Here is a 57,671-nt window from a genome sequence, read left to right as displayed (position 1 = left end):
ACCTCGGTGTGGTCACGGCCGGTTCGACCGTCTACACCATCGCCGACGTCCCCGGTCTGATCCCCGGCGCCAGCCAGGGCAAGGGCCTCGGCCTGGAGTTCCTGCGCCATGTCGAGCGCTGCTCGGTGCTGGTGCACGTGCTGGACACCGCGGCGCTGGAGTCCGAGCGCGATCCGCTGACCGACCTCGACGTCATCGAGGCGGAGCTGGCCCAGTACGGCGGTCTGGACGACCGGCCGCGGGTCGTCGTGCTCAACAAGGTCGACATCCCCGACGGCAAGGACCTCGCCGACATCATCCGGCCCGATCTGGAGGCCCGCGGCTACCAGGTACTCGAGGCCTCGGCGGTCGCCCATCTCGGCCTCAAGGAGCTGTCCTTCGCCCTGGCGAAGATCGTCGCGGAGGCGCGGGCGGCGAAGCCGAAGGAGGAGGCGACCCGGATCGTCATCCGGCCGAAGGCCGTGGACGACGCGGGCTTCAGGGTCGTCGCCGAGGAGGGCTTCTACCGCGTGCTGGGCGAGAAGCCCGAACGCTGGGTCCGCCAGACCGACTTCGCCAACGACGAGGCCGTGGGCTACCTCGCCGACCGCCTGGCCCGTCTCGGCGTCGAGGAGGAGCTGATGAAGGCGGGCGCCCACTCGGGCGACGAGGTCGTCATCGGCCCCGAGGACGACGCGGTCGTCTTCGACTGGGAGCCGAGCCTCGCGACCGGCGCGGAGATGCTGGGCCGCCGTGGCGAGGACCACCGCTTCGACGCCCCGCGCCCGGCCGCGCAGCGGCGGCGGGACCGGGATGCCGAGCGGGACGAGGCGGACGAGGAGTTCGACACGTTCAAGCCGTTCTGAGGGCCGCACGGCCGCACGTCATGAGGGCCGCACGGCCGCCCGGTCGCGCATAACGGGCGCCCTCGAGGGTCCGGACGCTCCGGGGCTCCGCGCGGGCCCTGAGCGGGCCTCTCGGCGCCGCCCGGCAGGCGGCATGACGAAGGGCCCGGGAGGATCTCTCCCGGGCCCTTCGTCATGCTCTCGGTCCCTGCCGTCGGCTCGGACCGCCGGACGTCAGACCGTCGCGGTCTCCTCCGTCTCCGGCGAGCCGGACTCCAGCTCCATCTCCTCCGCCGCGTCCCGGGCCTCGCGCTGCGAGGGGATCTCGTCGGTGAGCCGGGTGGCCATCCGGGCCCGGCGCTCGTCGGCCTTGCGGCACAGGTCCTGCGTGGCCTGGTCGAAGCGCACCAGCGACGGCGGGTCGGACGGGCCGAGCAGATGCACCTTCAGCTCGGCGCGGGCGCCCGCGAGGGTGTCCTTCTCGGGGTCGCGGACCGCTGCCAGCAGTCCGGTCACGCCCGCGGCTTCCGGCGTGAGGATCGTGGCGGCGCGCACGGTCGGGAAGCCCGCCCGGAACTCCTCCTCCGTCATCCCGCTGGTGTTCGCCACCGCGTACGGCTTCTCGCTCGTCAGGTAGTCCGAGACCACGCTGGAGACATCGCTGATCAGCACGTCGGCCTGGTTGAAGCAGGTGAAGATCGCCGGACGCGGGCCGGTGATGATCTGGTGCTCCCAGACCGGCAGCGAGGCCCAGTAGGCGCTCTCCCAGGCGGCGGTGGCCGCGGCGACTGCCGCCGCGCGGTCGCCGTCCGGGGCCCCCTGGAGCTTCATGCGCTCGGTCTCGTCCGCGCTGGGCCGGAAGGAGGTGCTGGTGAGCCGGTTGAGCTCATCGGCGCACCGGGCCAGCTCGGCGGCCGCCTCGGCGCCGGGGCGGTCGCCGCCGCGCTTGGTGTTCGCCTCGGCGATCATCGCCTTGATGCGGTCGTTGGCACGGCCCGCGCGGGGGTCCACGGAGCCGGTCATCGGGTGCGGCTTGTACAGCAGGCGCACCTTGGGGTCGGCGAGCAGCTCGCGGACGATGTTCTCACCGGCCAGGATCACCGAGGTGTTGCCGGGGTTCCCGTCCCAGCCCTCCCAGGTCGGCGCGTACAGCACCGTCGTCAACTCACCGGTGGGCACGCCCGCGTAGGGGCGGATGGGGGCCAGCTGCGGCCGGCCGACCTCCACGACGTCCTTGTCCTCGACGCCGATGTCGGCGAGCTGGTAGCGCTCGCGCGCCGCCGGGCCCGCGACCCACACCTCGTCGTACGCCTTGGCGTACGGGTTGCAGCTGGAGAGCTTGTCGCTCTCGCCGTGGTTGATGAACGCGTGCTTGATCGAGGGGATGCGCAGCACCTGCGAGGTCTTGCCGGAGTTCGCCGGATGCAGCAGCACCTTGAGCGTCGAGTGCTCCAGCCGCATCAGATGCGCGACCTTGGGGAGGCAGACGATCGGCACGTCCGTCGCCTCAATCTTCTGCACCATGAACCGCTCACGGAGCACGATGATCGGCTTGCCGTCGAGCGCGGCGAGCGTGGAGAGCCACATGTTCGCCTGGTACGCCGAGGAGTTGCCGCCGGAGAAGTACATGCCCACGGTCGGCTGATAGTCGGCCAGCCACTTGTCCAGCCAGCGCAGGGCCGTGGCCTCGTTCGCCACGCGCTTGCGCGGCAGCAGCCAGCTGGCGAGGTGGGCCGTGCCACCGATGCCGATCAGGAGCGCGATCGCCAGGCCGGCGCCGCCCCAGACGGCGTCCTTGGTGGCCGCGGTGACCAGGAGGCCGGCGGTGACCGGCGCGGCGAGACGCAGCAGACGGCGCCCGTGCTGACGGGCGAACAGCCGCGGCGGGGCCGCGTTCAGGCGCAGCGCGGACGCGTCGATGTTGCGCGTGACGAACGGCAGCTGCCGGGTCCGGCGAACCAGGATGGCCGCCGCCTGGCAGGCGAAGTGCACCAGGTAGAAGAGGAGCAGCCCCACGGTCAGGGGCGCCTGCTCGTGCAGGGGATTGATGCCCTCGATGCGCAGCAGCCCGACCATGATGAGCATGTCGCGGAACAGCTGGCGCACCGTGACGTCGAGGCGGATCTTCCCCAGCAGCGCCAGCAGACCGGGCTGCTTGTGCTGTAGGAAGAGATCGAGCGCGAGTCCGCACGCCGAGGCGGCGATGAAAAGCGGTACGTTCGGAAGCACGGCGCCGACGAGCTGTGTGGCGAAGAACACGAGCATCGCGAGCAGCGCCGTCAGCTGTACGACCCGGCGTGGGGCGATTCCGGCAGAGGGCACGGGGTGGGCTCCTGGCAGGAGGGCAACGGACTGGGGGGACCCCTGACCGTATGCCGACGTCCCGCCCGGTGACAATCCGCGCCGGTGCCAACCGGTCGCAATCGGTGTCAAAGGTCCCCCGAGTGGTGTCCGTGGGGTGCTCATGGCGGTGTGTGAGGCGATGTGCGCGGGCGGTGTCCGGGGGCTGAAATGCCGAGGCAGGCGAGGGCCGACTGTCGTAGATTGCCCCCTTGTCATGATGAGTGTGTAAGGCATGCGTTTCTTCGGGGCGTGTGATGGGCCGGGGACGAACGAGGGAGCGGCGTGGCGGAGCAGGACGGGTCGGCGGTACGGGACGAGGTGGCCGCCGCCCGCAGGATCGTGGTCAAGGTCGGCTCGTCCTCCCTCACCACCGCGGCGGGGGGCCTGGACGCGGACCGCGTGGACGCGCTGGTCGACGTGCTCACCAAGGTGCTCGACGGCGACGGTAAGGGCGACGGCGGCAGGGACGCGGACGGTAAGGCCGGAGACGGTAAGGGCGGCGACCGTAAGGGCGGCGACCGCAAGGGCGGCGCGAACGGCAAGGAGATAGTCCTGGTCTCCTCCGGTGCCATCGCCGCCGGGCTGGCCCCGCTGGGCCTGGACCGGCGCCCCCGCGACCTCGCCCGCCAGCAGGCGGCCGCGAGCGTCGGGCAGGGGCTCCTGGTGGCCCGCTACACGGCGTCCTTCGCGCGCTACGGGCGCCGGGTCGGCCAGGTGCTGCTCACCACGGACGACACCAGCCGCCGCGCCCACTACCGCAACGCCACCCGCACCCTGGACCAGCTGCTGGCCATGGGCGCGCTGCCGATCGTCAACGAGAACGACACGGTGGCCACGGACGAGATCCGGTTCGGCGACAACGACCGGCTCGCGGCCCTGGTCGCCCATCTCGTCCGGGCGGATCTGCTGGTGCTGCTCTCCGATGTGGACGGCCTGTACGACGGGGACCCCAGGACCCCCGGCACCTCCCGGATCGACGAGGTCCGGGGCCCGCGGGACCTGGACGGCGTCTCCATCGGCAGTGCGGGCCGCTCGGGGGTGGGCACCGGTGGCATGGTCACCAAGGTCGAGGCGGCCCGGATCGCCACCGCGGCCGGGGTCCCGGTGGTGCTCACCTCCGCGAGCCGGGCCGGGGACGCCCTGCTCGGCCGCCATACGGGCACGTTCTTCCACCGCACCGGCCGCCGCTCGGCGAACCGGCTGCTCTGGCTCGCCCACGCCTCCGCGCCACGTGGCGCCCTCACCCTGGACGACGGCGCGGTACGGGCCGTCGTGGAGCGCCGCACCTCGCTGCTGCCCGCCGGGATCGCGGCCGTGGAGGGCGAATTCACCGCCGGTGACCCGGTCGAGCTGAGGGACACCGAGGGCCGCCCCGTGGCCCGTGGCCTGGTCAACTTCGACGCCAAGGAGATCCCGCAGCTGATCGGCCGCTCGACCAGGGACCTGGCCCGCGAGCTCGGCCCGGCCTACGAACGAGAGGTGGTCCACCGCGACGACCTCGTCGTCCTGGACTGAGCCGCTCCGGCGGCGCGGACACCCTGGAGGCGACTCGAGGCGAACCGGGCCGCCGGAAAATAAACCCCCCTCCGAAAAACCTCAAAAGCGCCCCGCGGGCGGGCGTGGGCTGGTCAACTTTGTTCAACGGGGTCGCGCGGGGCAGCGCGCCGGCTGTGGGAGACGCGGCGGAGTCCGAGCGGAAGGCCGCGGCCATGGCACCGTCACGAGATGCTCCGCCCGCGCGTGAGCGGAGCAGCGAGTTACAGGAGGCCGCCGGTGAGACGAGGGCGCCCGGGGGCGTCGCCCAGAGGGGCGGCGGAGCGCACCCTGACCAGTGTCGGAGCGGGCGACGCCGGGTCCGGTGACGCCGTGGCGCACGATGCCGGGCGTGGCGAGGCGTCCCGGCTGTGGCACATCACCCTCAGCGTCTCGGGGAGCGAGGCGCCGCTGCCGGAGGTCCGCAGGGCGCTCGAGCAGCTGGCCCATGACCATCCGTTCCTGCTGACCAGCCGCTATGCCAACGATCACGCCGAGATCCGCTACTGGGAAGAGGCCCGTGATCTGCATGACGCCGCGGCGGTCGCGCTGCGGCTGTGGGGCGAGCACCGGGCCTCGGCCAAGCTGCCGCCCTGGGAGATCGTGGGGCTCGAGGTCATCGACCGTGACACCTATCACCATCGGGTCGCCGAGGGGTACGGGCCGCCACCGGCCTCCCCGGTGGGCGTGCATCCGTTCTGAGCACGGATGTGCGGCGCCGAGATGTGAGAACGCCATCTCGAACTGCGGAATAGTGCGTGGATCTCCGCTCCCGGCTCAGTACGCTTCGGGCATGACCAGCGCACCCACGTCGCCGCTCGCCGACCCCTGGCCGAAGTCCCCGGTCCTCCAGGCCGCCTACCGGGCCCAGGTCGCGGCAGCCGATCTCGCGCCGCTGCCGCGCGCCGTCAAGGACGACGCCCTGCTCGCGATGGCCGACGCCCTGGAGGTGCGCACCAAGGAGATCGTGGAGGCCAACGCGGCCGATGTGGAGCGGGCCCGCGAGGCCGGCACCAGCGACGCCATCGTGGACCGGCTGACGCTCACCCCCGAGCGGGTGCGGGCCATCGCCTCCGACGTCCGCGACGTGATCGCGCTGCCCGACCCGGTCGGCGAGGTGGTGCGCGGCTCCACCCTGCCCAACGGCATCGACCTGCGCCAGGTGCGCGTGCCGCTCGGCGTCGTCGGGATCATCTACGAGGCCCGGCCGAATGTGACGGTGGACGCCGCGGCGCTCTGCCTGAAGTCGGGCAACGCGGTGCTGCTGCGTGGCTCCTCGTCGGCGTCCCACTCCAACGCCGCGCTGGTGAAGGTCCTGCGCGACGCCGTCGGCGGGGCGGGGCTGCCCGCGGACGCGGTGCAGCTGGTGCCGGGCGAGAGCCGGGAGTCGGTGCGCGAGCTGATGCGCGCCCGCGGCCTGGTGGACGTGCTGATCCCGCGCGGCGGCGCGTCCCTCATCCGTACGGTCGTCGAGGAGTCCACGGTCCCGGTCATCGAGACCGGTACCGGCAACTGCCATGTGTACGTGGACGCCGAGGCCGACCTCGACATGGCGGTCGAGATCCTGGTGAACTCCAAGGCCCAGCGGCCGAGCGTGTGCAACGCGGCGGAGACGCTGCTGGTGCACCAGGACATCGCCGACAGGTTCCTGCCCCGCGCCCTGGACGCCCTGGCCGGGGCCGGGGTCACGGTCCACGCGGACGAGCGGGTGATGGCGCTCGCGGAGGGCTCCAAGGCCACTGTGGTCCCGGCGGTGGTCGACGACTGGGAGACCGAGTACCTCTCGTACGACATCGCGGCGGGTGTCGTGGACTCCCTGGAGGCCGCGGTGAACCACATCCGCCTGTGGTCCTCCGGGCACACCGAGGCCATCGTCACGTCGTCCCAGCAGGCCGCCCGCCGCTTCACCCAGCTCGTGGACTCCACCACGGTCGCCGTGAACGCCTCCACGCGGTTCACCGACGGCGGGCAGTTCGGCTTCGGCGCCGAGATCGGCATCTCCACCCAGAAGCTGCACGCCCGGGGACCCATGGCGCTGCCCGAGCTGACCTCGACGAAGTACATCGTCACCGGAGACGGCCACACCCGCTGACTCACCCGTTCGGGGGATGGTCGATTTCCGGCGCCGCTAGGGTGGATCTTCCCCCGAATACCATTTCACCCTGCCCAAATTGACCCGTCCGGTCTACTCTGAATGGGTGCCGGACGACGTGGGGGGCAAGCCGTTCCCGGACGGCGACGAGCCCGACGACCGCAGCCACGGCGAGACGAACGACGAGTTCGCCGCCGTGGTCTTCGACGAGGACTTCGTACGGTCGGCCCCGATCCATGAGCCCACCGCCATCGAGCGGATGCTGGCCGCCGCCGAGGCCCGTGCCGAGGCCGAGGCGTCCCGGCGCCGCAGGGCCGGTGTCCCGCCCGAGGACGAGCTCTTCGAGGATGGGTACGGCGCGGAGGCCGACCTCTACGGCGCGGACGACCCCGACGGGCGCTTCGGCCCCGGGCGGGACGGGGACGACGCCTACGGCCCTTATGGGCGTTACGGCAGCGCGGGGCGCCCTTACCGCGGCCATGCCCGCTGGCACCGCCCGGTGGCCTGGCTGCTGGCCGTCCTGATGGGCATCGGCGTGGTCGCCCTGGCCTTCACCGCCGTCTACCGGGGCGCCTCGGGCAACCGCCAGGACCCGGCCCCACCGCCCGCCACCAGCGGTGTCGACGGCTCGCCCTCGGGACAGCCGCGTCTGGAGCCCTCGGGGTCGGAGTCGGCCCCGGAGCCGACCGGGGCCAAGGGCTCGACCGCCTCCGCCGTCCCGCCGTCGCGGTGACGTCCTCGTACCCGGCTAGCATGCCGCGGCCTATGGGGCGTTTCCTCCGCACTCGCCTCCCAAGTTGTGGAGTACCACCGCGTTTACCGTCGCCCCTGGCGACCTACTCTTGAGATATGACCGGGCGTGGAGACCCTCCCGAGGGGACACCCGAGGGCGTCCCGGGAGGTGGTGAGGACGAGTACCGCTCCGTCGTGTTCGACGAGTCCTTCGTCCGTGCTGCCCGGCTCCAGGAGTTCTCCGCCGACGAGCGGATGGGCGAACACGCACGGGCGGTGCGCAGTCGGCACGCCTGGGCCAGGGCCGGTGCGTCGCGCCAGGCCGTCGCGCTCGTCCTGCTGATCGCCATCGCCTTCGCGGCCGCCGTCTACATGGGGGTGCGCCACCCGTACCAGACGCCGCAGCCGCAGACCGTGGAGCCGCTGCACAGCAGCGTGGTGCCGCTCGCGCCGCGCGGTGAGGTACCCGGAGGGCCGCCGGGCCGGCTGTTCCGCAACAGCCCGGCCGCCGAGTTCCGCACCGGCGCCGAAGGGGTCACCGTGCCCGGCGCCCGCCGCACCCAGAGCTTCTCCGAGAGCCAGGTGATGACGGCGCTCACGACCGCCAAGGACTACCTGGTCAAGTCCGCCATCGACCCGGGTGTGCTCACCGGCGGCCCGGTGCAGGCCGTAAGGCTGCTGCTGGACCCGGCCCAGCAGACCCAGTTCGACCAGAGCTTCCAGCACCCGGTCGACGACGGACGGCACGCGGCCACCGGCTGGCTGAACCGCTTCAACCCGGCCGAGGTGACCCTGGCCGACGCCCCGGTGCGGGTCCGCGGCACCCTTACGGTCATCGAACGCAGCGCCGCGACCCTGGAGGTCGCCGCCGACCACGTCTTCGTCTACGCGCTCCAGCCCGCCCACGACCGCGGACCGGACCACGCGTCGCTGTTCACCGTGCGCCGTGAGACGCGGTTCCGCTTCGACCGGGACGATCTGCGCGACCACCACCTCGAGCTGGTGCAGAGCACCGTGCTGGCGGGCCCGCAGGCCTGCGCCGCGAACGCCTCCGGCTATCTGCGGCCGATGCTCGCCGGTCAGAGTGCCAAGGGCGACGCCCCGACGGGCACCGACCCGTACACCACCGGCCGCACGGCGGTCTCGCTGTGCGGCGTCCTGGCCCCCGGGACCCAGCCCGCCGTCAACGGGGGTTCCTGAGGGCCGTCAGGGGCCGTCTCAGGGCCGCGGCGGGGTGTCCCCGGGCTCGTCGTTCCCCGGCCGCTCCTCCGGCCCGTCTGTGGGCCGCTGGTCCTCGGCCGCGTCCTGAGCGCCGCTCCGAGCCCTGCCCCGGGGGTCGTCCTGAGTGCCGCCCCGCGCCCCGCCCTGGGGCTCCGCCCCGGGCTCCTCCCGGGGCGGCGTGCCCTCCCCGGCGGTCTCACCGTGCTTGCCCGCACCGCCGGTGAACCGGTCGCGCAGCTTGCTGCCCAGGTCCCCGGCGCCGCCCGCCACGTCCCTGACGAAGGCGAACAGCGGGTCCTTGCTGCTGCGGACCGACTCCGCGTAGTGGCTCGCGGACTCCCGGAACGAGTCGCTGACCGAGGTGTCCCGGTCCTCGTCGCGGCGCGGGTAGTGGCCGTCCATGAGCCGCTGGTAGTCGCGGGTCGCGGCCCACTTCTTGAGCTCGGCGGCGCGCACGGTGGTGAACGGATGGCTGCGCGGCAGCATGTTCATGATCTTGAGGACGGAGTCCCGCAGATCGCCGCTCGACTCGTACTCCTCCGCCTGCTCCAGGAAGGCGTCCACGTTCATCTCATGGAGGTGATGGCCGCCCGCGAGCTTCATCAGCCCGCGCATCGAGGCCCGCAGATCCTGTCCGACCAGCAGCCCCGCCCGGTCCGCCGACAGCTCCGACTTGCGGAACCACTCCCGCAGCGCCGTCACCAGCGCCAGCACCGCCACATTGCCGAGCGGAATCCAGGCGACCTTCATGGCGAGGCTGGTGAGGAAGAGCAGTATCGTCCGGTAGACCGAGTGACCTGACAGCGCATGGCCCACCTCATGGCCGATGACCGCCCGCATCTCCTCCTCGTCGAGCAGCTCGACCAGACCGGTGGAGATCACGATGATCGGCGCGTCCATGCCGATGCACATCGCGGTCGGCTGCGGGTTCTGGGTGACGTACATGGCCGGGACCCGTTCCAGGTCCAGGATGTAGCAGGCGTCCCGCAGCATGTCGTGGAGATGGGCGAACTGCCGCTCGCTGACCCGCACCGAGTCGGAGAGGTAGAGCAGCCGCAGGCTCCGCTCGGGCAGCAGCCCGCTCATCGCCTTGAAGACGGTGTCGAAACCGGTCAGCTTGCGCAGCGCGACCAGCGCGGAGCGGTCCGCCGGATGTTCGTACGCCCGTGAGGAGATCCCGGGGAACCGCCGCCGCTCTCGGCTGGGCACATGCTCCCGGGCGTCTCCCGTCCCGTTCCCACCACCGGTCTCGTGGCTGTCGCTCATGTCGCCCCCTCGTTGATGGCCCGCTCGACGAGGCGCCCGGCCCGGGCCCTCGTCCGGCGGCCCCCAGCCTAGGCCCTGAGCGCCTGGGGGTTAGCGTGGAGACATGCCCGAAATGACTGGCCTCACCGAAGCCCTCGCCGCCACCTCCCACAGCAACGACGGCCCGGGAGCGCTGCTGCGCATCGTCATCGTGGTCGGCGTGGTGGGCGCCGCCCTGCTCGCCTGGTTCCTGCTGCGCGGTTACAAGCAGGACTGAGCGGATACCAGCGGGGCTGAGACGAGCGGGGCTGCCACCAGCAGGACGGACATCGGGACCGAAAACCGCCTCGCATACGATGTGGCCGACGTGTTGTGACGCCTAGACCCGGATAGGTACTGCCGCGATGACCGCTTTCAGCACCGCACATGCCGCCCTGACCACGCTCGCGTCCGAGGGCGGTGAGCACACCGACACCCACCCGAGCATCAGCCCCTTCATGACCGGCGGTGCGGCCCTGGTGATCCTCTTCCTGCTGCTGTGGATCACCACGCGCTTCAACCGGGACCGCTGACCTGGGCGATTGCCCCTATGGGCCCCGGCTCCGGGCCGGGCCCAGTAGGGTCTGCACGCATGGAAGAGCAGAAAGGGTCCGGCAAGCGGCGACTGGGTGTGATGGGCGGGACGTTCGACCCGATCCACCACGGCCACCTGGTCGCGGCGAGCGAGGTGGCCTCGCAGTTCCACCTCGACGAGGTGGTGTTCGTGCCGACCGGGCAGCCCTGGCAGAAGAGTCACAAGAAGGTCTCCCCGGCCGAGGACCGCTATCTGATGACGGTCATCGCGACCGCCTCGAACCCGCAATTCTCGGTCAGCCGTATCGACATCGACCGCGGCGGGCCCACCTACACCACGGACACCCTCCGGGAACTGCGCGCCCTCAACGGTGACGCCGATCTGTTCTTCATCACCGGGGCCGACGCACTCAACCAGATCCTCACCTGGCGCGACGCCGAAGAGCTCTTCTCGCTGGCCCACTTCATCGGGGTGACCAGACCCGGGCACATACTGGCCGACCCGGGGCTGCCGGAGGGCGGGGTGTCGCTGGTGGAGGTCCCGGCGCTGGCGATCTCGTCATCGGACTGCCGGGCGCGGGTCGCTCATGGCGACCCCGTCTGGTACCTGGTGCCGGACGGCGTGGTGCGCTACATCGACAAGCGCGAGCTGTACCGGCACGACTGCTGAAGGGGTACCGGTGAACGACCGGCAGGATCCGTACGACCCGTACGCACAGGACCCGTATGGCCAGGAGCCTCAGATCTACGGCTATGACGCCTATGGGCGTCCGGTTTACCAGCCGCAGGCGGAACAGCAGCAGGGTTACGACCCGTACGCTCAGCAGCAGGCGCAGTACGGGGAGCAACAGCAGCAGCCACACGACGGGTACGGGTACGACCCTTACGGCCGACCGCAGCATCACCAGCCCCAGCAGCCCCAGCAGCCCCAGCAGCTCCACACCCAGACGCAGAACTACGACCCGTACGTTCAGCAGCAACAACAGCAGTACCCACAGCAACAGCAGCAGTACCAACAACAGCCACCGCAGGGTTACGGCTACGGCTACCCGCAGGCGGCCGCCGCCCCGACCGTCCCCCCGCAGCGCGAGGAGCCCGGCCCGGAGCCCAACCCCTACGAGGAGCTGAGCCCGGAGCAGCTGCGCCCCGGATCCGAGGCGCCGCCGGCCGAGGAGCCCCGTTCCGCCGGGCCCCGGCCCCCGGAGCGGAAGCGCCCCGGGGGTGCCGATCAGGAGGAGTACCACACCGAGCAGTTCTCCTTCGTCGAGGAGCAGGACGAGGAATCCGACGACGTCATCGACTGGCTGAAGTTCGCCGAGACCCGCTCCGAGCGCCGCGACGAACGCCGTCGTAAGGGCCGTAACCGCCTTATAGCACTCGTCGTGGTCCTGGTTCTCGCCGCGGCGGGCGGGGTCGGTTACCTCTGGTACGCGGGCAAGCTCCCGGGGCTGTCCGACGACGCCCGGGACCAGGCGGCCGCGGGCGGCCCGCAGAAGCGCGATGTGATCGTCGTCCACCTGCGCGAGACCAAGGGCGGCCGCACCTCCACGGCCCTGCTGGTGGACAACGAGACCACCAAGAAGGGCACCACCGTCCTGCTGCCGAACTCGCTGGCCGTCTCCACCGAGGACGGCGCCTCCACGACGCTCGGCAAGTCCGTGACCGACGAGGGTTCGGACTCCACCCGGGACTCCCTGAGCACCCTGCTGGGGTCGAAGATCCAGGGCACCTGGCGGCTGGACACGCCCTATCTGGAGAACCTCGTCGAGCTGGTCGGCGGGATCAGCCTCGACACCGACGCGACCGTCCCCAGCCCCGAGAAGGGCGAGGACCCCCTGGTCAAGCGGGGCAAGGACCAGATCGTGAGCGGCCAGGCGGCCGTGGCGTACGCCACCTACCGCGCGCCCGGCGAGGCGCAGTCCAAGCAGCTCGCGCGGTTCGGGCAGGTCATGCACGCGGCGCTGAAGAAGCTCTCCAGCGACGAGAAGGGCGCCACCAGCACCGTGGAGTCGCTGGCCCAGATCCCCGACCCGTCGCTGTCCGAGCAGCAGCTGGGCGCGTCGCTGGCGAAGCTGGCCGGGCAGGCCAAGAGCGGTGCGTACGACACCGCGATGCTGCCGGTCCAGCCGGACGGAACGCTCAGCAGCCAGGCGACCGACCACGTGGTCAAGGACATCCTGGGCGGCACGGTCAAGAACTCCGACAAGAGCACCGCGCCCCGGGTCAGCGTGACCAACGCCGGAGGCCCCAAGGACGCGTCGAGCGCCGCGCGGGTGGCGCTGGTCAACGGCGGCTTCACGGTCGTCACGGCCGCCGAGGGCGGCGATGCGCAGTCGGCCTCGCGGGTGACCTACGCGGACGCCGCCCAGGCGGGCCAGGCCAAGGAGGTCGCCAAGACGCTCGGGCTGCCGGAGGCATCGGTGCGGAAGGGCAAGGGCGCGGCCAACGCGGACATCACGGTCCTCCTCGGCCCGGACTACGACGCCACGGGCTGAGCCGGCCCCGGCCGTGGTCCGGGCCGAGCCGGCCCGGACCACGGCCGCCCGGCGTGACGGTGGGGCGTGAGACCCTGGGGGGAACCAGACCTTCGAGGTACCACCGACCGAAAGCCTTGCCTGTGACCGCCACGGACCGCTCCCTCGAGCTCATCAACGCCGCCGCCCAGGCGGCCGCCGACAAGCTCGCGCACGACATCATCGCGTACGACGTCAGCGATGTGCTCTCCATCACCGACGCCTTCCTGCTGGCCTCGGCGCCCAACGACCGCCAGGTCAAGTCGATCGTCGACGAGATCGAGGAGCGGCTGAACAAGGACCTGGGCGCCAAACCGGTGCGTCGCGAGGGCGACCGCGAGGCCCGCTGGGTGCTGCTGGACTACGTGGACGTCGTGGTGCACGTCCAGCACAGCGAGGAGCGGGTGTTCTACGCCCTGGAGCGGCTCTGGAAGGACTGCCCGCAGCTGGAGCTCCCGGCCGACGCCGAGGCCACCCGCGGCAAGGCGCAGGAGTACGCGCAGGCGCAGGGCCCGGACGGCGGCGCGGGCGGTGAGCTGAGCTGAACGGCACCCAAGGCGCCCGTGGCCGCCGCATCGTCCTGTGGCGCCACGGCCAGACGGCCTGGAACATAGAACGCCGCTTCCAGGGCTCCCTGGACATCGAGCTGACCGACACCGGTGTCGCGCAGGCGCACCGCGCGGCCCGGCTGCTGGCCGCCCTGAAGCCCGACGCGATCATCGCCTCGGATCTGAAGCGGGCGGCGGCCACGGCCGCCGAGCTGTCCGCCGTCACGGGCCTGTCGGTCGCGCATGACGCGGGCCTGCGGGAGACCTACGCGGGCGCGTGGCAGGGGCTGACCCATGAGGAGATCATCGAGCGCTTCGGCGAGGAGTACGCGGCGTGGAAGCGCGGGGAGCCGATCCGGCGCGGCGGCGGTGAGCTGGAGACCGAGGTCGCCGACCGGGCGGCGCCGGTGGTGCTCGAGAGCGCCGACAAGCTGCCGGACGACGGCACGCTCGTGGTGGTCAGCCACGGCGGCACGATCCGCACCACCATCGGCCGGCTGCTCGGTCTTGAGCCCCGGACCTGGGAGGCCCTGGGCGGCCTGTCCAACTGCTGCTGGTCCGTTCTGGGCGAGGGCGCGCGGGGCTGGCGGCTCCTGGAGCACAACGCCGGATCGCTGCCCGAGCCGGTGCTCGGCGACGACGACTGAGCGGATTTCCTTTTCCGGCAGGTCACCGGCTATGCTCCTTCTCGTTCGAAGCGCTACGGCGCCGAGAAGAGCGGGGCTATAGCTCAGTTGGTAGAGCGCCTGCATGGCATGCAGGAGGTCAGGAGTTCAATTCTCCTTAGCTCCACGGCACCAGGATCCCGTCTCCCTCACAGGGAGGCGGGATCGCTGCTTTCCGCGCCGCCTCCGGCCCGGGTCTCCGGCACCCCGCTGACCCGCATCGAGGTCGAGGCCGGCCGGATCTCGCCGACCGAGGTGTGCCGCACCATCTTGATCCGGGAGCCCGGCGGGGCCGGGTCCCGGCTCGGCCACCTCGGCGCCTCGCCCGCCGCGCGCAGAAGGAACGTCGCCGTGCCACCTGGGTGAACCACCGCGTCAGCAAGGAGATCGTGTCCGTCGCGCAAGGCACCGGGCGCGGCATCGCCGTCGAAGCACTCGGTGGGATCCGCGAGCGGGTACGGCTAGGGGGCTTCTGATGGATCTCCGCGGCGTCGCGACGCCCGGCACGCCCTCTCGCCGCACCGGACAAAACCCCTAGTAGCTCCGCTACGAGGGCTTCCGTCCGGCACGCCGAGAGCACGCACCGAACGCCGCTCCTTCCTCCACGGAGATCCATCAGAAGCCCCCTAGCCACGGCGGTCGCGTTCGGCGTCGTGGGCCTCAACTGGCAGCGGCTGCCCGCCCGCTGGCACGCCGCCACCGTCCCGGGCGGATTCCTGCTGGCGGCCGTCTCGTTCGCCGGGGCGGGTCTGGCGCTGCGCGACGGTACGGACGGCGGCCCATGGATCCTCGTCGCCCTTACGGCTTCCGGCGCGGGACTCTCGTTCGCCTACGGCCCCCTGCTCACGCGGACGTTGGCGACCGTAAGGCAGCAGGAGGCGCCGGACGCCGGCGGGGTGCTGGTGACAGCGGCTCAACTCGGCCCGCTCACTGGCGTCGCGGTGTTCGGGGCGGTGTTCCTGGGCGCGGCGGACGGTACGGTGCCCAGTGCGGGTGCCTCCGCGGACGCCCTGTGGGTGACCTGCGTCGCCTTGGCCGGGGCCGCGCTGTGCGGAGCGCTGATGAGTCTGGTGAGACGAGTGGGGCATCTCCGCTGACCTGCGCGTCGTCCCGTGGCAGAATCGGACGGCCGGAGGGGGATGGGGCCGACACGTCCGATGGGGAGGGCAGGTGGGATGCGGACCAGCATCCTCGATGCGATCGAGGACCCGTCCCGCAGGGCACGAGCGGGCATCGTGTGCCCGTCCTGCGGCTCCGGACATGTGGCACAGGTCCTCGGTGACAACGGCGGTGTTTCCTACGTGTGTACGGCCTGCGGCCATAGCTGGAGCTGAGTGAGATGGGAGCCCACAGCCGGAAGTGCGACTGGTGCGGCACCGGTACACCGATCGTCCGCGACATGGAGCCGCTCAATCCCGACTACCAGTACTGGTGTGCGGAGTGCGCGCGGGCGCTGATCATCAGGGGCGATCCCATCGAGACCTACCGTGAGCTCGAAGGGGAGCCGATCTACGGTCGGCTCCTCGACGAGCACTGCACGCTGAAGCGTTTCTATTCGTTCGCGACGGCGTAACGGGGATCTGCTCCGGCCCCCGGCCAATCGATTTGGCGGAAGGCCGGGGCATCCGTGTAATGTAGGCGTCGCCGCCGGGGAAACCGGGCGGGGCAAGACCTGGGGCTATAGCTCAGTTGGTAGAGCGCCTGCATGGCATGCAGGAGGTCAGGAGTTCAATTCTCCTTAGCTCCACATCAAGGAGGCGGGTCGTCCGTAAGGGCGGCCCGCCTTTCGCGTCGCGTGACGGGGGTCACCACCTCCGTGCGGCCCGTCCGCGCCCTGCGGTAACCTGGCTCCATGCGTGCCGTACGCCTTCTGCTTAGCGGGCCGCGCTGATCACCACCGGCCGAGTACAGCTCCGGTCGGCATCAGCGCGGCGTCCCCTCCTGTGCGAGGGGTCTTTTTGTTTCGGAAGCAGGGATCCGCTGCGTTGCCGCAGGCAGAGACGACCGATGGAGCTTTGAGGACCATGAGCGAGACCAACGCCGCGGCCGAGGTGGCCGCGCCGCACCGCTACACGGCCGCCCTGGCCGCCGACATCGAAGCCCGCTGGCAGGACTTCTGGGACGCGCACGGCACGTATGAGGCGCCCAACCCGGGCGGCGACCTGGCCGGCGACGCCGAGGCCGTCGCCCGGCCCAAGAAGTTCGTCATGGACATGTTCCCGTACCCCTCGGGCGCGGGCCTGCACGTGGGCCATCCGCTGGGCTACATCGCCACCGATGTGTTCGCCCGCTACCACCGCATGACGGGCCACAACGTCCTGCACACCCTGGGCTTCGACGCCTTCGGCCTGCCCGCCGAGCAGTACGCGGTGCAGACCGGCACCCACCCGCGGGTCAGCACCGAGGCCAACATCGAGAACATGCGGCGGCAGCTGCGCCGCCTGGGCCTGGGCCACGACAAGCGACGCTCGTTCGCGACGATCGACCCGGACTACTACAAGTGGACCCAGTGGATCTTCTTGCAGATCTTCAACTCCTGGTACGACCCGGAGGCGAAGACGGCGCGCCCCATCGACACCCTGGTCCAGCAGTTCGCCTCCGGTGAGCGCCCGACCCCCGACGGCCGCCCCTGGGCCGAGCTGACCGAATCCGAGCGCGCCGACATCCTGGGCGACCACCGCCTGGCCTACGCCTCGGACGCGCCCGTCAACTGGTGCCCCGGCCTGGGCACCGTGCTGGCCAATGAGGAGGTCACCGCGGACGGCCGCTCCGAGCGCGGCAACTTCCCGGTCTTCAAGGCCAAGCTGCGCCAGTGGAACATGCGCATCACCGCCTATGCCGACCGGCTGCTGGACGACCTGGACGAGCTGGACTGGCCCGAGGCCATCAAGCTGCAACAGCGCAACTGGATCGGCCGCAGCGAGGGCGCCCGGGTCGACTTCCCGGTGGCCGAGCATCCCGACGCCAAGATCACGATCTTCACCACCCGCCAGGACACCCTGTTCGGCGCCACCTACATGGTCCTGGCGCCCGAGCACGGCCTGGTGGACCAGATCGTTCCGGCCGCCTGGCCCGAGGGCACCCACGACGCCTGGACAGGCGGCCACGCCACCCCGGCCCAGGCCGTCGACGCCTACCGCAAGCAGGCCGCGGCCAAGTCCGACGTCGAGCGGCAGGCCGAGGCCAAGGAGAAGACCGGCGTCTTCACCGGCGCGTACGCCGTCAACCCGGTCAGCGGCGACCGGGTGCCGGTCTTCATCGCCGACTACGTGCTGATGGGCTACGGCACCGGCGCGATCATGGCCGTCCCGGCGCACGACGGCCGTGACTTCGCCTTCGCCCGTGCCTTCGAGCTGCCCATGCGCTGCGTCGTCGAGCCGTCCGACGATCGCGGCACGGACCCGTCGACCTGGGACGACGCCTTCGGCTCGTACGACGCCAAGATCGTCAACTCGACGGGGGAGTCCGTATCGCTGGACGGGCTGGGCGTCGTCGAGGCCAAGGCGCGCATCACCGAGTGGCTGGAGTCCCGCGCCATCGGCGAGGGCACCGTCAACTACCGGCTGCGCGACTGGCTGTTCAGCCGTCAGCGGTACTGGGGCGAGCCCTTCCCGATCGTCTACGACGAGGAGGGCGTGGCCCACCCCCTGCCCGAGTCGATGCTGCCCCTGGAGCTGCCCGAGGTCGAGGACTACTCGCCGCGCACCTTCGACCCGGACGACTCCGACACCTCCCCGGAGACCCCGCTGTCCCGGAACGAGGAGTGGGTCAACGTGGTGCTGGACCTGGGCGACGGCCGCGGGCCGCGGCCGTTCCGCCGCGAGACCAACACCATGCCCAACTGGGCCGGCTCCTGCTGGTACGAGCTGCGCTACCTGGACCCGCACAACAGCGAGCGGCTGGTCGACCCCGAGGCCGAGCGCTACTGGATGGGGCCGCGCGAGGGGCAGCCGCACGGCGGTGTCGACCTGTACGTGGGCGGCGCCGAGCACGCGGTGCTGCATCTGCTGTACGCCCGGTTCTGGTCCAAGGTCCTGTTCGACCTGGGGCACGTCTCCTCGGTCGAGCCGTTCCACAAGCTGTACAACCAGGGCATGATCCAGGCGTATGTCTACCGGGACAGCCGCGGTATCGCCGTCCCGGCCGCCGAGGTCGAGGAGCGGGACGGCGCCTACTGGTACCACGGCGAGAAGGTCTCCCGACTGCTGGGCAAGATGGGCAAGTCCCTGAAGAACGCCGTCACGCCGGACGAGATCTGCGCCGAGTACGGGGCCGACACGCTGCGGCTGTACGAGATGGCCATGGGTCCGCTGGACGTCTCGCGGCCCTGGGACACCCGCGCCGTCGTCGGGCAGTACCGGCTGTTGCAGCGGCTGTGGCGCAATGTCGTCGACGAGGGCACCGGAGAGGTCACCGTCGTCGACACCGAGCCCGACGAGGCGACGCTGCGCGCCCTGCACAAGGCGATCGACGGCGTCCGGCAGGACATGGAGGGCCTGCGCTTCAACACCGCCATCGCCAAGATCACCGAGCTGAACAACCACGTCACGAAGGTGCGCGAGGTGCCCCGCTCGGTGGCCGAGGGCCTGGTGCTGCTGATCTCGCCGCTGGCCCCGCATGTCGCCGAGGAGCTGTGGCGCAAGCTGGGCCACTCCGGGTCGGTCGTCCACGAGTCCTTCCCGGTCGCCGATCCGGAGTACGTCGTGGATGAGACCGTCACCTGTGTGGTGCAGGTCAAGGGCAAGGTCAAGGCCCGGCTGGAGGTCGCGCCCTCGGTCTCCGACGAGGAGCTGGAGGCGCTGGCGGTGGGCGACCCGGCGGTCGTGGCGGCGCTGGACGGCGCCGGCATCCGTAAGGTCATCGTGCGGGCGCCGAAGCTGGTGAACATCGTTCCGGCCTGATCGGCCTTTCACGCTTTCACGCGCGGGCGCGCGTCGGGCGGGTTTTTCGCGCGTGGGCGGGTCGGGGGTTCGTCAGGAACCTCTGACCCGCCCGGCGCGTTTACGCTGAGAGGACGACCGCCACCGTGCCGTGACCGCCGCCCCAAGGAGCGCACATGGAAGCCATCTGGATCCTGTTGACGCTTTTCGTCCTGATCATGCTGGCGGGGGTCTATGGGGTTGTTCGCGGGGTCAGGGCGGCCAAGCGCGGTATCGACCGTACGGTGCACCAGGCCCGCGTCACGGTGGAGGAGACCAGACTCAGGGCCCGGCAGCTCGCCCAGCCGGGCGCGGCCGGTGAGCTCGCCCAGCTGCGGCTCTCGCTGCGCGGCTCGATGCGCGCCACCGGGCAGGCCCTGCAAGCGGCCGCCCCGCAAGACCGGTCCCTGTCGGAGTCGTTGGGCCTGTTCCAGCGGCTGAGCAGCCATGCGCTGGACCTGGAAGCGGATCTGAAGCGGCTGGAGCAGGAGCCCGACAGGGCCCGGCTCGCCGCCCTGCTGCCCGAGATGCGGGAGCGCGCGCAGCGGATCACCCACTCGGCCGACTCGCTGCGCTGGGCGGTGCAGGAGCGGTCGCATCGGATGGCGCACGACGATCTGGACTCGCTGGGCCGCGAGATCGAGATGGAGGCGGGGGCGCTGCGGCACTGGACGGCGGTGGAGCCCGACGAGCCGTTGGCGACGCCCGAGGCGGGGGCGCGACCTGGGCCCGAGGCGGGGCAGGCGCCGGAGCCGCCTCGCCCGTCGCTCGGGGCGAGGGGGAATACGGAGCCCCAGTCGTGGCAGAAGCCCTGGCAGAAGTCCCCGCGTCCCGAGAACACGGCCTGAGAACCGGAAACCAGGGAATCCGGGAATCTGGAGACCCGGAGACCCGGAAACCAGAGAATCCGGGAATCCGGAGACCAGGGAACGCGGAACCCGTGAACCCCCGTACGAACCCGGTCTGAGAACAGGATCTGAGTCACGTCTGAACAGGGCATGATCGGCAAGGCAATTGATCACCCGGTGGGGTCGCGCTGTCGGCAGGCGCCATCCCCCGATAACCTCCCAGTCATGTCCCGCCATGTCGCGATCGTGACCGATTCCACGGCGTACTTGCCGCAGGATGCGATGGAGCGGCACCGCATCACCGCCGTGCCGCTGACGGTGGTGCTCGGAGACCGGGCCCTGGAGGAGGGCACCGAGATCTCGGCCCGGTCCCTCGCGCAGGCGTTGCAGAAGCGGAAGCCGGTGACGACGTCCCGGCCCAGCCCGGAGATGTTCGCGGCCGCCTATCGGGCCGCCGCCGAGGAGGGTGCGACGGGCATCGTCTCCCTGCATCTGTCGGCCGAGTTCTCCGGCACCTACGACGCGGCGGTGCTCGCGGCACAGGACGCGCCCGTTCCGGTGCGGGTGGTGGACAGCGGAATGGTCGCGATGGCGCTCGGCTTCTGCGCGCTGGCGGCGGCCGAGACGGCGGAGGGCGGCGGCACGCTGGACGAGGCCGTGGCGGCGGCGGAGAAGCGGGCCGACAGCACTGCGGCGTACTTCTACGTCGACACCCTCGACTACCTCCGGCGCGGTGGCCGCATCGGCGCGGCCCAGGCCCTCCTCGGCTCGGCACTCGCGGTCAAACCGCTGCTCCAGCTCGACGAGGGTCGGATCGAGCTGCGGGAGAAGGTCCGCACCGCTTCGAAGGCCATCGCCCGGCTCGAGGAGATCGTGGTGGAGCGGGCCGGCCGGAGCCCGGTGGACATCGCGGTGCAGCACCTGGCGGCGGGCGACCGGGCGGCGGCGCTCGCGGAACGGCTGCGGGAGCGGGTGCCGGGGCTGGCGGAGCTGTATGTGAGCGAGGTGGGCGCGGTGATCGGGGCGCACACCGGGCCCGGACTGTTGGGGGCGGTGGTCTCTCCGCGATAGCGGAGGGTGGGGGGCTCTTCACCCGGCGGGGTGACGGAGTTGTCCACAACGCGGAGGTTATCCCCGGAAATTGATGCGGATCGGCGCGATCGGCCGCGTGTGTCTACCGTCAGGTGGCATGAGGTCACGATCACGCACAGTAACCACGGGCCCGGGGCGGGGCCGCCATCGCGACGGCGGGGCGGGCCGCCGCCCACGCCCGCCGTCCGGTACGGGTCTGGTGGGTGCCGGAAGCCGCCACCGCAGCGCCCACGGCCAGCCGCACCCCGCCGCATCATCACGTTCACGCGCGAGCCGCGCGGCGGCGCTCTTCGCCACGGCCTCGTCGGCGCCCCCGGCGCCCCCGGCGCCCCCGGTGGCGGTCGGGTCCACTGCTCTGGGGAGCCGGGACGGACCGAAGGGCATCGCGGGGTCGGCTGTGGCGGCGGAGAAGGTGCGGAACGAGGAGCTGACCGAGGGCGGGGCCGAGGGCGGGGCCGACGGGCATGAGGAGGGGCCTGAGAACGCGTCGGGAAACCCTTCCGAGAACGCCTCCGAGAACGCCTCTGAGAGCGCTCCGCTGCGCAGACGCGACCGGGCAGGGCTGGCGCTGCGCGAGCGGCTGCCGTTGTGGCTTCAGCTGCGCTGCGGCATGGAACTGAAAGCGGTCGCCGCCCTGGCGGTCGCCCTGCTCACCGCGGTGGCATTCGCGGTCTACCACTTCTGGATCGGCCGCCCCCAGACCGTGCGCGCCCCGGACCCGGAGCCCCCGCGCGCCGCGCCCTCAGAACTCGGCCCCACGCCGGGCGGGCAGCTCACCTCGTCCGGCGGCGGCCGGAAGGTCGTGGTGGATGTGACGGGCAAGGTCCGCCGCCCCGGCCTGCGCAAGCTGCCGCCCGGGTCGAGGGTCGCGGACGCGCTGGAAGCGGCGGGCGGGGCGCGGCCGGGCGCCGACCTGAGCGGGCTGAACCGTGCCCGCCCGCTGGTGGACGGGGAACAGATCGTGGTCGGCGCCCCCGCGGCAGGACCACCGGCGCCGGGCGCGGCGGTCAGTGACTCGAACGCACCCAATGCGCCCAACGCACCCAATGCGCCCAACGGCTCAACCGCACCCAATGCGCCCAACGCGCCCAACGCACCGGCCGGACCGGGGGCACCCGGTGGCCCGGTCAGCCTCAACTCCGCGACCGCCGAACAGCTCGACACCCTGCCGGGAGTCGGCCCCGTCCTGGCCCGGCACATCCTCGACTACCGCACCCAGCACGGAGGTTTCCGCTCCATCGATGAACTCCGCGAGGTGAACGGCATCGGCGAGCGCCGGTTCGCCGACCTGCGCCCGCTGGTCCAGCCATGACGTCCGCGCGGCCCTCGCGCACCCGCGCCCCGGTCCATGCGGCCGCCGCGTCCCCGCGCGGTGCGTCACACCCACGCCAGGAGGGCCCACCCGACCTCCGGCTGGTGCCCCCGGCCTTGGCCACCTGGGCAGCCGCAGCACTCGCCCTGGACGCATCACCCCTAACGGCGGCCCTCGCCTGTACAGCAGCCGCCCTCGTAGCGGTGGCCCTGCTCCTCCGGATCCGCCGACGAGCCCCGACACCGGACGGCCGACACCACGACCCACGCCGCCCCCGACACGGACCGGACACGCCCTCGCCGACACCGCCTCGGGACGGCCGGGGCGCGACCGAACCCCGCGAGGGAGGCAGCAACGTACCGGGGCAGCGAGCCACTTCGCCGTCACGCGGTGTCGCCTGGCGTGGGCGCCGTATGGCGGGAGCGATCGCCGCATCGCTGTTGTGCGGGGCCGCTGCGGGGGCGGTTGCCGGACTGCACGGGGCGGACGTACGTCGTGGCCCCGTCCCCGCGCTCGCCCGGGAGTACGCCGGTGCCACCGCCGAGGTGACGGTCACGGGGGACCCACGGCTCACCCGGCCACGCGTGCGGGGCGCGGCGCTCGCGCCCGCGTCCGTGGTCCTGGAAGCGGAGGCCGATCGGGTCATCGGCCCCGACGGCACCACGACCACCACCCGCACCCCCGTCCTGGTCACGGTCCACCCAGGGTCCGGTAAGGAGCGGACGGCCTGGCTCGGGCTGCTGCCGTCCACACGTCTGCGCGTCCACGGCCGCATGGCGCCACCGTTACGCGACGGGGACCGCATCGCGGCCGTAGTGCGGGTAAGCGGCGGGCCCCCGAAGGTCACCGGTCCGCCCAGCGCGGTCCAGCGGCTGGCCGGGCGGCTGCGCGCCGGGCTGCGCACCGCGGCCGATGGGCTCTCCGCGGACGCACGGGCGCTGCTCCCGGCGCTGGTCGTGGGGGACACCTCACGGGTGCCGCCCGAGCTGGACGAGGCGTTCCGGGCCACGGACATGCTGCACCTCATGGCCGTCTCCGGCAGCAATCTGACCCTGGTGCTCGCCCTGCTCACGGGCCCGCCCCAGCTGGCCGGGCGCGCCGAGCGGCGCGGTCTCGCGGGCGCGCTCGGCATCCGGCTGCGCACCACCGCTCTCCTCGGCGGCGGGCTCACGCTCGCCTTCGTCATCGTCTGCCGACCCGAGCCCAGTGTGCTGCGCGCCGCCGCCTGCGGGCTGATCACCCTGCTCGCCCTCGGCACCGGCCGCCGCCGCTCCCTGCTCCCGGCCCTGGCCGCCGCCGTCGTCGCGCTGGTGCTCTACGACCCCTGGCTGGCCCGGAGCTACGGCTTCCTGCTCTCCGTACTGGCCACCGGCGCCCTGCTCACCATCGCGCCGGGATGGAGCGCGGCCCTCCAGCGCCGTGGCGTACCGCCCCGGGTGGCCGAGGCGCTGGCGGCCGCCGCCGCGGCCCAAGCGGTCTGCGCACCGGTCGTCGTGGTGATGGCCGCGCGAGTGAGCCTGGTGGCGATCCCCTGCAACCTCATCGCCGAGGTGGCGGTGGCCCCCGCCACCACCCTCGGCTTCGCCGCGCTCGCGGCGGCCGCCGTCGCACCGCCGCTCGCCCAGTGGATCGCCTGGCCGGCGGGCTGGCCCGCCGAGTGGATCGCCCAGGTGGCCCGCACCGGCGCGGCGCTGCCCGGGGCCGAGGCGGACTGGCCGGACGGCTGGACCGGCGCGCTCCTGCTGGCCGCCGTCACCCTGGCCGTGGTCCTCGCGGGCCGCCGACTGCTGCGCCACCGACTGCTGTGCGCTGGATGCGCGCTGCTGGTGCTGCTGGTCGTCGTACGCCCGGCACCCCTGGCCCGGCTCATCACCGGCTGGCCACCGCCCGGTTGGCGGATGGTGGCGTGTGATGTGGGCCAGGGCGACGCCTTGGTCCTGGCCGCGGGCCCCGGCACGGCCGTCGTCGTGGACACCGGCCCCGAGCCACGAGCCGTCGACCGCTGCCTGCGCTCCCTGGGCGTCGTCCGGATTCCGCTCCTGATCCTGACCCACTTCCACGCCGACCATGTGGCCGGGCTGACCGGTGCGTTACGCGGCCGCGCGGTCGGCGCGATCGAGACGACCGCCCTGGAAGAACCACCAGGCCAGGCCGAGTCCGTACGCCGCACGGCCCGGTCGGCGCACATCCCGGTCATCCCGGCGCGGCCGGGGGAGCGACGACGCTTGGGCCCGCTCTCCTGGCAGGTCCTCTGGCCCCCGCCCGCACCCGCCCCGACCGCGACCGAGGGCCCGAACGACGCAAGCGTCACCCTCCTCGTCCGCACGGCGGGCCTGACCCTGCTCCTCCTGGGCGACCTCGAACCCCCCGCCCAGCAGGCCCTGCTGACGACACACCCGGCCCTCCCCGAGATCGACGTCCTCAAGGTCGCCCACCATGGCTCGGCCTACCAAGACCCACAACTGCTCCGACACCTCAGCCCCCGCCTGGCCCTGATCTCCTGCGGCGCCGACAACCCCTACGGCCACCCCTCGCCCCGCACCATCGCCGCCCTGCGCGCCCAGGGCGCCGCCGTACTGCGAACCGACACCGACGGCCCCATCGCGGTCACGCGCGACCGGGGCCTGCGGGCGGTCCTCGGAGGTCGCGACGCGGCCGCACAACGGTCCGGCTGAAACACCCCAACTACCGATCAATGGGGGTCGGTTGTACCTTTGAGCCTGTCACCACGGACAGGGCGTGGTTCCTCACCGCCGCCAGGTTGGCCTGACCCCCGAGGGGGAGGGACGGGCCTACCGCACAGGGCGGTGGGTCGAACCCCCTTGGAGGTGGTGATGGTGGTCGGCTTCTTCAGGTCGTCCGGCACAAAGGAAAAAAGGTGGCGCGGCGGTCTCGTGGAGCGCTTCGCGGTATCCCTGGTGGCGCGAGCCGTCTGGGCGGCGATCGTTGAGGCTCTACGTCACGACTAGGCGGTTTCGGCCGCGAGTAGGGCGCCAGAGGTCTTCCCTTCGACCCTGGCGCCCCACTCATGTCCGCGGCACGCCTCAGTGGTGGTGGCCGTTTCGGCCGAGGGTCTCCACGGGGGTCGCGCCGGGGCGGGACCACTGCGGTACGGGGCGGCTGGTCGGGCCCCAGGTGGCCTTCCCGTCCGCGTCCGAACGCCAGGACCAGCACGCGTCGCGCCCCTCGGGCCGGCCCTCGGGGTTGTCCTCCCACGCCTCGCCGCGGCCGTAGGGCGTCATGTCGAGCAGGCCGAGGGACCCGTTGACCCGCTCGTTGCCACGGCCCGTCGTGGAGTAGGTGAGGAACACGCGGTCGCCGTCGCGCAGGTAGCAGGTGAGATACCCCATGCTGCCGCCGGCCGGCCCGGACACGTCGCGCACCGAGTACCAGGGCTGGGTGTAGCCCATGAACTCGACGTAGGAGGCCACCTCGTCCCAGCGGCCCGTGGTCAGGACGGCGAACGAGACGCCGCGCGCGTTGAGGTAGTCCGCTTCCTTCAGATGCCAGGCCGTGGTGGTGCAGCCCTCGCACTGCCCCTGGTGCGGCGCGCCGTCGTACCACATGTGCTTGTAGACCACGAGCTCGTCGCGGCCCTGGAACAGGTCCAGGAACGGGACCGGGCCGTCGGGCCCGACGACCTCGACCGTCCCGTCGAACTCCACCATCGGCAGTCGGCGGCGGGCCGCGGCGATGGCGTCGCCCTCCCGGGTGTGGGCCTTCTCGCGGACCAGCAGCTCGTCACGGGCGGCCTGCCAGGTGGCCAGGTCGACCACGGGCGGGCGGCCGGGCAGCGCGGTGGTCGGGTCGTCCGGTGTGGCCGTCATGGTGTCCTCCGTGGTGTCTCGTACCGGGCGGCGTCGTACGGCGTGCTACGACGGTCACCAGAAGAGACTCCCGGCCCGGCCGGAACTCATCGCGGCAGGGGGCGCCCCGCGCTCAGACGCGGTCCAGGGGGCGGTGGGGTTCGGCGGGGAGCTCGGCTTGGACCAGGTCGCCCGGGCGGACGGTGCCGCCCTCCCGCACGATGCTCATGACTCCGGCCTTGCGGATGATGTTTCCGGCCTCGTCGCGGCCGACGACCTGCTTCAGGAGCCCGTTCTGGAAGTGGTCGATCTGGAGGCAGGGGTTGCGGAGGCCGGTGACCTCCAGCACTGCCTCGTCGCCGATGCGCAGCAGGGTGCCGACGGGGAGAGCGAGCAGGTCGATGCCGCGGGTGGTGATGTTCTCGCCCAGGTCACCGGGCAGGACCTGGAAGCCCTCCGCACCGACCTCCGCGAAGAGCTCTTCGTGGATGAGGTGGACCTGGCGCAGGTTCGGCTGGGTGGGGTCCTGGGCGACGCGGGAGCGGTGTTTGACCGTTACGCCGGCGTGGACGTCGCCCTCGACGCCGAGGCCGGTGAGCAGGGTGATGCTGTCCCGGTTCGGCTTGGTGAACGAGTACTCGCCGTTGCTGCTGACTGCCGTTACGGTCCCGCTCATCCTCGGAGCCCCCTCTTCCGCGACCACGGTTGGTCATGAGCCCATTCTCGGACGTTATTCGGCCTCCAGCCAGCCGTCGTACTCATCAGCGAGCGCGTCCAGCGCCGTCGGGTCCAGCCCGCCGGCCGGGTCCTCGATCACCACCAGCCACTGGGCGTCCTCGGCGTCGTCCTCGCCCGCCAGGGCGTCCCGCACCAGCTGGGGCTCCTGGGTGATGCCGAAGCGCTCGGGGAGGGCCTCGGCCACCTCCTCCGCGGAGTCGCGGTCGGGGAGCACCAGGATGTGCCTGGAGTTCCGGGAGTTCCGGGCGCCGGTCAGTCCTTCATCGATCACCGGAACATTGTCGGACATCCGGGCGGAGGCCATTCGGGCGGCGGGCAGCAGGACGGCGGGCAGCAGGACTGCGGGCAGCAGGGCGGCTGGGCTGTCGGTGGTCCGTGGGATGCTGGACCACGATGGCCAGGAAGACGACGACCGACGATCCACTCGCCCCGGTGACCCTCGCCGTGGGCCAGGAGGAGTTGCTGCTCGACCGCGCCGTGCAGCAGGTGGTGGCGGCCGCGCGCGCGGCCGACCCCGACACCGATGTGCGCGACCTCATGCCCGACGCGCTCCAGCCCGGCACCCTCGCGGAGCTGACCAGCCCCTCGCTCTTCGCCGAGCGCAAGGTCGTGGTGGTGCGCAACGCACAGGATCTGTCGGCCGACACGATCAAGGACGTGAAGGGCTACCTCGGCACCCCCGCCGAGGAGATCACCCTGGTGCTGCTGCACGCGGGCGGCGCCAAGGGCAAGGGGCTGCTCGACGCCGCCCGCAAGGCCGGGGCGCGCGAGGTCGCCTGCCCGAAGATGACCAAGCCCGCCGACCGGCTGGCGTTCGTACGGTCGGAGTTCCGCGCCACCGGCCGGTCCGCCACACCCGAGGCATGCCAGGCCCTGGTCGACGCGATCGGGAGCGATCTGCGCGAGCTCGCCAGCGCGGTCTCCCAGCTCGTGGCCGATGTCGAGAGCACGATCGACGAGGCCGTCGTCGCCCGCTACTACACCGGCCGTGCCGAGGCGTCCAGCTTCACCGTCGCCGACCGTGCCGTCGAGGGCCGCGCGGCCGAGGCGCTGGAGGCCCTGCGCTGGGCCGTCTCCACCGGGGTGCCGCCGGTGCTGATCACCAGCGCCCTGGCCCAGGGCGTCCGCTCCATCGGCAAGCTGGCCTCCGCGCCGCGCGGCGCCCGGCCCGGCGATCTCGCCCGTGAGCTGGGCATGCCGCCATGGAAGATCGACCGGGTGCGGCAGCAGATGCGTGGCTGGTCGGCGGATGGCGTGGCGATCGCGCTGCGCGCTGTCGCCGAGGCCGACGCGGGGGTCAAGGGCGGCGGGGACGATCCGGAGTACGCCCTGGAGAAGGCCGTCGTCACGATCGCCCGCGCCGCCCGGGCAGGCCGCCGCTAGCCGCCAACCGGGGCACGTTTCGTTCCCCACCCCGCCCCTCCCCGAACCGGGGCTCCGCCCCGAACCCCGTTGGGGCTACGCCCCGGGCCCCGGCTTGGGGCCTCGACCCAGCCCCCGTTGGGGTTGCGTTCGGGCCCCGTTGGGGTTGCGTTCCGGGCCCCGGCCTGGGGTTGCGTCCTGGGCTTCAGCTTGGGGCTGCCCCGTCGGCCCTCGCAGGGGCTGCGTTCCGGGCTCCGGCCCGGGGCTGTGTCCCGGGCTTCCGCTTGGGGTCGCGCCCCGGGCCCCGTTGGGGTTGCGTTCCGGGCCCCGGCCCGGGGCTGCGTCCTGGGCTTCCGCTTGGGGTCGCGCCCCGGGCCCCGTTGGGGTTGCGTTCCGGGCTCCGGCCCGGGGCTGCGTCCTGGGCTTCCGCTTGGGGTCGCGCCCCGGGCCCCGTTGGGGTTGCGTTCCGGGCTCCGGCCTGGGGTTGCGTCCTGGGCTTCAGCTTGGGGTTGCGGCCCTCGCAGGGGCTGCGTTCCGGGCCCCAGCCCGGGGCTGTGTCCTGGGCTTCAGCTTGGGGTCGCGCCCCGGGCCCCGTTGGGGTCGCGCCCTCGGCCCCGGCCTGGGGTCGCGCCCCGGGCCCTGTCGGGGCTTCGCCCCGGGGCCCGGCCTAGGGCTGCACCCCTGGCCCGCGACTACTCCTTCATCTTCTCCAGCGTCGCCTTAGCGCTCTTCTTGAGCATCTCGGTGGCCTCTTCGGGCGTCTTGGCCGAGGCGCTGGAGGAGGTCGACACATACTCCGACCAGGTCGACTGATAGGTCATCCAGCCGTCCCGCACGGCGAGGATCACATAGGCGCCAGTGTTGGAGGTGCTGCTTTTGCTCTCCTGCCGCACCACATACGCCTCTTCGCCCAGCCCCCTGACCGGACTCACCTCATAGCTGTAGGTGGACGTCTTCTGGTCCTCGTACGACCGGTACTGGGCCTCGAACTCGGGGCCGGGGTCGGTCTTCTTGTGCAGCGACGCCGTTGTGTAGAGCCACACCGAGGAGTAGTCGCTGGTGCTCGCGCCGCTCGGCTCGAAGTCGATGTTGCAGGTCATCGAGTCCAGGGCGGGGCTCTCGGAGCTGCTGTGCTGGGGGTTCGACGACGAGCCGCTCTTCTGCTCGTACCCGGAGTCCTCGAAGGACTGGGAGTCCGTCGAGCCGCACAGGTTGGTCATATAGCGGTAGCCCGCGAGATCGGCCTCCGCCTCGTTCCCGTCGAAGCCTCCCGTGGCGAACAGCACCCCGGCCCAGACTGCCGAGGCGACGACGGCCCCGCCCAGCCCCCACAGCCAGCCCTTGCCGCCGCCCCCGCCCCCGGGGCCCATGGGAGGCATCCCGGGAGGCGTGCCCGGTGCGCCCATCGGGCCGTAGCCGCCGCCCAGGGGGACGGACGGCATCGTCGGCTGGGCGTACGGATTGTGCTGGGGCGGCTGGGCCTGGGGCGGCACCTGCCCGTACGGGCCGGACGGCGTGCTCTGCGGCTGGCTCTGCCCCGGCCCCTGCCCCGGCCCCTGCGGCGGGCTCGGCGGCGGGCTCGGCGGCGGGCTCTGCTGAGGCGGTTGGGGCGGCTGTGGCGGCCCGTACGGATTGGGTGTTTCCCCCGGTGTCGACATGACGTGAACATACCCGAATTAACCGCGAAAGCCCCGCGCTGTCCTGGGGAAAAGGACAGGCGCGGGGCCTTCGTATCGATCATGTGCGCCGCACCCGCGTGGCGAACGCAGGCCGCGTGCGGCGCGGTGCCGCTGAAGGGGCTGAAGAGGTCTCGGTTGCCGGTTGGAGCGGGTGAGAGGGACCGCTGTGCCCAAACCGGCTGGAGACCTTCCCCCGGAAGGCGCCAGCCTTCGAGACTCTCGAGGCCAGCCCCGGAAGGCGTCAGCCCTGGAGGGTGGAGACCTGCTGGGCGAGCGCCGACTTCTTGTTGGCGGCGTTGTTCTTGTGCAGAACGCCCTTGCTGACGGCCTTGTCGAGCTTGCGCGCGGCGATGCGGATGGCTTCGGCGGCCTTCTCGGCGTCACCGGCGGCCACGGCCTCGCGGGTGCGGCGGATGGCGGTCTTCAGCTCGGACTTGACCGCCTTGTTGCGCAGGCGCGCCTTCTCGTTCGTCTTGTTCCGCTTGATCTGGGACTTGATGTTCGCCACGTAAAAGCCTTCGCAGGTTCGTTGGGTTTCACTTGCTTCGTGGTGCGTCCGTGCCCATGGAGGCTATGGAGACTTCTGAGACTGCTGAGAAGACGTCCATGGCGCCCCTCACGGAGATGTCCTTGGAGATCTCCGTGAAAGAGGGGGCACGAGACACAGTCGGCCAGGTTACCAGCAGGGTCCATGGCGTCCCAAACCCGGAAGAGGTCGCCATTCATGGGACCATGGACGGGACTGACCCATACCGATAACACCGAGTCCCGCCTAGACACAGGACCCTGCGTGCCCGCGACCCCTACCAATGTGCCGGAGCCGAGCCGTACCGACCCGGCTCTGATCCGTAACTTCTGCATCATCGCGCACATCGACCACGGCAAGTCGACGCTCGCCGACCGCATGCTCCAGCTGACCGGTGTGGTCGAGCAGCGGCAGATGCGCGCGCAGTACCTCGACCGCATGGACATCGAGCGCGAGCGCGGTATCACGATCAAGTCCCAGGCGGTCCGGCTGCCCTGGGCGCCGACGAAGGACGAGGGCGGCGAGCCCGCCACCCACATCCTCAACATGATCGACACCCCCGGCCATGTGGACTTCACCTATGAGGTCTCGCGCTCCCTCGCCGCGTGCGAGGGGTGCATCCTGCTGGTGGACGCGGCCCAGGGCATCGAGGCCCAGACCCTCGCCAACCTCTATCTGGCGATGGAGCACGACCTCACGATCATCCCGGTCCTCAACAAGATCGACCTGCCCGCCGCGCAGCCCGAGAAGTACGCCGCCGAGCTCGCCCATCTCATCGGCTGCGACCCCTCCGACGTGCTGAAGGTCTCCGCCAAGACCGGCGAGGGCGTGGCCGAGCTGCTGGACCGGGTCGTCCAGCTGGTGCCCGCCCCGGTGGGCGTCCACGACGCCCCCGCCCGCGCGATGATCTTCGACTCCGTCTATGACGCCTACCGGGGCGTCGTGACCTATGTGAAGGTCGTCGACGGCACGCTCAGCAAGCGCGAGCGGATCAAGATGATGTCCACCGGCGCCGCCCATGAGCTGCTGGAGATCGGCACCAACTCGCCGGAGATGACCCCCGCCGACGGACTGTCCGTGGGCGAGGTGGGCTATCTGATCACCGGTGTGAAGGATGTCCGCCAGTCCAAGGTCGGTGACACGATCACCCAGGTCAGCGGCGGTGCCCAGGAGCCGCTGGGCGGCTACAAGGACCCCAAGCCGATGGTGTTCTCGGGGCTGTATCCGCTGGACGGCTCTGACTACCCCGAGCTGCGCGAGGCCCTGGACAAGCTCCAGCTCAACGATGCCGCGCTGGTCTACGAGCCGGAGACCTCGGCCGCGCTCGGCTTCGGCTTCCGCGTCGGCTTCCTCGGGCTGCTGCACCTGGAGGTCATCCGTGAGCGCCTGGAGCGCGAATTCAATCTCGATCTGATCGCCACCGCGCCGAATGTGGTCTATCGGGTGGACATGGAGGACGGCACCGAGCACACGGTGACCAACCCCAGCGAGTTCCCGGTGGGCAAGATCGACACGGTGCACGAGCCGGTCGTACGGGGCACCATCCTCGCCCCGAGCGAGTTCATCGGCGCGATCATGGAGCTGTGCCAGAACCGCCGCGGGGTGCTGCTCGGCATGGACTACCTCTCCGAGGACCGGGTCGAGATCCGCTACACCCTTCCGCTCGCCGAGGTCGTCTTCGACTTCTTCGACCAGCTGAAGTCCAAGACCCGCGGCTATGCCTCGCTCGACTACGAGCCCACCGGTGAGCAGACCTCCGAGCTGGTCAAGGTCGACATCCTGCTGCACGGCGACAAGGTGGACGCGTTCTCGGCGATCACCCATAAGGACAAGGCGTACGCGTACGGCGTCCGGCTGGTCGCCAAGCTGCGCGAGCTCATCCCGCGGCAGAACTTCGAGGTGCCCATCCAGGCGGCCATCGGCTCCCGGGTGATCGCCCGTGAGACGGTCCGTGCCATCCGTAAGGACGTCCTCGCCAAGTGCTACGGCGGTGACATCTCCCGTAAGCGGAAGCTGCTGGAGAAGCAGAAGGAAGGCAAGAAGCGGATGAAGATGGTCGGCAGCGTGGAGGTGCCCCAGGAGGCCTTCATCGCGGTGCTGTCCTCCGACTCCGATGGCAAGGACTCCAAGGCGAAGAAGTAGACATCGCCCACCGGGGCGGGAGGAACCGCCCACCGGGAACAGTGTGGTCAGCGGGCCTGGCGTGATGGATGCGCCGGGCCCGCCGCCTTCCGGGGCCTCTCTTGGGCATCTTGTGAGAACAACGTGACCCAGCCCCCTTACGCCGTAAGGATTCGGCCCCTACCCTGATCACCTACTCGAAGGTTACTCGCGAGTCACCAAGCAATGATGCGGGCCCCGGAGGATGCCGTGACCGACACACAGAACTTGCTCGAGAACCGGCCGCCGTCCCTGGCGACGCACTTCCTCCAGCGCGTCGAGGCGACACCGGACAAGGAGGCGTACCGCTATCCGGTGCCCCCTGCCTCGGGCACGGGCCCCGATGAGTGGCGGCCGCTGACCTGGCGGGAAAGCGCGGATCGGGTCTTCGCCATCGCCGCCGGGCTGATCGATCTGGGCATCCGCCCCGAGGAGCGGGTGGCGCTGGCCTCCGCCACCCGGGTGGAGTGGATCCTGGCCGACCTCGGTGTGCTGTGCGCGGGCGCGGCCACCACCACGGTCTACCCGACCACCAACGCCGACGAGACCTCCTTCATCCTCTCCGACTCCGGCAGCCGGGTGCTGATCGCCGAGGACGCGGCGCAGCTCGCCAAGGTGCGGGCGCAGCGCGAGGAACTTCCCGAGCTGGCCCACGTGGTGGTGATCCGGGCCGAGGACGCGGTCCCCGCCGCGGACGACCCCGAGGGCTGGGTGCTCTCGCTCGCCGAGCTGGAGAAGCGGGGCGCGGCCCTGCTGGAAGGGCGGCCGGACGCCGTACGGGAGCGGATGGACGCTCTGCGCAGCGATCAGCTGGCGACGCTCATCTACACCTCCGGTACCACCGGGCGCCCCAAGGGCGTACGCCTGGCGCATGACTCCTGGTCCTACATGGCCATTGTGATCGGCAATCAGGACGGACTGCTCTTCCCCGACGATGTGCAGTACCTGTGGCTGCCGCTCGCGCATGTCTTCGGCAAGGTGCTGACGGCGGGGCAGATCTACGTCGGCCACACCACGGCGGTGGACGGCCGGGTCGACAAGATCATCGACAATCTGCCGGTGGTCCGCCCGACCTATATGTGTGCCGTGCCGCGGATCTTCGAGAAGGTCTACAACGGGGTGGCCCAGCGGGCGCGCGAGGGCGGGGCGGCCCAGTACAAGATCTTCCAGTGGGCGGCCGAGGTCGCCCGGGACTACGCCAGGGTCTCCCAGGACAACTTCCGCCGCACCGGCACCGCCTCCGTACCCTTCGGCCTCCGGGCCCAGCACGCGGTGGCCGACAAACTGGTCTACGGCAAGCTGCGCGAGGCGTTCGGCGGCCGGCTGCGGGCCGCGGTGTCCGGCTCCGCCGCGCTCGCGCCCGACATCGGCTACTTCTTCGCGGGCGCCGGGATCAACATCCTGGAGGGCTACGGGCTGACCGAGTCCAGCGCCGCCAGCTTCCTCAACCCGGCGGACTACCGCACCGGCACGGTCGGCAAGGCGTTCCCCGGCCTGGAGGTGCGGTTCGCCGATGACGGCGAGGTGCTGCTGCGCGGCCCCGGCATCATGCAGGGCTACCACGGGCTGCCGGACCTGACCGCGCAGGTCCTGGAGTCCGACGGCTGGTTCCACACCGGGGACATCGGCGAGCTGTCCCCCGACGGCTATCTGCGGATCACCGACCGCAAGAAGGACCTGATCAAGACCTCGGGCGGCAAGTACGTGGCCCCGGCGGAGGTCGAGGGCCAGTTCAAGGCGGTGTGCCCGTTCGTCTCCAACATCCTGGTGCACGGCGCCGACCGCAATTACTGCACCGCGCTGATCGCCCTCGACGAGCCCACGATCATGAAGTGGGCGGGCGACCACGGCCTCGGCGGCAAGACCTACGCGGAGGTCGTGGACACCGATGAGGTGCGGGAGCTGATCGGCGGCCATGTGCAGCGGCTCAACGACGGGTTGCAGCGCTGGCAGACGATCAAGAAGTTCCGGCTGCTGCCCCGCGACCTGGACGTGGAACACGGGGAGTTGACGCCCAGCCTGAAGCTCAAGCGCCCGGTCGTCGAGCGCGAGTACAAGGACCTGATCGAGGACATGTACGCGGGCGCGCGAGAGGTTTAACGGGCAAGTATACGACCCCGCACCGGATTTCGGGTTGACCGGCCCGCCGGACACATGAATTTTCCCCTTATCGCGGTTCACTTGCGTAACCCGGTGCATATGAGGGCGGTCCGTCTGTCACTCTGTCCGTGCCGGATACGGTTACGGATACGGCGTTATGACGGAGCTTCTTCAGGAGCCGCACAGTGGGGACGTCATCTTCTGCCACTTCTGGTGGGTCGGTTGAGGGCGGTGGGGTGGTTCTACCGGTCGGGGGTGGGGTCGGCCCCGTCCGTACCAGCGCATCGGCACGCGTCAGCCTGCCCTGTAGTCCGCTCGCGGCCTCGGCCGCACGCCGGTTCGTCCGCGCCGCCCTCGCCGACTGGGCCGCGCTCGAGGTCCCGGCCGCCGACCGGGTCACCGACCAGGTGGCGGACGAGGCCGTACTGCTGGTGAGCGAGCTGGTCACCAACGCGGTGGTGCACGCCGGCACCGCCGTCGAGGTGAGCTGTGCGCTGGATGTGTCGGACCGCGAGGGCGAGCCGCCGTCCCTGGTGGTGGAGGTGACCGATCACCATCCCACCCGGGTGGTGCGCGGCGATCCGCCGGATGCGGACGAGCCGCCGGAGTACGCCGGGGGCCACGGGCTGCGGCTGGTGGCCGAGGTCGCCGAGTCCTGGGGGACGACCTACCGGCGGGCGACCAAGTCGGTGTGGTTCCAGATGGCGGTGGCGCCCTCGGGTCCGGCCGCCGCGGGCGGCATGGGCTCGGCCTTCATGGATGCCGTGGACGCCATGGATGCCGCGGCCGCTATGGACGCCATGGACGCCATGGATGCCGTGGACGCGGCGAGCGCGACCGGGGCCGGGCCGGACGGCGGCTTCGGGACGGGGGTCGTCCCCGAGGGCGTGGGGCCTGTCCCCGAGGGCCTGGGGCCCGTCGGTGACGGCCGTAAGGAGGCCGTCGAGGCCGTCGAGATCGTCGCGCCCGGGCAGGGCCTGGTCCCGGTCCGCCGCGACTCCGAGTGGATCCAGCGCGGCGCGCTCTCCTTCCTGGCCGAGGCGTCCGATCTGCTGGCCGGGCAGTTCGACGAGGACATGGTCACCTCGCTCGCCGGACAGCTGCTGGTGCCCCGGCTCGCCGACTGGTGCGCGATCTGGCTCGACTCCACCAGCGGTCCGCCGCGGCTGGCCCGGGTCTGGCACGCCAGCGAGGGGCGCATCGAGGGTCTGCGGCAGGTGCTGGAGAAGGAGCCGCCCCATGTGCCCACCGCCGTCCGCGGCGGCGCCGTGGAGTGGCCCTGGCCGGCCGACCCCGCCGCGTACGGGCCCGGGGGCGCGGCCCTCGCGTGCCGGCTGGTGGCGGGCGGCCGCGCGCTCGGCACGCTGCTGCTGGGGCGGGCCGGACTGGTGCGGATGCCGGCCGAAGTGGTCGGCCTGATCGAGGACTTCGCCCGCCGCGTCGCCCTGGCGCTCGCCTCCGCCCGCCGCTACACCCGCCAGGCGACCATCAGCCGGGTGCTCCAGCGCGGACTGCTGCCGTCCGTGATCCCGCGGATCCCCGGGGTCGAGTCGGCGGTGGTGTACGAGCCGACCGGCGAGATCTCCGCCGGGGGCGACTTCTACGACGTCTTCCCGGCCGGTGACGGCCGCTGGTGCTTCGTCCTGGGCGACGTCTGCGGAAACGGCCCGGAGGCGGCCGTGGTGACCGGCCTCGTCCGCCCCTGGCTGCGGCTGCTCGCCCGCGAGGGGTACGGCGTGGGAGAGGTCCTGGACCGGCTCAACCAGCTGCTGGGCGAGGAGGCGGTGGAGCAGGCCGTCGAGGGCGCCGCGGAGGCCGTGGTGGCCGGTGTGGAGGCCGTGGGAGGCCCCGCCGGGGTCGTGGAGCTGGTGGACGGCGGCCTGGTCGGCGGCGCGGGGCTGCCGGCGGGCGGCGGGGTCGCGCGGTTCCTGTCGCTGCTGTACGGGGAGCTGGAGCCGCTGGGCGACGGCCTGGGGGTGCGCTGCACGCTGGCCAGTGCGGGGCATCCGCTGCCGCTCGTGCTGCGGCCCGACGGGGAGGTGCGGACGGTCGCGGAGCCGCAGATATTGCTGGGCGTTGTGGACGATGTGTCGTACGAGAGTGAATCGTTCGATCTGACGCCCGGGGAAACGCTGCTCTGTGTGACGGACGGGGTGACGGAGCACCGATCGGGCGACCGGCAGTTCGACGACGAGGACGGCCTGGCGGCGACGTTCGCGCTGTGCGCGGGGCTGAGCGCGCGGCAGGTCGCGGAGCGGGTGCGGCGGGCGGTGGACGAGTTCGCGCCGGATCCGCCGGACGACGATCTGGCGATGCTGGTCCTGAGGGTGCAGTAGGGAGTGCCCGGCGGGCCGTGCCGCCTCCGGCGGACTTTCCCCTCCCCGCCCCTTCCCACAACTGGGGCCCCGCCCCAGCCCCCGGCCTGAGGCCCCGCCCCGGGCCCTCGGAGTGGGGCTCCGCCTCGGCGCCGGGGCGGGGTTGTGCCCCGGGCGTCGGAGTGGGGCTCTGCCCTGGGCCCTCGGGGTGGGGCTGTGCCCCGGGCGTCGGAGTGGGGCTCCGCCCCGGCGCCGGGGTGGGGTTGCGCCCCGGGCCCTCGGAGTGGGGTTGCGCCCCGGGCCCTCGGAGTGGGGCTCTGCCCTGGGCTCTCGGGTGAGGCTGTGCCCCGGGCCCTCGGAGTGGGGATCCGCCCCAGGCGTCGGCCCGGGGCTCTGCCCCAGGCGTCGGAGTGGGGCTGCGCCTCCGGCCCCAGACCGGGGCTCTGCCGCAGGCGTCGGAGTGGGGCTGTGCCTCAGGCCCCGGAGTGGGGGTGTGCCCCAGACCCCGGAGTGGGGTCGCGCCCCGGGCCCTCGGAGTGGGGTTGCGCCTCCGGCCCCAGAGCGGGGCTATGCCCCAGGCGTCGGAGTGGGGCTGCGCCTCCGGCCCCAGACCGGGGCTCTGCCGCAGGCGTCGGAGTGGGGCTGTGCCTCAGGCCCCGGAGTGGGGGTGTGCCCCAGACCCCGGAGTGGGGTCGCGCCCCGGGCCCTCGGAGTGGGGTTGCGCCTCCGGCCCCAGAGCGGGGCTATGCCCCAGGCGTCGGAGTGGGGCTGCTCCCCAGGCCCCGGAGTGGGGGTGTGCCCCAGACCCCGGAGTGGGGTCGCGCCCCGGGCGTCGGAGTGGGGCTGCGCCTCCGGCCCCAGAGCGGAGCTCTGCCCCGGGCCCTCGGAGTGGGGCTGTGCCCCAGGCCCCCGAGCGGGGCTCCGCCCCAGGCCCCGGACCGGAGCTCTGCCCCAGACCCCCGAGCGGGCTTCTCCCCAGGCTCCGGGCCCAGGGCAGGGCCCCTGCCGCGCGGCGGAGCCGCACATCGAGGCGCGGGAAGGGGCGGGGAGGGGAAAGCACCGCTATGCGGCTCCGCGGGGTTCGCAGGGCGCCCTTGTAGGCCCGGTCGCCGGACGTCGCGGCGTTCGGGCGCCGTCTCGCGGTCCGGGTGGTGCCGGGCGTGCCGGACAATGGGGGCATGCCTTCCGTACTGCCTGATGGTGAGCCCATGCCCGAGGACGGCGCACTGCCCGCGACCGCTTTGGCGGGGGCGGAGCGGCGGCCGCTGGGGTTCTATCTGCATGTGCCGTACTGCGCCACCCGCTGCGGCTACTGCGATTTCAACACCTACACCGCCAGTGAGCTGCGCGGCTCCGGCGGTGTGCTCGCCTCGCGGGACAACTACGCCGAGCAGGTCGTCGAAGAGGTGCGGCTGGCGCGGAAGGTGCTGGGGGACGACCCGCGGGCCGTGGAGACCGTGTTCGTCGGCGGTGGGACCCCGACCCTGCTCGCCGCGGCGGACCTCGGGCGGATGCTCGGGGCGATCCGGGATGAGTTCGGGCTGGCCGAGGGGGCCGAGGTCACCACCGAGGCCAATCCGGAGTCGGTCGATCCGCGGTATCTGGCGGAGCTGCGGGAGGCGGGCTTCAACCGGATCTCCTTCGGGATGCAGAGCGCCCGGCAGCACGTCCTGAAGGTGCTGGACCGTACGCACACCCCAGGGCGGCCCGAGGCGTGTGTGGCCGAGGCGCGGGCGGCCGGATTCGGCCATGTGAACCTGGACCTGATCTACGGGACGCCCGGCGAGAGCGACGCGGACTGGCGTGCCTCCCTGGAGGCGGCCCTCGGGGCGGGCCCGGACCATGTCTCGGCGTATGCGCTGATCGTGGAGGAGGGCACCCAGCTGGCGCGGCGGATCCGGCGCGGCGAGGTGCCGATGACCGACGACGATGTGCACGCGGATCGCTATCTGATCGCCGAGGAGACCCTGTCGGCAGCCGGGTTCGTCTGGTACGAGGTCTCCAACTGGGCCACCTCGCCCGCCGGGCGCTGCCGCCACAACGAGTTGTACTGGCGCGGCGCCGACTGGTGGGGCGCGGGTCCCGGCGCGCACAGCCATGTGGGCGGCGTGCGGTGGTGGAACGTGAAGCACCCCGGGGCGTATGCACAGGCCCTGGGCGAGGGCCGGTCGCCCGGCGCGGGCCGGGAGCTGCTGTCCGCCGAGGAGCGCCGCGTGGAGCGGATCCTGCTGGAGCTGCGGCTGGCCGAGGGCTGCCCGCTGGAGCTGCTGCGCCCGGCCGGGGCGGCGGCCGCGGCACGGGCCCTGGAGGACGGCCTGCTGGAGCCGGAGCCGTACGGGCGCGGGCAGGCCGTGCTCACGCTCCGGGGGCGGCTGCTGGCGGACGCGGTGGTGCGGGACCTGGTGGACTGAGGCGGGGCCGTGCCGTGAGCCCCTAAGGGAACCCGTACGGGAGCCCTTACGGCGGCCGTCGGTCCGTAGGCGAGTCAATTGCCCGTACGGGAGCCATTAAGCCCTTACGGCGGCCGTCAGCCCGTACGGAGACCTCAGCCCCCTTACAGCGGCCGTCAGGCCGTCAGCCCCTTACGGCGGCCGTCAGCCCTGTGGGGCCGTCACGAAGTCGATCAATTCCTCCACCCGCCCCAGGAGCTCCGGCTGGAGGTCCTTGTAGGAGTGGACCGAGGACAGGATCCGCTGCCAGGCGGCCCCGGTGTTCTCCGGCCAGCCCAGGGCGCGGCAGACGCCCTTCTTCCAGTCCTGGCCGTGCGGCACCGTCGGCCAGGCCGGGATGGAGAGCGAGGACGGCTTCACGGCCTCCCAGATGTCGATGTAGGGGTGGCCGAGGACCAGCACATGCTCGCCGGTGACCTGCGCGGCGATGCGGGACTCCTTGGAGCCCGTCACCAGATGGTCGACGAGGACGCCGAGCCGGGCGTCCGGGCCGGGGGCGAAGTCGTCAACGATGGCGGGCAGGTCGTCGACGCCCTCCAGGTACTCCACGACGACGCCCTCGATGCGCAGATCGTCGCCCCAGACCCGCTCGACCAGCTCCGCGTCATGGCGCCCCTCGACATAGATGCGCCCCGCGCGGGCGACCCTCGCACGGGCTCCCGGCACGGCGATCGACCCCGAGGCCGTGCGCTGCGGCGCGCTGGGGGCCGCCGCGCGCGGGCGTACGAGCGTGACGACGCGCCCCTCGAGCAGAAAACCGCGCGGCTCCATGGGGAAGACGCGATGTTTGCCGAAGCGGTCCTCCAGAGTGACCGTCGGACCCTGGGCGGTCTTCTCGCAGCGGATCACCGCACCACAGAATCCGGTGGTGACCTCCTCCACGACGAGGTCCGGTTCGGCGGGGACCTCGGGGGCGGGCCGCTGCCGCTTCCAGGGCGGGGTCAGGTCCGGGTCGTACTGTCGCATCCGGATGACGATAGCGCGCGCCGGCCACCCGCTCCCGCAGGCGCACAACTGGCCGAACGACCAGGGGTGTCCGGCGGATCTTGATGCCTGCGGCGGGTTGTTCCCCACACCGCCCCAGCCCCTGCCCGCGTGGTCCGCCGGACAGCCCTAGGCGAACGACTAGAGCGAGTGACTGGAACGAGCGACTGGAGCGACGGTCAGCCGGACACGCCGAAGCGGGCGGCCAGTTCGTCGCGTTGGGCCCGTACGAACGCGGCGTCCACCACGGAGCCGTGCCCCGGGACGTACCGCGCGTCCGCGCTGCCGAGGGCGAGCAGCCGGTCGAGGGCGGCGGGCCAGTGGCCGGGGATCGCGTCGGGACCGGCCTGGGGCGTCCCGGACTCCTCCACCAGATCGCCGCAGAAGACCACCTCGGGCCGACCGGGCACCAGGACGGCCAGGTCATGGGCGGTGTGACCGGGCCCCACATTGGCCAGCAGCACCGTACGGCCGCCGAGGTCCAGGCTGAGCTCCCCGCAGACCAGGTGGTGCGGGGAGACCAGATGGTCCACCGCCTCGGTGGCGGCGTCCCGGTCCACCCCGTGGCGGATGGCGTCCTCGCGCAGCGCCTCCCGCTCGCGGCGCAGCAGCCCGTCCAGGCCCGTGGCTCCGTAGACCTCGCAGCCCGCGAAGGCGGCCGAGCCCAGGACATGGTCGAAGTGCGGATGGGTGAGCGCGATCCGGGTGGGGCGGCGGCCGGTCAGCCGGGTGATCCCGGAGCGCAGCTCGGCCCCGGCGCGCAGGGTCGCGCCGGTGTCCACGACGAGGATGTCGGTGCGTCCGACGACCACGCCGACCGTCTCGTCCCACTCCGGCATCCGACGGCGGGCCACACCGGGCGCGAGCCGCTCCCAGCCCGCCTCTTCCCAACACGTCTCCATACCGCGACGCTAGCTCAACGGGGATGGGGGAGAGTTGCTGCCAGCGGCGGCTCTTGCCCATGCCACCGCACCCCGCCGTACACTGGCGGAGGGGCTTTGGCACTCGTGCCCGGTGAGTGCCAGACGGACGACCTGATGAGACCGCTGGACTGGAGGTGCGCGGGGTGCTCAGCGAACGCAGACTCGAGGTGCTGCGTGCCATTGTCCAGGACTATGTGGGGACGGAGGAGCCGGTCGGCTCCAAGGCGCTCACCGAGCGGCACCGGCTGGGGGTCTCCCCGGCCACGGTGCGTAATGACATGGCCGCTCTGGAGGACGAGGGCTTCATCGCCCAGCCGCATACGAGCGCCGGGCGGATCCCCACGGACAAGGGCTATCGCCTCTTCGTGGACAAGCTGGCCGGAGTCAAGCCACTGTCCAGCCCGGAGCGGCGGGCCATTCAGAACTTCCTGGACGGTGCGGTCGACCTCGACGACGTGGTGGGGCGCACGGTCCGGCTGCTGGCGCAGCTGACCCGGCAGGTGGCGGTGGTGCAGTATCCGTCGCTGACCCGTTCGACGGTGCGCCATGTGGAGCTGCTCCCGCTGGCCCCGGCCCGGGTGATGCTGGTGTTGATCACCGACACGGGGCGGGTGGAGCAGCGCATGGTCGACTGCCCCACCCCGGTCACCGAGGATTCGCTCGCCGATCTGCGTGCCCGGCTCAACAGCCGGGTCGTGGGGCGGCGTTTCGCGGATGTGCCGCAGTTGGTGCAGGATCTTCCGGAGTCCTTCGAACAGGAGGACCGGGGGACCGTCTCGATCGTACTGTCGACCTTGCTCGAGACGCTCGTGGAGGAGACCGAGGAGCGGCTGATGATCGGCGGCACCGCGAACCTCACGCGTTTCGTGCATGATTTCCCCCTGACGATCCGGCCCGTTCTGGAGGCACTCGAGGAGCAGGTCGTCCTCCTCAAGCTGCTGGGCGAGGCCAAGGACTCGGGTATGACCGTGCGGATCGGGCATGAGAATGCTCACGAGGGGCTGACTGCCACCTCGGTCGTCGCGGTCGGCTACGGTTCCGGCGACGAGGCGGTCGCCAAACTCGGCGTGGTCGGACCGACCCGCATGGACTACCCCGGAACGATGGGAGCGGTACGCGCAGTGGCACGTTACGTCGGACAGATCCTGGCGGAGTCGTAAGTGGCGACGGACTACTACGCAGTCCTGGGCGTGCCTCGTGATGCCTCGCAGGACCAGATCAAGAAGGCATTCCGGCGGCTCGCCCGCGAGCTGCATCCGGACGTGAACCCGGATCCGAAGACCCAGGAGCGGTTCAAGGAGATCAACGCCGCTTACGAGGTCTTGTCGGACCCGCAGAAGAAGCAGGTCTACGACCTGGGCGGGGACCCGAACGCGGGGCCCGGCGGCGGTGGCGCCGGCGGCTTCGGCGCGGGTTTCGGCAACTTCTCCGACATCATGGACGCGTTCTTCGGCACCGCCTCGCAGCGCGGTCCGCGTTCCCGGACCCGGCGCGGTCAGGACGCGATGATCCGGCTGGACGTGGAGCTGAGCGAGGCCGCGTTCGGGACCACCAAGGACATCCAGGTCGACACCGCGGTCGTCTGCACGACGTGCAGCGGCGAGGGCGCGGCGCCGGGCACCTCGGCGCAGACCTGTGACATGTGCCGTGGTCGCGGTGAGGTCTCCCAGGTGACGCGGTCCTTCCTGGGCCAGGTCATGACCTCGCGGCCGTGCCCCCAGTGCCAGGGCTTCGGCACCGTGGTGCCGACCCCGTGCCCGGAGTGCGCGGGCGACGGCCGGATCCGCTCCCGGCGCACCCTTACGGTGAAGATCCCCGCCGGTGTGGACAACGGCACCAGGATCCAGCTGGCCGGTGAGGGCGAGGTCGGACCGGGCGGCGGCCCGGCGGGCGACCTGTACGTGGAGATCCACGAGGTGCCGCACCCCGTCTTCCAGCGGCGCGGTGACGACATGCACTGCACGGTGACGATCCCGATGACTGCGGCGGCCCTCGGCACCAAGGTGCCGCTGGAGACGCTGGACGGCCTGGAGGAGATCGACATCCGGCCCGGCACCCAGTCCGGCCAGTCGGTCCCGCTGCACCAGCGCGGCGTCACCCATCTGCGGGGCGGCGGCCGGGGCGACCTGATCGTGCACGTCGAGGTGACCACCCCGACCAAGCTGGACCCGGAGCAGGAGGAGCTGCTGCGGCGGCTGTCCAAGCTGCGCGGCGAGGAGCGCCCGACCGGCGAGTTCAAGCCGGGGCAGCAAGGGTTGTTCTCGCGGTTGAAGGACGCGTTCAACGGGCGGTAGGCGCTTCGGCCGGGGGTACGGGGGTTGGCCCCCGGGGGAGTGCGGCAAGCCGGGGCAGCAAGGGTTGTTCTCGCGGTTGAAGGACGCGTTCAACGGGCGGTAGGCGCGCCGGGCCGGGAGACGGCCCGCGCGGAGCCGCTGATCTCCGCGGCGCCCTTGATCCGGTGGTGAGCCGGTGCGGAGGGCATGACACGATGTGGCCATGTCCTCCGCGCTGACCGATCTTTACCGGTACCCGATCGTGCAGGCGCCGATGGCGGGTGGAGCCTCCTGCCCGCAGCTCGCCGCCACTGTCTCCGAGGCCGGTGGCCTCGGTTTCCTCGCCGCCGGCTACAAGACGCCGGAGGCGATGTATGAAGAGATCAAACAGCTGCGGGGGCTGACCGACCGGCCCTTCGGCATGAATCTGTTCATGCCGCAGCCGCCCAACCCCGACCCGGCCGCCGTCGCGGCCTACGGCGAGCGGCTCGCGGGCGAGGCGGCCTGGTACGAGACCTCGCTGGGCGACCCGGAGTCGGGCTCGGACGACGCGTACGACGCCAAGCTGGCCGTGCTGCTCGACAACCCCGTTCCGGTCGTCTCGTTCACCTTCGGCTGCCCGACCCGCGCCGTTCTCGACGCCCTCGCCAAGGTCGGCACCCGTACGGTCGTCACCGTGACCTCGCCCGTCGAGGCGCAGACCGCCCAGTGGGCGGGCGCCGACGCCGTCTGTGTGCAGGGTGTGGAGGCCGGCGGCCACCAGGGCACGTACAGCAATGACCCGGCCGCGGACGGGATGGGCGTCGGGCTCGGGCTGCTGTCGCTGATCACGTTGGTCCGTGAATACGTCCAGATCCCGATCATCGCGGCGGGCGGGATCATGCGCGGTTCGCAGATCGCCGCCGCGCTGTCCGCGGGCGCGGTCGCGGCCCAGCTGGGGACCGCGTTCCTGGTGTGCCCCGAGTCCGGGGCGAACGCCCTGCACAAGCAGGCGATGACGGATCCGCTGTTCGGCCGCACCGAGTTGACCCGGGCCTTCTCCGGGCGCCCGGCCCGGGGCCTGGTCAACCGCTTCATGCGCGAGCACGCCCCGTACGCGCCCGCCGCCTACCCCCAGCTGCACCACATGACCTCCGGCCTCCGTAAGGCGGCCGCCAAGGCGGGTGACCCCCAGGGGATGGCGCTGTGGGCCGGACAGGGCCACCGGCTGGCGCGTGAGCTGCCCGCCGCGCGGCTGGTGGAGACGCTCGCGGTGGAACTCGACGCGGCGCGGGCCGCGTTGGGGCTTCAGCCCCAGCGGGGTGCGGTGTCGTGACCGCCCCGGTGTTCGTGGCCGACTCCCTGGCGGGGGCGGCCGCGGGGGCCCGGGTCCGGCTGGAGGGCCCGGAGGGGCGCCACGCGGTGTCCGTAAGGCGGCTGCGCGTCGGTGAGCCGGTGGTGCTGACGGACGGCCACGGTACGGGCGTCCAGGGCACCGTGGCGGCCGTAGAGGGCAAGGACCGGCTGGAGGTCGCGGTGGACGAGGTGCGCCGGGAGACCGCCCCGGACCCGAGGATCACCGTCGTCCAGGCGCTGCCCAAGGGCGACCGGGGCGAACTGGCGGTGGAGACCATGACGGAGACGGGCGTGGACGCCGTCGTGCCGTGGTCGGCCGCCCGCTGCGTCACCCAGTGGAAGGGCGAACGGGGCCTCAAGGCGCTCGGCAAGTGGCGGTCGACCGCTCGGGAGGCGGGCAAGCAGTCGCGTCGGCTGACCTTCCCCGAGGTCACGGACGCGATGACGACCCGGCAGGTCGCCCGGCTGCTCGCCGAGGCCCGATTCGCCGCCGTGCTCCACGAGGAGGGCGGTGAGCCGCTCGCGACGGCCCAACTGCCCGCGAGTGGCGAGATCGTGCTGGTCGTCGGCCCCGAAGGGGGCGTATCCCCGGAGGAGTTGGCCACCTTCGCCGAGGCGGGCGCACGGCCGTACCGGCTGGGTCCGAGCGTGCTGCGCACCTCCACGGCCGGAACGGCGGCCGCCGCGCTGCTGCTCGGCCGCACCGGCCGCTGGGGCTGAGAGGCCCCTCCAGGGCTCCTCGCCGGGTACGTTCGCACCTGGCCGAGGACGGCCTTCCGGTTCGCGCCGGCCGATGGGAACCTACCCCCCATGGGGGTATTGAGCCAGGCAAGGCAGGCACGACGGACACGGCAGGCACGACGGACAAGACGGGGACCGGCGCTCTTCGCCGTCGCGGCGGTCGGCGCGGCGGTGGTCGCGGTGACGGCATGTGAGCCCACGGGCGGCGGCATCAGCTCCGTGACGGTCGCGATCACCACGGACCAGGTCGCCACCGAGGCGTTGGAACGGGGCGGTGTCGACGTCCGCTGGATGAGCTGCAACGCCGAGTTCAGGAACGGCCGTACGGCGGGTGCCGCTTCGCCCTCGCGGAGCGAGCGGGCCGGGGAGACCGACGCACGGGTGGACTGCCACGGCAGGACCGACAACGACAAGGACGTCAGGATCAGGGGCCGGGTCACCTACGTCCGGGAGGACCACTGCGTCCGGGGCGACTTGACCGGCCAGGTGGACGGCCGGAAGGTCTTCGAGGCGAATGTGATCGGGGAGTGCCAGGGCGGCGGCTCGGACACCGAGAGCCCCCGGCCGACCCGCAGTCACCCTTGGGAGCACCGGACCACGGAGCCCCCTGAGCCGACCCGTAGCCACCCTTGGGAGCACCGGACGACCGAGGCCCCCGAGCCGACCCGTAGCCACCCTTGGGAGCACCGGACCACGGAGGCCCCGGAGCCGACCCGCAGCCACCCCTGGGAGCATCCGACCACCGAGGGCGGCACCGGCCAGGTCGGCGCCGACGACGGCGCCGGTGAGGACGGTAAGGGCGGCACCGGAGGACGGTAAGGGCGGCACCCGGTGCGGCGGCCGGAGCGAATAGCCCGCGATCGCTTCCGTCGACAGGCCCTCCCGGTACCATCCGGACCGTACGTGCCGACGATCCTCGAGGAGCCACCGGTGGCGGGAGAACCGCAGGCCGACTGCCTGTTCTGCAAGATTGTGTCGGGGGAGGTGCCGGCCACCGTCGTCCGCGAGACGGACACCACCGTCGCCTTCCGCGACATAAACCCCCAGGCGCCCACGCACGTCCTGGTGATCCCCAAGGCGCACCACCCGGACGCGGCCTCACTCGCGGCGGCCGAACCGCAGGTCACCGCGGACGTGCTGCGTGAGGCGGGCGCGGTCGCCGCGGATGAGAAGCTCGACGAGACGGGCTACCGCGTGGTGTTCAACACCGGCTCCGGCGCCGGTCAGACCGTCTTCCACGCGCACGCCCACGTCCTGGGCGGCCGCGGGCTCAACTGGCCCCCCGGATAAGCCTTGTCCGCGCGGGAACTGATCGTCCTCGGCACCGCCAGCCAGGTGCCGACCCGGCACCGCAACCACAACGGCTATCTGCTGCGCTGGGACGGCGAGGGCCTGCTGTTCGACCCCGGCGAGGGCACCCAGCGCCAGATGCTGAGGGCCGGGGTCGCCGCGCATGACATCGACCGGATCTGTGTCACGCACTTTCACGGGGACCACTCCCTGGGCCTGGCCGGGGTGATCCAGCGGATCAACCTGGACCGGGTGCCGCACCGGGTGACCGCCCACTACCCGGCGAGCGGACAGCGGTTCTTCGAGCGGCTGCGCTACGCGACGGCCTACCGCGAGACGGTCGCGCTGACCGAGGAGCCGGTCGCCGGTGACGGCGCGGTGCTGGCCCGTGCCCCCGCGTACACGCTGGAGGCCGCCCGGCTCTCGCACCCCGTCGAGTCCTACGGCTATCGCCTGATCGAACCGGACGGCCGCAGGATGCTGCCCGAGCGGCTCGCCGCGCTCGGCGTCCGGGGGCCGGACATCGGCCGGCTCCAGCGGGACCGGGTGCTGGAGATCGAGGGGCGCACGGTGGCGATCGAGGAGGTCAGCGAGGTGCGCCGGGGGCAGCGCTTCGCGTTCATCATGGACACCCGGCTGTGCGACGGCGCGGACGCCCTGGCGCAGGGGTGCGATCTGCTGGTCATCGAGTCGACCTTCCTGGACGAGGACGAGGCCCTGGCCGTCGAGTACGGGCATCTGACCGCCGGGCAGGCCGCCCGGCTCGCCGCCGGGGCGGGGGTGCGGCATCTGGTGCTGACGCACTTCTCGCAGCGCTACGGCGACCCCTCCGAGTTCGAGCGTCAGGCGCGGGACGCGGGGTTCGACGGGGAGCTCACGGTCGCCCAGGACCTGATGACGGTGGCGCTGCCCAAACGGCGCTGAGGGCGCCCGGGCGGGGGCGTGGGGGCCGCGATGACCGCCGCGTCTCGGCAGAGGCGTGGGGGCCGCTGACCGCCGCACCCCTGCGCGGGCGGCGGGCCCGATGACCGCCGAGACGGGACCGATGACCGCCGAGACGGGACCGACGACCGCCGAGGGTGACGGTGGGCCGGACCCCGGCCCGTTGTCGGTGCCATCGTGCACACTGGCCGCACCCGCATCAGACGGCGGAGGCGGACCGGCAAGACCTGGGAGAGCGCGGTGACGACACACGAGGGCGACAAGCTCACGGCGGGCTACCACCTGCTCGACCCGCTCGCGAACGTGCGCCGCCCCGGCGACGCGGACTGCGACGTCTATCTGACCGGCACGGTCTTCCTGGACATTATCTTCACCGGTCTGGACAGCGCCCCCGTCCGCGGCACCGAGTCCTGGGCCCGCGGCATGGGCTCGAGCCCCGGTGGCGTCGCCAATATGGCCACCGCCCTGGCCCGGCTCGGCCTGCGCACCTCGCTCGCCGCCGCCTTCGGCGACGACCACTACGGGGACTACTGCCGGGACGCCCTGGACCACGGCGAGGGCATCGATCTGTCGCTCTCCCGCACGATCCCCGGCTGGCACTCCCCGGTGACCGTCTCCATGGCCTACGAGGGCGAGCGGACCATGGTCTCCCACGGCCATGAGGCCCCGCCGCCCGAGGCGCCCGCGCCCAGCTGCCCGCCCCCGGCCCGCGCCGCCGTGGCCTCCCTGGTGCCCGGCCGCGGCCAGGAGTGGGTCGCCGAGGCCGCCCGCCGCGGCAGCAGGGTCTTCGCGGACGTCGGCTGGGACGACACCGGCCGCTGGGACCCGGCCGACCTCTCCGAGCTGGAGCACTGCGAGGCGTTCCTGCCCAACGCCGAGGAGGCGATGCGCTACACCCGCACCGACTGCCCGCGCGCCGCCGCCCGGGCCCTGTCCGACCGGGTGCCGCTGGCCGTCGTCACGCTCGGCTCCGAGGGGGCGTACGCGGTCGACGGCCGCACCGGCGAGACCGCCGAGGTGCCCGCGATCTCCGTGGAGGCCCTGGACCCGACCGGGGCCGGGGACGTGTTCGTGGCCGGTTTCGTCACCGGCACGCTCGCCGAGTGGCCGCTCGCCGACCGGCTGGCCTTCGCGGGGCTGACCGCCGCGCTGTCGGTGCAGGAGTTCGGCGGCTCGCTGTCGGCGCCCGGCTGGGTCGAGATCGCCGCCTGGTGGCAGCACGCCCGCGCCTACGACGACCAGCCCGCCCGCGCGCTGCGCCGCTACGCCTTCCTCGACCGGCTGCTCCCGGCCGCCGCCCGCCCCTGGCCGCTGCGCCGGGCCGTCCCGACGATCGGTTTCCGCCAGGCGTAGCGCGGGGCGCGGGCCGGGCCTGGCGCCGGGGCCCCGGCCCCCGGACGGTCAGGAGTCGCGGGAGGACCCGGATGGCGGGGCGATGAGCGGATAGGAGTAAAAGGGCTCGGGTGTTGTCGGTGCTCCGTCGTACCCTGGAACCCAAGGTTGTCGAGCGGCGAGAACCCTGTATCGGAGGTAGAAGCAGGCCAGAGAGCCGGCCCATGACGCAACCAACCACAGCACCGCAGGCGCATGCGCAGTTCACGGTCCCGAGCAAGCACCCCATGGTCATGGTCCTGGGATCCGGTGACGCGCTGCTCCGTGTGATCGAGAACGCGTTCCCGGCGACCGATATTCATGTACGGGGCAATGAAGTCAGCGCCACCGGGGACCCGAAGGAAGTCGCCCTGGTCCAGCGTCTGTTCGATGAGATGATGCTGGTGCTCCGCACCGGTCAACCGATGACGGAGGATGCGGTGGAGCGCTCGATCTCCATGCTGCGCGCGGCTGAGAACGGCGGAAGCGAGGTGCAGGAGACGCCCGCCGAGGTGCTCACCCAGAACATCCTCTCCAACCGCGGCCGCACCATCCGCCCCAAGACGCTCAACCAGAAGCGCTATGTCGACGCCATCGACAAGCACACGGTCGTCTTCGGCATCGGCCCCGCGGGCACCGGCAAGACCTATCTCGCTATGGCCAAGGCGGTCCAGGCGCTCCAGTCCAAGCAGGTCAACCGGATCATCCTGACCCGGCCCGCGGTCGAGGCGGGGGAGCGGCTCGGCTTCCTCCCCGGCACCCTCTACGAGAAGATCGACCCGTATCTGCGGCCGCTCTACGACGCGCTGCACGACATGCTCGACCCCGACTCCATCCCGCGCCTGATGGCCGCGGGCACGATCGAGGTCGCGCCGCTGGCGTACATGCGTGGCCGTACGCTCAATGACGCGTTCATCATCCTCGACGAGGCCCAGAACACGAACCCCGAGCAGATGAAGATGTTCCTCACCCGGCTCGGCTTCGACTCCAAGATAGTGATCACGGGCGACATCACCCAGATCGACCTCCCCGGCGGGACCAAGAGCGGTCTGCGCCAGGTGCGGGAGATCCTGGACGGCGTCGATGATGTTCACTTCTCCATGCTCACCAGCACCGACGTGGTCCGTCACAAGCTGGTCGGCCGGATCGTCGACGCATACGACCAGTACGACAGCCGCAACGGAAAGTAACCGCGAACCCCCATGGCGATCGACGTCAACAACGAATCCGGTACCGATATCGACGAGCGGGCGGTGCTGGACATCGCCCGCTACGCGCTCGCCCGGATGCGTATCCACCCGCTCTCCGAACTCTCGGTGATCGTCGTCGACGCCGACGCCATGGAGCAGCTGCACATCCAGTGGATGGATCTGCCGGGTCCGACCGATGTCATGTCCTTCCCGATGGACGAGCTGCGCCCGCCGGCCAAGGACGACGAGGAGCCCCCGCAGGGCCTCCTCGGGGACATCGTGCTCTGCCCCGAAGTGGCCAAGAAGCAGGGGGAGGAGGCGCCGACCGGGCACTCCATGGACGAGGAGCTCCAGCTGCTCACCGTCCACGGCGTCCTCCACCTCCTCGGCTATGACCACGAGGAGGCGGACGAGCGCGCCGAGATGTTCGGCCTCCAGGCCGCCATCGTCGACGGCTGGCGCGCGGAGCAGGGCGTCACCGGCCCCTCCCCGGCCCCCACCGTCCGATGAGCGCGCAGCTCGTCACCGCGGCCGTCCTGCTGGTCGTGGTGGCATGGCTGGCGGCCTGCGCGGAGGCCGGCCTGGCCCGCACCACCCGGTTCCGCGCCGAGGAGGCCGTGCGCTCCGGGCGCCGGGGCAGCGCCAAGCTGATGCTCGTCGCCGAGGACCCCACCCGCTATCTCAACGTGGCCCTGCTGGTCCGGGTCGCCTGCGAGGTCGCGGCGGGCGCGGTCGTCACCTTCGCGAGCCTGCGCGAGTTCCCCGAGACCTGGAAGGCGCTGACCGTCGCGATCGGCGTGATGGTCCTGGTGTCGTATGTGGCCGTCGGCGTCTCCCCGCGCACCATCGGCGCCCAGCATCCGCTCAACACCGCGACCGTCGCCGCCTATGTGCTGATCCCGCTGGCCCGGGTCATGGGCCCCATCCCGCCGCTGCTGATCCTCCTCGGTAACGCGCTGACGCCCGGTAAGGGCTTCCGCAAGGGCCCGTTCGCCTCCGAGGCCGAGCTGCGCGCCCTGGTGGACCTCGCCGAGCAGGAGTCGCTGATCGAGGACGAGGAGCGGCGCATGGTCCACTCCGTCTTCGAGCTCGGCGACACCCTGGTGCGCGAGGTGATGGTGCCGCGCACCGACCTCGTGGTCATCGAGCGCTTCAAGACCATCCGGCAGGCCCTCACCCTCGCGCTGCGCTCCGGCTTCTCCCGGATCCCGGTCACCGGGGAGAACGAGGACGACATCGTGGGGATCGTCTACCTTAAGGACCTGGTCCGCAAGACGCACATCAACCGCGAGGCCGAGGCCGAGCTGGTCTCCACCGCGATGCGGCCCGCCGCCTTCGTCCCGGACACCAAGAACGCGGGCGATCTGCTGCGCGAGATGCAGCAGGAGCGCAACCACGTGGCCGTGGTGATCGACGAGTACGGCGGCACGGCGGGGATCGTCACCATCGAGGACATCCTCGAGGAGATCGTCGGCGAGATCACCGACGAGTACGACCGTGAGCTGCCGCCCGTCGAGGACCTCGGCGACGGCACCCACCGGGTGACCGCCCGGCTCGCCCTGGGCGACCTCGGGGAGCTGTACGGCACGGATCTGGAGGACGAGGACGTCGAGACGGTGGGCGGGCTGCTCGCCAAGGCGCTGGGCCGGGTGCCGATCGCGGGCGCCAGGGCCGAGGTCGACGTCCCCGAGGGCGGGGTGGACCCCGCGCTCAAGGCGCTGCGGCTGACCGCCGAGTCCCCGGCGGGCCGCCGCAACCGCATCGTCACGGTGCTGGTCGAGCCGGTCCGCGAAACCGCCGCGGCCGAGCCGGAGTAACCCCCGCGCAAACCGTGATACGGCCCCGCCCACACCCCGTGGGCGGGGCCGCGCCGTGCGCACTGTGCTCCGCCGACCCGACCCGACCCGGCCCGGCCCCGCCCACCTCCCGCGCTCCCACCTTCCGCGCTCCCGCCGTACGCGCCGGGGCGCGGCACCCGCCCGTACGGCAGCGGCCCCTCGCGCCAGCGCATCGGCAACGCGCGGTCCGCGCTGCGCCATCCGGGTGGAATAGCCGTCCGCTCCCTGGCCCATCTGGCGTAGGCGCCCGCTTACTTGCAGATACCGACTGGTGGGTCGCCCATACCTCTGTCGGGGGACAGTCGGCCTGTCTGCTTTGACGTAGACAGGTCGGCCGTATGGGCACCCCCGCACAGAGGCCAGGCTCCGCGCGGCATGCTTCGCGCGGAGCCGGGCGGCTCATCCCCCTGAGCTCAGGAAAGGGCGGCCGCTTCCATGTCCACCACCACGGTGACCTCCACGCCGAACCCCTCCGTCTTCGGTCAATCCGTCACCTACACCGCAACCGTCACCGGTATCACCGCCGGGACCCCTCCCTGGGGCGACGTGACCTTCGTCATCGCCGGAGGCCCGACCCTCGGACCCGTGACACTCACCCAGACCGGGGTCGACTCCGGCACGGCCAGCGTGACCGACTCCACCCTCGCCGTCGGCTCCCATCTGGTCACGGCGAACTTCGTCAACTCCAGCGATCCTGCGGACAATTCGACCGGCACGACCATCCAGCAGGTCAACCAGGCGGCGACCACCACCACCGTCACCTTCGTCCCGCCCGCGCCCGTCTGCGGGGAGACCGTGACCCTGACGGCCAATGTGGCGGCGTCGCCCCCGGGCAGCGGCACCCCCACCGGCACGGTCACCTTCATCATCAGCGCCGACGGGCCCACGGTGACCGGGACTCTCGACGGGGCCGGGAACGCCTCCGTGACCGTTCCCGCCCTGAGCGTGGGCACGCACCAGGTCGCCGCGTTCTACAACGGCGACACCAGCTTCGCCCCGTCCAACTCGCCCTTGACGCCGCTCACCATCAACCCCGCGGCCTCGACCACGACCCTCACCACCTCCCCCGCCTCGCCGGTCTGCGGTGAGGACGTGACCCTGTGCGCCCAGGTGGCCGTCGTCGCGCCCGGCACCTGCACCCCGACGGGCACGGTGACGTTCACCGTCGCCGGCGGTCCGACGCTCACGGGCACCCTGGACGCGACCGGCCAGGCGTGCGTGACCACCAGCGCCATCCCGGTGGGGACCCATGCCGTGACGGCCACCTACAACGGCAACGGGGACGTCGCGGGCTCGAACGACACCGGATCGGTGACGGTCGGTCAGGGAGCCTCGACGACGACGGTCTCGGTGACCCCGGCCGCACCGGTCTGCGGTGAGTCGATCACCATCTGCGCCCAGGTGACGGTGTCGCCGCCGAGCACCTGCACGCCCACGGGCACGGTGACCTTCGTGATCACCGGCGGCCCGACCCTGACGGGCACGCTGGACGCCAGCGGCCAGGCGTGCGTGACAACCAACGCCCTGACCGCGGGGTCGTACACCGTGACCGCCACCTACGGGGGCAGCACGGACATCGCGGGCTCCACCGGCACCGCGTCGATCACCGTGGGCCAGGGCGTCTCGGGTATCTCGGCGAGCATCTCGCCCAGCCCGTCCGTCTGCGGTGAGCCGGTGACCATCTGCGCGGACGTGAGCGTCGCGCCGCCGAGCACATGCATCCCCACCGGGAACGTGACGTTCGCCGTCTCCGGTGGTCCGACCCTGACGGGCATGCTGGACGCGACCGGTCAGGCATGCGTGACGACCAGTGCCATTCCGGTCGGCACCCACAGCGTGACCATCACCTACCCGGGCGACGGGGACGTCCTGGGCTCGACGACGACCCTCCCCCTGACGGTGAACCAGGCGTCCTCGACGACCGCGCTGACCATCACACCCCCCTCAGCGTCGTGCGGCCAGTCGGTGACCCTGTGCGCGCAGGTCACCACGACCCCGCCCGGCACGTGCGCCCCGACCGGGACGGTGACGTTCACGATCGCGGGTGGTCCGACCCTGACCGGGACGGTGAACGCCAGTGGTCAGGCGTGTGTGACGACCAGTGCCATTCCGGTCGGCACCCACGCGGTGACGGCCACCTACGGGGGCAGCACCAGCGTCGCCGGGTCGACCGCGTCCGGGTCCGTCACGGTCAACCAGGGCGTCTCCACCACGACCCTGAGCTTCCTGCCCACCTCTCCGGTGTGCGGCCAGCCGGTGACCCTGTGCGCCCAGGTGACGGTCGCGGCGCCCAGCACGTGCACCCCGACCGGGACGGTGACGTTCACGATCGCGGGCGGCCCGACCCTGATCGGAACGCTGGACGCGACCGGCCAGGCGTGTGTGACGACCAGTGCCATTCCGGTCGGCACCCACGCGGTGACGGCCACGTACGCGGGCAACACGGGCGTGGCGGGCTCCTCGACCTCCGGGTCCATCACCGTCGGCCAGGCCGCGTCCACGACCGCGCTGACCATCACGCCCCCCTCCCCGGTGTGCGGCCAGTCGGTGACCCTGTGCGCCCAGGTGACCACGACCGCGCCCGGCACGTGTGCCCCGACCGGGACGGTGACGTTCACGATCGCGGGTGGTCCGACCCTGACCGGGACGCTGAACGCCAGCGGCCAGGCGTGTGTGACGACCAGTGCCATTCCGGTGGGCACGCACGCGGTGACGGCCACGTACGGGGGCAACACGGGCGTGGCGGGCTCCTCGGCCTCCGGATCCGTCACCGTCGGCCAGGCGGCCACCACGACCACACTCACCTCCTCGCCGAACCCGTCCACCCCCGGCCAGACCGTGACGTTCACCGCCACCGTGTCCGCGGTGCCGCCCGCGACGGGCACGCCGACCGGGACCGTGACGTTCGTGATCAGCGGCGGGCCCACCCTCACCGGCACGCTCAACGCCTCCGGAGTGGCGACGGCCAGCACCAACACGCTCACCACCGGCGCGCACACGGTCACCGCCACCTACGGCGGCGACACCTGCTTCGCCGGTTCCACCTCGCCGACCATCACCCAGAACGTGGCCGTGGCGCCGACCGGGACCACCGTGACCGCCACCCCGGCCACCATCCGGCTGCGGATCAACGGCACGTTCGTCATCCCGACCCTGAGCGCGACCCTGAGGGACGCGTCGAACAACCCGATCCCCGGCCAGACCCTCACCTTCGTCGCCAACTCCGTACTGGGCCCGATCCCGCTGGGCAGCGCGGTCACCAATGCCAGCGGTACGGCCACGCTCAGCAACGTCGCCGTCCCGCCGACGGTGATCACCGCCTCGACATACACCGCCTCCTTCGCGGGCGCGCCGGGCCTGAGCCCGTCGTCGGGTTCGGCCTCGCTGACCTTCCAGCCGACGCCGCTCCTCCCGTAGCGCGCATGAAGCACTGAGCACAACCGCACAACCGCACAACGCACAACCGCACAACCGCGTATCGCCCGCGCCGGGCCGCCACACCGTGGCCCGGCGCGGGCCGCCGTCCGCACACCGGCGTCACCGCCGGTCAACGCCCCGCATATGCTCATCCGCATGAGCGAAGCAGCGCAGTTGGACCCCGAAGACCGCAAGATCATCACGCTGGCCCGCTCCGTGCGGGCCCGCAACTCGGTGCCGGAGGGCGCCGCCGTCCGCGACGAGACGGGACGTACGTATGTGGCCGGGACGGTGGCCCTCGACTCGCTGAAGCTGAGCGCCCTCCAGACCGCCGTCGCCATGGCCGTGGCGAGCGGTGCCTCGTCCCTGGAGGCCGCGGCCGTGGTGACCGACGCGGAGAGCGCCTCGGACGAAGACCGCGCGGCCGTACGGGACCTCGGCGGGGCCGGGACCCCGGTGCTGCTGGCGGGCCCCGACGGCACCCTGCGGGCCACGCTGGACGCCTGACCCGGCCCACCCGCCCCCGGCGGCCGTACGAGGCCGGGACGGCTGGTCCGAGCGGGTCGGGGCATCGGGGAGAATGGGGGCCATGACTGCCGGTACCTCCCCGTCCCCGACCGAGCAGCGGGAGACCCCGCACCGCTCGGGCTTCGCCTGCTTCGTCGGCCGCCCCAACGCGGGCAAGTCGACCCTGACCAACGCGCTGGTGGGGACGAAGGTCGCGATCACCTCGAACCGCCCGCAGACCACCCGTCACACCGTCCGCGGCATCGTGCACCGCCCCGACGCCCAGCTGGTGCTCGTCGACACCCCCGGTCTGCACAAGCCGCGCACGCTGCTCGGCGAGCGGCTCAACGATGTGGTGCGCACCACCTGGGCCGAAGTCGACGTCATCGGCTTCTGCCTGCCCGCCGACCAGAAGCTGGGCCCCGGTGACCGCTATATCGCCACCGAGCTCGCGGGGATCAAGAAGACCCCCAAGGTCGCGATCGTCACCAAGACCGACCTGGTCGAGCCCGAGCAGCTGGCCCAGCAACTGATCGCCATCGACCGGCTCGGCAAGGAGCTGGGCATCGAGTGGGCCGAGATCGTCCCGGTGTCGGCCGTAGGTGACCAGCAGGTGGATCTGCTGGCGGATCTGCTGGTCCCGCTGCTGCCCGAGGGCCCGACGCTCTACGCCGAGGGCGACCTTACGGATGAGCCCGAGCAGGTCATGGTGGCCGAGCTGATCCGGGAGGCCGCGCTGGAGGGCGTACGGGACGAACTGCCGCACTCCATCGCGGTGGTGGTGGAGGAGATGCTGCCCCGCGAGGGCCGCCCCGCGGACCGGCCGCTCCTGGACATCCACGCCAACCTCTACATCGAGCGGCCCAGCCAGAAGGGCATCATCATCGGCCCCAAGGGCCGCCGTCTGAAGGACGTGGGCACCAAGTCCCGCAAGCACATTGAGGCGCTGCTGGGTACGCCGGTCTTCCTCGATCTGCATGTGAAGGTCGCGAAGGATTGGCAGCGTGACCCGAAGCAGCTGCGCAAGCTGGGGTTCTGAGCCCGGCGCGTTGGCGCCTGTGGCGGGCTGTTCCCCGCCCCGCCCCTTCCCGCTATCAGGGGCTTCGCCCCTGGACCCCGGGGTCTGCGGCGGAGCCCCAGTTTCGGGAAGGGGCGGGGAGGGGGAAGGGCGGTTTCTAGGAGTCGTCGCAACACGTGGTTGTGTTGATCAGGCTGCGAGCAGTTTATGCAGGCGCTCGGCTGGGGTTTCCCAGCCGAGCGTTTT

48 protein-coding genes and 2 tRNA genes (1 of these 50 running past the window's edge) are annotated in these 57,671 nt (G+C 72.0%); 40 read left to right on the top strand and 10 right to left on the bottom strand.

Annotation, left to right across the window (positions count from 1 at the left end):
• Window positions 1-845, top strand: the 3' portion of a protein-coding gene (obgE, locus tag ABD329_RS37735) for a GTPase ObgE (protein WP_198275457.1). The gene continues 589 nt to the left of window position 1, outside the view; 845 of the gene's 1,434 nt are visible here — the last part of the coding sequence; its start codon lies off the left edge, out of view; its stop codon occupies window positions 843-845.
• A 213-nt stretch (window positions 846-1,058) separates the two neighbouring features.
• On the opposite strand, the gene ABD329_RS37730 is transcribed toward obgE, so the two are convergent.
• The gene (locus ABD329_RS37730) at window positions 1,059-3,146 is read right to left on the bottom strand and encodes a hypothetical protein (protein WP_344317566.1); all 2,088 of its coding nucleotides are present in this window, start codon (window positions 3,144-3,146) and stop codon (window positions 1,059-1,061) included.
• 303 nt (window positions 3,147-3,449) lie between these two features.
• Between ABD329_RS37730 and proB the strand changes: the two genes are divergently transcribed.
• The 5 genes from proB to ABD329_RS37705 all read left to right on the top strand — a co-directional run bounded on the left by proB (window position 3,450) and on the right by ABD329_RS37705 (window position 8,724).
• Window positions 3,450-4,682 carry a glutamate 5-kinase gene (proB, locus tag ABD329_RS37725; protein WP_425574432.1) on the top strand — a complete coding sequence of 411 codons (1,233 nt, stop codon included), beginning with the start codon at window positions 3,450-3,452 and terminating at the stop codon, window positions 4,680-4,682.
• Between the two features lie 258 nt (window positions 4,683-4,940).
• A complete protein-coding gene (locus ABD329_RS37720; protein WP_198279762.1) occupies window positions 4,941-5,402 on the top strand; it encodes a hypothetical protein in 462 nt (153 codons plus the stop codon).
• A gap of 91 nt (window positions 5,403-5,493) precedes the next feature.
• Window positions 5,494-6,792, top strand: a complete 1,299-nt coding sequence (locus ABD329_RS37715) for a glutamate-5-semialdehyde dehydrogenase (RefSeq protein WP_198279761.1) — start codon at window positions 5,494-5,496, stop codon at window positions 6,790-6,792.
• Window positions 6,793-6,898: 106 nt separating this feature from the next.
• On the top strand, window positions 6,899-7,525 hold the full coding sequence (locus ABD329_RS37710; protein ID WP_309142849.1) for an SCO2584 family spore wall biosynthesis protein: 627 nt from the start codon (window positions 6,899-6,901) through the stop codon (window positions 7,523-7,525).
• 116 nt (window positions 7,526-7,641) lie between these two features.
• Window positions 7,642-8,724: an SCO2583 family membrane protein gene (locus ABD329_RS37705; RefSeq protein WP_198279759.1), complete on the top strand. Its 1,083-nt coding sequence runs from the start codon at window positions 7,642-7,644 to the stop codon at window positions 8,722-8,724.
• A gap of 18 nt (window positions 8,725-8,742) precedes the next feature.
• Here ABD329_RS37705 and ABD329_RS37700 read toward each other — a convergent pair whose 3' ends face one another.
• Window positions 8,743-10,011 (bottom strand): M48 family metallopeptidase, encoded by a 1,269-nt coding sequence (locus ABD329_RS37700; RefSeq protein WP_198279758.1) that lies wholly within the window; start codon window positions 10,009-10,011, stop codon window positions 8,743-8,745.
• A 103-nt stretch (window positions 10,012-10,114) separates the two neighbouring features.
• On the opposite strand from ABD329_RS37700, the gene ABD329_RS37695 reads away from it, so the two are divergent.
• The 7 genes from ABD329_RS37695 (at window position 10,115) to ABD329_RS37665 (ending at window position 14,416) form a co-directional block, all read left to right on the top strand.
• Complete coding sequence (locus ABD329_RS37695) at window positions 10,115-10,267, top strand: hypothetical protein (protein ID WP_044575378.1); 153 nt, start codon at window positions 10,115-10,117, stop codon at window positions 10,265-10,267.
• Window positions 10,268-10,394: 127 nt separating this feature from the next.
• Complete coding sequence (locus tag ABD329_RS37690) at window positions 10,395-10,562, top strand: hypothetical protein (protein ID WP_037945979.1); 168 nt, start codon at window positions 10,395-10,397, stop codon at window positions 10,560-10,562.
• Window positions 10,563-10,621: 59 nt separating this feature from the next.
• A complete protein-coding gene (nadD, locus tag ABD329_RS37685) occupies window positions 10,622-11,233 on the top strand; it encodes a nicotinate-nucleotide adenylyltransferase (protein WP_037945980.1) in 612 nt (203 codons plus the stop codon).
• Between the two features lie 10 nt (window positions 11,234-11,243).
• Window positions 11,244-13,058 (top strand): LCP family protein, encoded by a 1,815-nt coding sequence (locus ABD329_RS37680; protein ID WP_344317565.1) that lies wholly within the window; start codon window positions 11,244-11,246, stop codon window positions 13,056-13,058.
• A 122-nt stretch (window positions 13,059-13,180) separates the two neighbouring features.
• The gene (gene rsfS / locus ABD329_RS37675; protein WP_046086602.1) at window positions 13,181-13,621 is read left to right on the top strand and encodes a ribosome silencing factor; all 441 of its coding nucleotides are present in this window, start codon (window positions 13,181-13,183) and stop codon (window positions 13,619-13,621) included.
• The gene (locus tag ABD329_RS37670) at window positions 13,618-14,271 is read left to right on the top strand and encodes a histidine phosphatase family protein (RefSeq protein WP_344317569.1); all 654 of its coding nucleotides are present in this window, start codon (window positions 13,618-13,620) and stop codon (window positions 14,269-14,271) included. The genes rsfS and ABD329_RS37670 overlap by 4 nt, the downstream gene beginning before the upstream one ends.
• A 72-nt stretch (window positions 14,272-14,343) precedes the next feature.
• A tRNA-Ala gene (locus ABD329_RS37665) sits at window positions 14,344-14,416 on the top strand.
• A gap of 22 nt (window positions 14,417-14,438) precedes the next feature.
• Here the strand turns inward: ABD329_RS37665 and ABD329_RS37660 are convergent.
• Window positions 14,439-14,660 carry a hypothetical protein gene (locus ABD329_RS37660; protein ID WP_344317563.1) on the bottom strand — a complete coding sequence of 74 codons (222 nt, stop codon included), beginning with the start codon at window positions 14,658-14,660 and terminating at the stop codon, window positions 14,439-14,441.
• Window positions 14,661-14,942: 282 nt separating this feature from the next.
• Between ABD329_RS37660 and ABD329_RS37655 the strand changes: the two genes are divergently transcribed.
• From ABD329_RS37655 to ABD329_RS37620, 8 genes are all read left to right on the top strand, one after another.
• Window positions 14,943-15,386, top strand: coding sequence for an MFS transporter (locus tag ABD329_RS37655; protein ID WP_344317562.1), 444 nt, complete (start codon window positions 14,943-14,945; stop codon window positions 15,384-15,386).
• A 242-nt stretch (window positions 15,387-15,628) separates the two neighbouring features.
• Entirely contained in the window at window positions 15,629-15,862 is a 234-nt protein-coding gene (locus ABD329_RS37650) for a hypothetical protein (RefSeq protein WP_037945988.1), read from the top strand.
• A gap of 101 nt (window positions 15,863-15,963) precedes the next feature.
• Window positions 15,964-16,036: transfer RNA gene (locus ABD329_RS37645), tRNA-Ala, on the top strand.
• 277 nt (window positions 16,037-16,313) lie between these two features.
• Entirely contained in the window at window positions 16,314-19,190 is a 2,877-nt protein-coding gene (gene leuS / locus ABD329_RS37640) for a leucine--tRNA ligase (protein ID WP_344317561.1), read from the top strand.
• Between the two features lie 155 nt (window positions 19,191-19,345).
• On the top strand, window positions 19,346-20,056 hold the full coding sequence (locus tag ABD329_RS37635; protein WP_344317560.1) for a hypothetical protein: 711 nt from the start codon (window positions 19,346-19,348) through the stop codon (window positions 20,054-20,056).
• A 225-nt stretch (window positions 20,057-20,281) separates the two neighbouring features.
• Window positions 20,282-21,127: a DegV family protein gene (locus tag ABD329_RS37630; protein WP_344317559.1), complete on the top strand. Its 846-nt coding sequence runs from the start codon at window positions 20,282-20,284 to the stop codon at window positions 21,125-21,127.
• 418 nt (window positions 21,128-21,545) lie between these two features.
• Window positions 21,546-22,460: a ComEA family DNA-binding protein gene (locus tag ABD329_RS37625; RefSeq protein ID WP_309142958.1), complete on the top strand. Its 915-nt coding sequence runs from the start codon at window positions 21,546-21,548 to the stop codon at window positions 22,458-22,460.
• On the top strand, window positions 22,457-25,135 hold the full coding sequence (locus ABD329_RS37620) for a ComEC/Rec2 family competence protein (protein WP_344317558.1): 2,679 nt from the start codon (window positions 22,457-22,459) through the stop codon (window positions 25,133-25,135). The genes ABD329_RS37625 and ABD329_RS37620 overlap by 4 nt, the downstream gene beginning before the upstream one ends.
• Before the next feature lie 369 nt (window positions 25,136-25,504).
• Here the strand turns inward: ABD329_RS37620 and ABD329_RS37615 are convergent, their stop codons facing one another.
• The 3 genes from ABD329_RS37615 to ABD329_RS37605 form a co-directional block, all read right to left on the bottom strand.
• Window positions 25,505-26,287 (bottom strand): DUF899 domain-containing protein, encoded by a 783-nt coding sequence (locus ABD329_RS37615; RefSeq protein WP_198281822.1) that lies wholly within the window; start codon window positions 26,285-26,287, stop codon window positions 25,505-25,507.
• 112 nt (window positions 26,288-26,399) lie between these two features.
• Window positions 26,400-26,942, bottom strand: a complete 543-nt coding sequence (locus tag ABD329_RS37610) for an MOSC domain-containing protein (protein WP_198281823.1) — start codon at window positions 26,940-26,942, stop codon at window positions 26,400-26,402.
• Window positions 26,943-26,996: 54 nt separating this feature from the next.
• Window positions 26,997-27,293, bottom strand: a complete 297-nt coding sequence (locus ABD329_RS37605) for a hypothetical protein (RefSeq protein WP_246619128.1) — start codon at window positions 27,291-27,293, stop codon at window positions 26,997-26,999.
• 104 nt (window positions 27,294-27,397) lie between these two features.
• On the opposite strand from ABD329_RS37605, the gene holA reads away from it, so the two are divergent.
• On the top strand, window positions 27,398-28,387 hold the full coding sequence (holA, locus tag ABD329_RS37600) for a DNA polymerase III subunit delta (RefSeq protein ID WP_198281824.1): 990 nt from the start codon (window positions 27,398-27,400) through the stop codon (window positions 28,385-28,387).
• A 671-nt stretch (window positions 28,388-29,058) separates the two neighbouring features.
• On the opposite strand, the gene ABD329_RS37595 is transcribed toward holA, so the two are convergent.
• Both ABD329_RS37595 and rpsT read right to left on the bottom strand, forming a co-directional pair.
• A complete protein-coding gene (locus ABD329_RS37595; protein WP_344317556.1) occupies window positions 29,059-30,024 on the bottom strand; it encodes a hypothetical protein in 966 nt (321 codons plus the stop codon).
• A 262-nt stretch (window positions 30,025-30,286) separates the two neighbouring features.
• Window positions 30,287-30,553 (bottom strand): 30S ribosomal protein S20, encoded by a 267-nt coding sequence (rpsT, locus tag ABD329_RS37590; protein WP_198281241.1) that lies wholly within the window; start codon window positions 30,551-30,553, stop codon window positions 30,287-30,289.
• A 282-nt stretch (window positions 30,554-30,835) separates the two neighbouring features.
• Here rpsT and lepA point away from each other — a divergent pair, with 282 nt between their 5' ends.
• The 4 genes from lepA to hemW all read left to right on the top strand — a co-directional run bounded on the left by lepA (window position 30,836) and on the right by hemW (window position 39,557).
• Window positions 30,836-32,713, top strand: coding sequence for a translation elongation factor 4 (lepA, locus tag ABD329_RS37585; protein WP_198281242.1), 1,878 nt, complete (start codon window positions 30,836-30,838; stop codon window positions 32,711-32,713).
• A gap of 228 nt (window positions 32,714-32,941) precedes the next feature.
• The gene (locus tag ABD329_RS37580; RefSeq protein ID WP_198281243.1) at window positions 32,942-34,831 is read left to right on the top strand and encodes an AMP-dependent synthetase/ligase; all 1,890 of its coding nucleotides are present in this window, start codon (window positions 32,942-32,944) and stop codon (window positions 34,829-34,831) included.
• 236 nt (window positions 34,832-35,067) lie between these two features.
• Complete coding sequence (locus ABD329_RS37575; RefSeq protein WP_344317555.1) at window positions 35,068-37,167, top strand: SpoIIE family protein phosphatase; 2,100 nt, start codon at window positions 35,068-35,070, stop codon at window positions 37,165-37,167.
• A 1,157-nt stretch (window positions 37,168-38,324) separates the two neighbouring features.
• Window positions 38,325-39,557, top strand: a complete 1,233-nt coding sequence (hemW, locus tag ABD329_RS37570) for a radical SAM family heme chaperone HemW (RefSeq protein WP_198279413.1) — start codon at window positions 38,325-38,327, stop codon at window positions 39,555-39,557.
• Between the two features lie 183 nt (window positions 39,558-39,740).
• Here the strand turns inward: hemW and ABD329_RS37565 are convergent, their stop codons facing one another.
• Both ABD329_RS37565 and ABD329_RS37560 read right to left on the bottom strand, forming a co-directional pair.
• Entirely contained in the window at window positions 39,741-40,562 is an 822-nt protein-coding gene (locus ABD329_RS37565) for a DUF3097 domain-containing protein (protein ID WP_198279414.1), read from the bottom strand.
• A 197-nt stretch (window positions 40,563-40,759) separates the two neighbouring features.
• Window positions 40,760-41,482, bottom strand: coding sequence for an MBL fold metallo-hydrolase (locus ABD329_RS37560; protein WP_198279415.1), 723 nt, complete (start codon window positions 41,480-41,482; stop codon window positions 40,760-40,762).
• Window positions 41,483-41,646: 164 nt separating this feature from the next.
• Between ABD329_RS37560 and hrcA the strand changes: the two genes are divergently transcribed.
• The 14 genes from hrcA (at window position 41,647) to era (ending at window position 57,446) form a co-directional block, all read left to right on the top strand.
• Entirely contained in the window at window positions 41,647-42,663 is a 1,017-nt protein-coding gene (gene hrcA, locus ABD329_RS37555; protein WP_086884076.1) for a heat-inducible transcriptional repressor HrcA, read from the top strand.
• Window positions 42,664-43,797, top strand: coding sequence for a molecular chaperone DnaJ (gene dnaJ, locus ABD329_RS37550; protein WP_037946013.1), 1,134 nt, complete (start codon window positions 42,664-42,666; stop codon window positions 43,795-43,797).
• Between the two features lie 202 nt (window positions 43,798-43,999).
• On the top strand, window positions 44,000-45,091 hold the full coding sequence (locus ABD329_RS37545; RefSeq protein ID WP_198279416.1) for a nitronate monooxygenase: 1,092 nt from the start codon (window positions 44,000-44,002) through the stop codon (window positions 45,089-45,091).
• Window positions 45,088-45,831, top strand: a complete 744-nt coding sequence (locus ABD329_RS37540) for a 16S rRNA (uracil(1498)-N(3))-methyltransferase (protein WP_198279417.1) — start codon at window positions 45,088-45,090, stop codon at window positions 45,829-45,831. The genes ABD329_RS37545 and ABD329_RS37540 overlap by 4 nt, the downstream gene beginning before the upstream one ends.
• Window positions 45,832-46,032: 201 nt before the next feature.
• Window positions 46,033-46,671 carry a hypothetical protein gene (locus tag ABD329_RS37535; RefSeq protein ID WP_198279418.1) on the top strand — a complete coding sequence of 213 codons (639 nt, stop codon included), beginning with the start codon at window positions 46,033-46,035 and terminating at the stop codon, window positions 46,669-46,671.
• A gap of 111 nt (window positions 46,672-46,782) precedes the next feature.
• Window positions 46,783-47,142 (top strand): histidine triad nucleotide-binding protein, encoded by a 360-nt coding sequence (locus tag ABD329_RS37530; RefSeq protein WP_198279419.1) that lies wholly within the window; start codon window positions 46,783-46,785, stop codon window positions 47,140-47,142.
• A 3-nt stretch (window positions 47,143-47,145) separates the two neighbouring features.
• Complete coding sequence (locus ABD329_RS37525) at window positions 47,146-48,066, top strand: ribonuclease Z (RefSeq protein WP_198279420.1); 921 nt, start codon at window positions 47,146-47,148, stop codon at window positions 48,064-48,066.
• 258 nt (window positions 48,067-48,324) lie between these two features.
• Complete coding sequence (locus ABD329_RS37520; RefSeq protein WP_344317554.1) at window positions 48,325-49,437, top strand: carbohydrate kinase family protein; 1,113 nt, start codon at window positions 48,325-48,327, stop codon at window positions 49,435-49,437.
• Between the two features lie 203 nt (window positions 49,438-49,640).
• Entirely contained in the window at window positions 49,641-50,645 is a 1,005-nt protein-coding gene (locus ABD329_RS37515) for a PhoH family protein (protein WP_138915706.1), read from the top strand.
• Window positions 50,646-50,657: 12 nt separating this feature from the next.
• The gene (ybeY, locus tag ABD329_RS37510; protein ID WP_020871394.1) at window positions 50,658-51,155 is read left to right on the top strand and encodes an rRNA maturation RNase YbeY; all 498 of its coding nucleotides are present in this window, start codon (window positions 50,658-50,660) and stop codon (window positions 51,153-51,155) included.
• Window positions 51,152-52,462 (top strand): hemolysin family protein, encoded by a 1,311-nt coding sequence (locus ABD329_RS37505; RefSeq protein WP_198281787.1) that lies wholly within the window; start codon window positions 51,152-51,154, stop codon window positions 52,460-52,462. The genes ybeY and ABD329_RS37505 overlap by 4 nt, the downstream gene beginning before the upstream one ends.
• 456 nt (window positions 52,463-52,918) lie before the next feature.
• The gene (locus ABD329_RS37500; RefSeq protein ID WP_198281752.1) at window positions 52,919-55,900 is read left to right on the top strand and encodes a beta strand repeat-containing protein; all 2,982 of its coding nucleotides are present in this window, start codon (window positions 52,919-52,921) and stop codon (window positions 55,898-55,900) included.
• A gap of 156 nt (window positions 55,901-56,056) precedes the next feature.
• Entirely contained in the window at window positions 56,057-56,407 is a 351-nt protein-coding gene (locus ABD329_RS37495; RefSeq protein WP_344317550.1) for a cytidine deaminase, read from the top strand.
• Between the two features lie 82 nt (window positions 56,408-56,489).
• Window positions 56,490-57,446, top strand: coding sequence for a GTPase Era (gene era / locus ABD329_RS37490; protein WP_198282445.1), 957 nt, complete (start codon window positions 56,490-56,492; stop codon window positions 57,444-57,446).
• The last annotated feature ends 225 nt before the right edge of the window (window positions 57,447-57,671 follow it).

It is taken from the genome of Streptomyces javensis (genome assembly GCF_039525925.1).
Lineage (GTDB): Bacteria > Actinomycetota > Actinomycetes > Streptomycetales > Streptomycetaceae > Streptomyces > Streptomyces asiaticus.
The sequence above is the reverse complement of the archived record's forward strand: the minus strand, read 5'-3'. Positions and strand labels throughout refer to the sequence as shown.

Coding starts and splice junctions, on each gene's coding strand:
- ABD329_RS37605 (WP_246619128.1), bottom strand. CDS start 27,293: ATGTCCGACAATGTTCCGGTGATCGATGAAGGACTGACCGGCGCCCGG.
- ABD329_RS37690 (WP_037945979.1), top strand. CDS start 10,395: ATGACCGCTTTCAGCACCGCACATGCCGCCCTGACCACGCTCGCGTCC.
- ABD329_RS37705 (WP_198279759.1), top strand. CDS start 7,642: ATGACCGGGCGTGGAGACCCTCCCGAGGGGACACCCGAGGGCGTCCCG.
- leuS (WP_344317561.1), top strand. CDS start 16,314: ATGAGCGAGACCAACGCCGCGGCCGAGGTGGCCGCGCCGCACCGCTAC.
- ABD329_RS37650 (WP_037945988.1), top strand. CDS start 15,629: ATGGGAGCCCACAGCCGGAAGTGCGACTGGTGCGGCACCGGTACACCG.
- ABD329_RS37715 (WP_198279761.1), top strand. CDS start 5,494: ATGACCAGCGCACCCACGTCGCCGCTCGCCGACCCCTGGCCGAAGTCC.
- ABD329_RS37615 (WP_198281822.1), bottom strand. CDS start 26,287: ATGACGGCCACACCGGACGACCCGACCACCGCGCTGCCCGGCCGCCCG.
- ABD329_RS37560 (WP_198279415.1), bottom strand. CDS start 41,482: ATGGAGACGTGTTGGGAAGAGGCGGGCTGGGAGCGGCTCGCGCCCGGT.
- ABD329_RS37565 (WP_198279414.1), bottom strand. CDS start 40,562: ATGCGACAGTACGACCCGGACCTGACCCCGCCCTGGAAGCGGCAGCGG.
- nadD (WP_037945980.1), top strand. CDS start 10,622: ATGGAAGAGCAGAAAGGGTCCGGCAAGCGGCGACTGGGTGTGATGGGC.
- ABD329_RS37635 (WP_344317560.1), top strand. CDS start 19,346: ATGGAAGCCATCTGGATCCTGTTGACGCTTTTCGTCCTGATCATGCTG.
- ABD329_RS37500 (WP_198281752.1), top strand. CDS start 52,919: ATGTCCACCACCACGGTGACCTCCACGCCGAACCCCTCCGTCTTCGGT.
- ABD329_RS37700 (WP_198279758.1), bottom strand. CDS start 10,011: ATGAGCGACAGCCACGAGACCGGTGGTGGGAACGGGACGGGAGACGCC.
- hemW (WP_198279413.1), top strand. CDS start 38,325: ATGCCTTCCGTACTGCCTGATGGTGAGCCCATGCCCGAGGACGGCGCA.
- ybeY (WP_020871394.1), top strand. CDS start 50,658: ATGGCGATCGACGTCAACAACGAATCCGGTACCGATATCGACGAGCGG.
- era (WP_198282445.1), top strand. CDS start 56,490: ATGACTGCCGGTACCTCCCCGTCCCCGACCGAGCAGCGGGAGACCCCG.
- holA (WP_198281824.1), top strand. CDS start 27,398: ATGGCCAGGAAGACGACGACCGACGATCCACTCGCCCCGGTGACCCTC.
- ABD329_RS37630 (WP_344317559.1), top strand. CDS start 20,282: ATGTCCCGCCATGTCGCGATCGTGACCGATTCCACGGCGTACTTGCCG.
- ABD329_RS37495 (WP_344317550.1), top strand. CDS start 56,057: ATGAGCGAAGCAGCGCAGTTGGACCCCGAAGACCGCAAGATCATCACG.
- ABD329_RS37595 (WP_344317556.1), bottom strand. CDS start 30,024: ATGTCGACACCGGGGGAAACACCCAATCCGTACGGGCCGCCACAGCCG.
- ABD329_RS37695 (WP_044575378.1), top strand. CDS start 10,115: ATGCCCGAAATGACTGGCCTCACCGAAGCCCTCGCCGCCACCTCCCAC.
- ABD329_RS37515 (WP_138915706.1), top strand. CDS start 49,641: ATGACGCAACCAACCACAGCACCGCAGGCGCATGCGCAGTTCACGGTC.
- ABD329_RS37620 (WP_344317558.1), top strand. CDS start 22,457: ATGACGTCCGCGCGGCCCTCGCGCACCCGCGCCCCGGTCCATGCGGCC.
- ABD329_RS37505 (WP_198281787.1), top strand. CDS start 51,152: ATGAGCGCGCAGCTCGTCACCGCGGCCGTCCTGCTGGTCGTGGTGGCA.
- ABD329_RS37545 (WP_198279416.1), top strand. CDS start 44,000: ATGTCCTCCGCGCTGACCGATCTTTACCGGTACCCGATCGTGCAGGCG.
- ABD329_RS37610 (WP_198281823.1), bottom strand. CDS start 26,942: ATGAGCGGGACCGTAACGGCAGTCAGCAGCAACGGCGAGTACTCGTTC.